Origin of the sequence: Microvirga puerhi (assembly GCF_020089865.1) — a bacterium.
Classification (GTDB): domain Bacteria; phylum Pseudomonadota; class Alphaproteobacteria; order Rhizobiales; family Beijerinckiaceae; genus Microvirga; species Microvirga puerhi.
Map to the genome: position 1 here is coordinate 1 of NZ_JAIRBM010000022.1, position 55578 is coordinate 55578.

General features: G+C 62.4%; 56 protein-coding genes and 1 tRNA gene (1 of these 57 only partly in view). 30 read left to right on the top strand and 27 right to left on the bottom strand.

The genetic code is table 11. From position 1 onward, the window contains the following. The 4 genes from K9B37_RS20975 to K9B37_RS20990 form a co-directional block, all read right to left on the bottom strand. Positions 1-2467 (bottom strand): beta strand repeat-containing protein (locus tag K9B37_RS20975; RefSeq protein WP_224315490.1); only part of this gene is annotated, 2467 nt, incomplete at its 3' end. 265 nt (positions 2468-2732) lie between these two features. Beyond that, positions 2733-3533: a glycoside hydrolase family 25 protein gene (locus K9B37_RS20980; protein WP_224315563.1), complete on the bottom strand. Its 801-nt coding sequence runs from the start codon at positions 3531-3533 to the stop codon at positions 2733-2735. Between the two features lie 274 nt (positions 3534-3807). Continuing rightward, positions 3808-5229 (bottom strand): magnesium transporter, encoded by a 1422-nt coding sequence (gene mgtE / locus K9B37_RS20985; protein ID WP_224315491.1) that lies wholly within the window; start codon positions 5227-5229, stop codon positions 3808-3810. Between the two features lie 263 nt (positions 5230-5492). After that, positions 5493-5577, bottom strand: a tRNA-Leu gene (locus K9B37_RS20990). A gap of 250 nt (positions 5578-5827) precedes the next feature. Between K9B37_RS20990 and lipB the strand changes: the two genes are divergently transcribed. The 5 genes from lipB to K9B37_RS21015 all read left to right on the top strand — a co-directional run bounded on the left by lipB (position 5828) and on the right by K9B37_RS21015 (position 11633). Further along, on the top strand, positions 5828-6556 hold the full coding sequence (gene lipB, locus K9B37_RS20995) for a lipoyl(octanoyl) transferase LipB (RefSeq protein ID WP_224315492.1): 729 nt from the start codon (positions 5828-5830) through the stop codon (positions 6554-6556). A gap of 95 nt (positions 6557-6651) precedes the next feature. Further along, entirely contained in the window at positions 6652-6981 is a 330-nt protein-coding gene (locus tag K9B37_RS21000; RefSeq protein WP_224315493.1) for a hypothetical protein, read from the top strand. A gap of 110 nt (positions 6982-7091) precedes the next feature. Continuing rightward, complete coding sequence (locus K9B37_RS21005; RefSeq protein ID WP_224315494.1) at positions 7092-8699, top strand: carboxyl transferase domain-containing protein; 1608 nt, start codon at positions 7092-7094, stop codon at positions 8697-8699. A 401-nt stretch (positions 8700-9100) separates the two neighbouring features. Then, positions 9101-10831, top strand: a complete 1731-nt coding sequence (ilvD, locus tag K9B37_RS21010; RefSeq protein ID WP_224315495.1) for a dihydroxy-acid dehydratase — start codon at positions 9101-9103, stop codon at positions 10829-10831. Further along, positions 10818-11633, top strand: coding sequence for a tetratricopeptide repeat protein (locus tag K9B37_RS21015; protein WP_224315496.1), 816 nt, complete (start codon positions 10818-10820; stop codon positions 11631-11633). The genes ilvD and K9B37_RS21015 overlap by 14 nt, the downstream gene beginning before the upstream one ends. 49 nt (positions 11634-11682) lie before the next feature. Here the strand turns inward: K9B37_RS21015 and xth are convergent, their stop codons facing one another. Beyond that, positions 11683-12468, bottom strand: coding sequence for an exodeoxyribonuclease III (xth, locus tag K9B37_RS21020; RefSeq protein WP_224315497.1), 786 nt, complete (start codon positions 12466-12468; stop codon positions 11683-11685). A 96-nt stretch (positions 12469-12564) separates the two neighbouring features. On the opposite strand from xth, the gene K9B37_RS21025 reads away from it, so the two are divergent. From K9B37_RS21025 to K9B37_RS21040, 4 genes are all read left to right on the top strand, one after another. After that, on the top strand, positions 12565-13242 hold the full coding sequence (locus tag K9B37_RS21025) for a ceramidase domain-containing protein (RefSeq protein WP_224315498.1): 678 nt from the start codon (positions 12565-12567) through the stop codon (positions 13240-13242). Next, on the top strand, positions 13239-13781 hold the full coding sequence (locus tag K9B37_RS21030; RefSeq protein ID WP_224315499.1) for a dihydrofolate reductase family protein: 543 nt from the start codon (positions 13239-13241) through the stop codon (positions 13779-13781). Before K9B37_RS21025 ends, K9B37_RS21030 begins: the two co-directional genes overlap by 4 nt. A 57-nt stretch (positions 13782-13838) precedes the next feature. Continuing rightward, positions 13839-14258: a hypothetical protein gene (locus tag K9B37_RS21035; RefSeq protein ID WP_224315500.1), complete on the top strand. Its 420-nt coding sequence runs from the start codon at positions 13839-13841 to the stop codon at positions 14256-14258. Positions 14259-14454: 196 nt separating this feature from the next. Further along, positions 14455-14877, top strand: coding sequence for a hypothetical protein (locus tag K9B37_RS21040; RefSeq protein WP_224315501.1), 423 nt, complete (start codon positions 14455-14457; stop codon positions 14875-14877). Between the two features lie 4 nt (positions 14878-14881). Here K9B37_RS21040 and K9B37_RS21045 read toward each other — a convergent pair whose 3' ends face one another. From K9B37_RS21045 to K9B37_RS21070, 6 genes are read right to left on the bottom strand one after another with little or no spacing between them, the layout of a single operon-like run. Continuing rightward, the gene (locus K9B37_RS21045; protein WP_224315502.1) at positions 14882-15838 is read right to left on the bottom strand and encodes an aldo/keto reductase; all 957 of its coding nucleotides are present in this window, start codon (positions 15836-15838) and stop codon (positions 14882-14884) included. A 60-nt stretch (positions 15839-15898) separates the two neighbouring features. Continuing rightward, positions 15899-17014 carry a DUF1513 domain-containing protein gene (locus K9B37_RS21050; protein WP_224315503.1) on the bottom strand — a complete coding sequence of 372 codons (1116 nt, stop codon included), beginning with the start codon at positions 17012-17014 and terminating at the stop codon, positions 15899-15901. Then, a complete protein-coding gene (locus K9B37_RS21055) occupies positions 17001-18053 on the bottom strand; it encodes an imelysin family protein (protein WP_224315504.1) in 1053 nt (350 codons plus the stop codon). The genes K9B37_RS21050 and K9B37_RS21055 overlap by 14 nt, the downstream gene beginning before the upstream one ends. 8 nt (positions 18054-18061) lie before the next feature. Beyond that, on the bottom strand, positions 18062-19249 hold the full coding sequence (locus K9B37_RS21060; protein WP_224315505.1) for a di-heme oxidoredictase family protein: 1188 nt from the start codon (positions 19247-19249) through the stop codon (positions 18062-18064). Next, positions 19246-20706 carry a multicopper oxidase family protein gene (locus tag K9B37_RS21065; protein WP_224315506.1) on the bottom strand — a complete coding sequence of 487 codons (1461 nt, stop codon included), beginning with the start codon at positions 20704-20706 and terminating at the stop codon, positions 19246-19248. Before K9B37_RS21065 ends, K9B37_RS21060 begins: the two co-directional genes overlap by 4 nt. A gap of 3 nt (positions 20707-20709) precedes the next feature. Then, positions 20710-21987, bottom strand: coding sequence for an imelysin family protein (locus K9B37_RS21070; protein ID WP_224315507.1), 1278 nt, complete (start codon positions 21985-21987; stop codon positions 20710-20712). Between the two features lie 359 nt (positions 21988-22346). Between K9B37_RS21070 and K9B37_RS21075 the strand changes: the two genes are divergently transcribed. Then, positions 22347-22682 (top strand): hypothetical protein, encoded by a 336-nt coding sequence (locus K9B37_RS21075; protein WP_224315508.1) that lies wholly within the window; start codon positions 22347-22349, stop codon positions 22680-22682. 24 nt (positions 22683-22706) lie between these two features. Here K9B37_RS21075 and K9B37_RS21080 read toward each other — a convergent pair whose 3' ends face one another. After that, positions 22707-23117 (bottom strand): DUF1236 domain-containing protein, encoded by a 411-nt coding sequence (locus K9B37_RS21080; RefSeq protein WP_224315509.1) that lies wholly within the window; start codon positions 23115-23117, stop codon positions 22707-22709. Between the two features lie 207 nt (positions 23118-23324). On the opposite strand from K9B37_RS21080, the gene K9B37_RS21085 reads away from it, so the two are divergent. Next, positions 23325-23537 (top strand): DUF1059 domain-containing protein, encoded by a 213-nt coding sequence (locus tag K9B37_RS21085; RefSeq protein WP_224315510.1) that lies wholly within the window; start codon positions 23325-23327, stop codon positions 23535-23537. A gap of 34 nt (positions 23538-23571) precedes the next feature. On the opposite strand, the gene K9B37_RS21090 is transcribed toward K9B37_RS21085, so the two are convergent. The 3 genes from K9B37_RS21090 to K9B37_RS21100 all read right to left on the bottom strand — a co-directional run bounded on the left by K9B37_RS21090 (position 23572) and on the right by K9B37_RS21100 (position 27047). Then, positions 23572-25203, bottom strand: a complete 1632-nt coding sequence (locus K9B37_RS21090; RefSeq protein ID WP_224315511.1) for an alpha-D-glucose phosphate-specific phosphoglucomutase — start codon at positions 25201-25203, stop codon at positions 23572-23574. Between the two features lie 67 nt (positions 25204-25270). Further along, positions 25271-26233 carry a PfkB family carbohydrate kinase gene (locus K9B37_RS21095; RefSeq protein ID WP_224315512.1) on the bottom strand — a complete coding sequence of 321 codons (963 nt, stop codon included), beginning with the start codon at positions 26231-26233 and terminating at the stop codon, positions 25271-25273. Between the two features lie 151 nt (positions 26234-26384). After that, positions 26385-27047 (bottom strand): phosphoribosyltransferase, encoded by a 663-nt coding sequence (locus K9B37_RS21100; protein WP_224315513.1) that lies wholly within the window; start codon positions 27045-27047, stop codon positions 26385-26387. A gap of 337 nt (positions 27048-27384) precedes the next feature. Between K9B37_RS21100 and K9B37_RS24715 the strand changes: the two genes are divergently transcribed. Next, the gene (locus K9B37_RS24715; protein ID WP_255616710.1) at positions 27385-27516 is read left to right on the top strand and encodes a hypothetical protein; all 132 of its coding nucleotides are present in this window, start codon (positions 27385-27387) and stop codon (positions 27514-27516) included. A gap of 212 nt (positions 27517-27728) precedes the next feature. Here the strand turns inward: K9B37_RS24715 and K9B37_RS21105 are convergent, their stop codons facing one another. Beyond that, a complete protein-coding gene (locus K9B37_RS21105) occupies positions 27729-28130 on the bottom strand; it encodes a DUF930 domain-containing protein (RefSeq protein WP_224315514.1) in 402 nt (133 codons plus the stop codon). Between the two features lie 458 nt (positions 28131-28588). Between K9B37_RS21105 and K9B37_RS21110 the strand changes: the two genes are divergently transcribed. Continuing rightward, positions 28589-29122, top strand: coding sequence for a hypothetical protein (locus K9B37_RS21110; protein WP_224315515.1), 534 nt, complete (start codon positions 28589-28591; stop codon positions 29120-29122). 130 nt (positions 29123-29252) lie between these two features. Further along, the gene (locus tag K9B37_RS21115; RefSeq protein WP_224315516.1) at positions 29253-29627 is read left to right on the top strand and encodes a hypothetical protein; all 375 of its coding nucleotides are present in this window, start codon (positions 29253-29255) and stop codon (positions 29625-29627) included. An 11-nt stretch (positions 29628-29638) separates the two neighbouring features. On the opposite strand, the gene mepK is transcribed toward K9B37_RS21115, so the two are convergent. Together mepK and K9B37_RS21125 are read right to left on the bottom strand one after the other, a co-directional pair. After that, a complete protein-coding gene (gene mepK / locus K9B37_RS21120) occupies positions 29639-30829 on the bottom strand; it encodes a peptidoglycan L,D-endopeptidase MepK (RefSeq protein WP_224315517.1) in 1191 nt (396 codons plus the stop codon). Positions 30830-31109: 280 nt separating this feature from the next. Then, on the bottom strand, positions 31110-31805 hold the full coding sequence (locus K9B37_RS21125; RefSeq protein WP_224315518.1) for a L,D-transpeptidase: 696 nt from the start codon (positions 31803-31805) through the stop codon (positions 31110-31112). 154 nt (positions 31806-31959) lie between these two features. Here K9B37_RS21125 and K9B37_RS21130 point away from each other — a divergent pair, with 154 nt between their 5' ends. Together K9B37_RS21130 and K9B37_RS21135 are read left to right on the top strand one after the other, a co-directional pair. After that, positions 31960-32256 carry a hypothetical protein gene (locus K9B37_RS21130; RefSeq protein ID WP_224315519.1) on the top strand — a complete coding sequence of 99 codons (297 nt, stop codon included), beginning with the start codon at positions 31960-31962 and terminating at the stop codon, positions 32254-32256. Between the two features lie 140 nt (positions 32257-32396). Further along, positions 32397-33215, top strand: a complete 819-nt coding sequence (locus tag K9B37_RS21135; protein ID WP_224315520.1) for a M55 family metallopeptidase — start codon at positions 32397-32399, stop codon at positions 33213-33215. An 87-nt stretch (positions 33216-33302) separates the two neighbouring features. Here the strand turns inward: K9B37_RS21135 and copM are convergent, their stop codons facing one another. Continuing rightward, the gene (gene copM / locus K9B37_RS21140; protein ID WP_224315564.1) at positions 33303-33677 is read right to left on the bottom strand and encodes a CopM family metallochaperone; all 375 of its coding nucleotides are present in this window, start codon (positions 33675-33677) and stop codon (positions 33303-33305) included. A gap of 49 nt (positions 33678-33726) precedes the next feature. Continuing rightward, positions 33727-33939 (bottom strand): heavy-metal-associated domain-containing protein, encoded by a 213-nt coding sequence (locus K9B37_RS21145; RefSeq protein WP_224315521.1) that lies wholly within the window; start codon positions 33937-33939, stop codon positions 33727-33729. Positions 33940-34145: 206 nt separating this feature from the next. Here K9B37_RS21145 and K9B37_RS21150 point away from each other — a divergent pair, with 206 nt between their 5' ends. Then, the gene (locus K9B37_RS21150; protein WP_224315522.1) at positions 34146-34682 is read left to right on the top strand and encodes a cytochrome b; all 537 of its coding nucleotides are present in this window, start codon (positions 34146-34148) and stop codon (positions 34680-34682) included. A gap of 18 nt (positions 34683-34700) precedes the next feature. Here the strand turns inward: K9B37_RS21150 and K9B37_RS21155 are convergent, their stop codons facing one another. Beyond that, entirely contained in the window at positions 34701-35561 is an 861-nt protein-coding gene (locus K9B37_RS21155) for a LysR family transcriptional regulator (protein ID WP_224315523.1), read from the bottom strand. 94 nt (positions 35562-35655) lie between these two features. Here K9B37_RS21155 and K9B37_RS21160 point away from each other — a divergent pair, with 94 nt between their 5' ends. Continuing rightward, positions 35656-35958: a putative quinol monooxygenase gene (locus tag K9B37_RS21160; RefSeq protein WP_224315524.1), complete on the top strand. Its 303-nt coding sequence runs from the start codon at positions 35656-35658 to the stop codon at positions 35956-35958. Next, the gene (locus tag K9B37_RS21165; protein ID WP_224315525.1) at positions 35955-36245 is read left to right on the top strand and encodes a DUF2798 domain-containing protein; all 291 of its coding nucleotides are present in this window, start codon (positions 35955-35957) and stop codon (positions 36243-36245) included. Before K9B37_RS21160 ends, K9B37_RS21165 begins: the two co-directional genes overlap by 4 nt. A 47-nt stretch (positions 36246-36292) precedes the next feature. On the opposite strand, the gene K9B37_RS21170 is transcribed toward K9B37_RS21165, so the two are convergent. Next, positions 36293-37099 (bottom strand): class I SAM-dependent methyltransferase, encoded by an 807-nt coding sequence (locus tag K9B37_RS21170; RefSeq protein WP_224315565.1) that lies wholly within the window; start codon positions 37097-37099, stop codon positions 36293-36295. 410 nt (positions 37100-37509) lie between these two features. On the opposite strand from K9B37_RS21170, the gene K9B37_RS21175 reads away from it, so the two are divergent. Beyond that, positions 37510-37827: a hypothetical protein gene (locus K9B37_RS21175; protein WP_224315526.1), complete on the top strand. Its 318-nt coding sequence runs from the start codon at positions 37510-37512 to the stop codon at positions 37825-37827. 111 nt (positions 37828-37938) lie between these two features. Beyond that, positions 37939-38232 (top strand): GIY-YIG nuclease family protein, encoded by a 294-nt coding sequence (locus K9B37_RS21180; protein WP_255616711.1) that lies wholly within the window; start codon positions 37939-37941, stop codon positions 38230-38232. 353 nt (positions 38233-38585) lie between these two features. Here K9B37_RS21180 and K9B37_RS21185 read toward each other — a convergent pair whose 3' ends face one another. Together K9B37_RS21185 and uvrA are read right to left on the bottom strand one after the other, a co-directional pair. Further along, entirely contained in the window at positions 38586-39128 is a 543-nt protein-coding gene (locus K9B37_RS21185; protein WP_224315528.1) for a hypothetical protein, read from the bottom strand. Positions 39129-39445: 317 nt separating this feature from the next. Next, complete coding sequence (gene uvrA / locus K9B37_RS21190) at positions 39446-42409, bottom strand: excinuclease ABC subunit UvrA (protein ID WP_224315529.1); 2964 nt, start codon at positions 42407-42409, stop codon at positions 39446-39448. A 286-nt stretch (positions 42410-42695) separates the two neighbouring features. Here uvrA and K9B37_RS21195 point away from each other — a divergent pair, with 286 nt between their 5' ends. The 7 genes from K9B37_RS21195 to K9B37_RS21225 all read left to right on the top strand — a co-directional run bounded on the left by K9B37_RS21195 (position 42696) and on the right by K9B37_RS21225 (position 49712). After that, on the top strand, positions 42696-44321 hold the full coding sequence (locus K9B37_RS21195; RefSeq protein ID WP_224315530.1) for a M10 family metallopeptidase C-terminal domain-containing protein: 1626 nt from the start codon (positions 42696-42698) through the stop codon (positions 44319-44321). Positions 44322-44368: 47 nt separating this feature from the next. Continuing rightward, entirely contained in the window at positions 44369-44533 is a 165-nt protein-coding gene (locus K9B37_RS21200; protein ID WP_224315531.1) for a hypothetical protein, read from the top strand. A 41-nt stretch (positions 44534-44574) separates the two neighbouring features. Beyond that, complete coding sequence (locus tag K9B37_RS21205; protein WP_224315532.1) at positions 44575-46833, top strand: hypothetical protein; 2259 nt, start codon at positions 44575-44577, stop codon at positions 46831-46833. Between the two features lie 120 nt (positions 46834-46953). Next, the gene (locus K9B37_RS21210) at positions 46954-47304 is read left to right on the top strand and encodes a hypothetical protein (RefSeq protein ID WP_224315533.1); all 351 of its coding nucleotides are present in this window, start codon (positions 46954-46956) and stop codon (positions 47302-47304) included. A 122-nt stretch (positions 47305-47426) separates the two neighbouring features. Then, positions 47427-47933 (top strand): single-stranded DNA-binding protein, encoded by a 507-nt coding sequence (locus K9B37_RS21215; protein ID WP_224315534.1) that lies wholly within the window; start codon positions 47427-47429, stop codon positions 47931-47933. 166 nt (positions 47934-48099) lie between these two features. After that, on the top strand, positions 48100-49212 hold the full coding sequence (locus tag K9B37_RS21220) for a M20 family metallopeptidase (RefSeq protein WP_224315535.1): 1113 nt from the start codon (positions 48100-48102) through the stop codon (positions 49210-49212). A gap of 5 nt (positions 49213-49217) precedes the next feature. Continuing rightward, positions 49218-49712 carry a GNAT family N-acetyltransferase gene (locus K9B37_RS21225; protein WP_224315536.1) on the top strand — a complete coding sequence of 165 codons (495 nt, stop codon included), beginning with the start codon at positions 49218-49220 and terminating at the stop codon, positions 49710-49712. Here K9B37_RS21225 and K9B37_RS21230 read toward each other — a convergent pair. Beyond that, positions 49672-50310 (bottom strand): MarC family protein, encoded by a 639-nt coding sequence (locus tag K9B37_RS21230; RefSeq protein ID WP_224315537.1) that lies wholly within the window; start codon positions 50308-50310, stop codon positions 49672-49674. The genes K9B37_RS21225 and K9B37_RS21230 overlap by 41 nt on opposite strands. A gap of 70 nt (positions 50311-50380) precedes the next feature. Here K9B37_RS21230 and K9B37_RS21235 point away from each other — a divergent pair, with 70 nt between their 5' ends. Further along, positions 50381-51235: a protein phosphatase 2C domain-containing protein gene (locus tag K9B37_RS21235; protein ID WP_224315538.1), complete on the top strand. Its 855-nt coding sequence runs from the start codon at positions 50381-50383 to the stop codon at positions 51233-51235. Here K9B37_RS21235 and K9B37_RS21240 read toward each other — a convergent pair. Both K9B37_RS21240 and K9B37_RS21245 read right to left on the bottom strand, forming a co-directional pair. Continuing rightward, positions 51232-52251, bottom strand: a complete 1020-nt coding sequence (locus tag K9B37_RS21240; protein ID WP_224315539.1) for a M48 family metallopeptidase — start codon at positions 52249-52251, stop codon at positions 51232-51234. The genes K9B37_RS21235 and K9B37_RS21240 overlap by 4 nt on opposite strands. Positions 52252-52263: 12 nt before the next feature. Beyond that, complete coding sequence (locus tag K9B37_RS21245) at positions 52264-52821, bottom strand: LemA family protein (protein WP_224315540.1); 558 nt, start codon at positions 52819-52821, stop codon at positions 52264-52266. 312 nt (positions 52822-53133) lie between these two features. Here K9B37_RS21245 and gyrA point away from each other — a divergent pair, with 312 nt between their 5' ends. Then, positions 53134-55578 carry the 5' portion of a DNA gyrase subunit A gene (gene gyrA, locus K9B37_RS21250; protein WP_224315541.1) on the top strand. It continues 324 nt past the right edge of the window, so 2445 of the gene's 2769 nt are visible here — the first part of the coding sequence; the start codon lies at positions 53134-53136; its stop codon lies off the right edge, out of view.

Here is a 55578-nt window from a genome sequence, read left to right on the forward strand (position 1 = left end):
CGGTGCCGGTGGCGGCGAGGCGGTCGCTTTGACCGGCGGCGTTGATCTCGACCGCATAGACCGAACCGGGCGCAAAGGAGACGTTGCCATTGACCGACAGCGTGCCGATCGAGTTGCCCGGCGCCACCGTGCCGCCGCCCTGCACGGCAAGCCCGCCGATCGTGCCCGAGCCGCCGAGCGCGGCATTGTTGAGCACGCTGACCGCAGACACCAGCGAACCATTCACCCCCAGATAGCCCGCCCGGACGGTCGTTGGGCCGGTATAGGTGGAGACACCATCGAGGTTGAGCGGATCGGCCGAGATCTTGTCCAACCCGACCGCCCCGGTGAGGCGGCCGTCGAAGTCGCCGCCGGCGATCTGCAGGCTGCCGCTGCCGGTGAGCGTGCCTGTGCCGTACAGATCCCGGATCGTGGCCCCATAACCCGCCAGGTCGAGGGTAGCACCGCCGGCGATGGTGGTTCTTCGGGCTGCGGCCAGCAGGGTGGGCAGTTGTACGCTGCCGGCGCGGACGGTGCCGCCATTGATCTCGACGGTGGAGGAGCCGGCGGCGATGGCAGAGCCGGTGGCGACGAGGGTGCCGGTGTCAGAGGCCGAGCCCAGCATCACGGTGGCGCCATCGGCGACGTTGGCGAGGTTGATGTTGAGGGTCTGGTTTGGCGCGACGGTCAGAACGCCGACATTGGTGATGCTGAGCGGATTGGCCAGGGTTGCGGTGCCGGCGATGGTGGAGCGCAGCTGGCCGCCGTTCAAGGTAACGCCGCCCGAGCCGAGCGCTGCGGCATTTTGAATCTCGAGCGTGCCGGTCAGCACGCTCGTGCCGCCGCTATAGGTGTTGGCTCCCGACAGGGTCAGCGTGCTGGTGCCGACTTTGGTCAGCGAACCGCCGGCCCCGCTGATGGTGCCGGAGACGGTGGTGGTCAGGCCGTTGAAGCCGACCGTCAGGGCCTTTGTGCCCAGGGCGAAGGTTCCGGCGCCCTCGATGGAGCCGAGGGTGGTGCCAGCGCTGGTCAGGCCGGAAATGTCGAGGGTGCCGCCGGCATTGTTGATGATCCGCGCGTTGCCGCCGGAGGCGTTGAACGAGAAATAGGTCCGTCCGGTGGCCTGATTGGTGATGACGGACGACCCGGCGCTCGAACTTCCGTCGAAGAAGGTGGCGCCATTGCCGAGATTGGTGATGGTGGCCGAAGCAGCGCTGCTGGTGTTCTGGAAGCTGGTGACGCTGCCGTTGCTGTTCTGGATCGTTGCCGACCCGGCGCTGCTGCTGCCACGGAACGTCACGCCGTTATAGGCGGGCGCCAGGGCATTGCTGATCTGAGCATTGCCGGCGGTGGAGGTCTGGGTGAAGACCAAGCCGGCGCCGAGGCTGGGCGTTGCATCCGCCGCGATGGTGATGGTCGCCGAACCGGCACTGGCGCCGTTGCCGAAGCTCAGCCTGCTCGAATCGTTGAGAATGATCGGCGCGGCAGCGGCCGTCACGCCGGCGCCGTCATAGCTCAGGGAGGCCGTGTCGCCGTTTACCGTGACCGTACCCGTACCCAACGCTCCGCTCGCGGCGGCAACAAGGGCGCCACTGTTGACGATCGTGCCGCCGGTGTAGCTGTTGGACGCGGTCAGCGTCAGGGTGCCAGTGCCCTGCTTCATCAGTCCGCCACCCGTGCCGACGATGCCTCCGGCAAAGGTCGTGTTTAGCGGATCCCCAACCGTCAGGCGGCGAGAACCGAGGTTGATCATTGAACCGCTGGACCCGCTGAGGCTGCTGATTGTCTGGTCTGGTGCTGTTCCAAGATCGAGTGTTGCCCCGGTGTTAATGGACACAGCTCCGGTGCTAGGCAGAGTTCCCGCACCGGACAGCCGGAGCGTTCCGCCCTGAATGCTCGTCCCGCCGGTATAAACGTTCGCGGCGCCGAGTTCGAGCACCCCCGGTCCGAGCTTGGTGAGGCCGCCCGGTCCGCCCATCGGGCCGCCGACATAGAAAAGTGACGTTGGCGCAGTGCCGTTGAAAGTTGTGGTGCTCAGGAGTGTGAGGGGGACATCGGCGGCAAATTCGGCCGTTCGAACGCCGGGCGCCGCTGCGCCAAATGTCAGGCCTGGCGCAATGCCCGCAAAGGTCAGGCTTCCCACGCTGACGACGTACCGGGCCCCAGCGGGGCCGCCTCCCTCGAAAATCACCTGATTAATGGAGTAGGAGCCGTTCAGGAAGACGCCATAGGCCGCAGCCGGGTTGCGGAAAAGTGCAGTCGCCGTTGGGGAGTCGGGAACAACCCCCTCTTCCCAGTAGAACGGATTCCCCCAGATGCCGCTTCCGGGCACCCACGTATAGGTCTGCGCCCCTGCAGGGCAGGCGTAGAGCAGAGCCGCAGCAGAGACCGACATGAGGAGAAGGGCGATACGGGGGGGGCGCCGTTCACGGTCGAGAACAGGTACAAAGCCCGCTGTGGGTCCGTGACGGTCGAAACGGTGAGCCATGCTGCCTCCTCAACGATGCCGAGGAGCAAATCAGTTATTCTCCCGGGCGCGGGAGTATTAAGAGGAAAAGCCTAGCCTTCCACTCTCAAACGCTTTCGGAAGAAGAGTTTTCGGAGATCTGTTACCTTACGGCAACGCGAGGTTGAAACGTTGCAAATGGAGTTCGCCAATGCGTCTCCATGCTTGCTCATCGAGCATCGAATGAGACAGCCGATCAGGATTACTGATCGGCACTATCAGCACAGATCTCTTTGAACTTAAAATCTCACTCGCCGACGCTAGCCGTCTGAACCGGATCCATGTCACGGCAGAACCCGGCAGACTTGAGGCGCTGGTGATCGCGCGGGTCGCAGGCGCTCTGGACGAACATCCGCCACTGGTTCTCGGTGCCGTAGAAGGTGTTGCGGTCCACGTCGCCGGAGACGCCGGGCACCCGGCCGGTCGTCGTGAACTGCCAGAAGGTCCAGCGACGATCACTGTAGCGTTCCTGCGGTTCGGCCGCGACGCTGCGGATCCAGTAGGGATAGTCGTTGAATTCCCCTTCCAGGATCTCTTTGTGGAAGGTGATGTCCGTATAAATGATCGGCCGCTTGCCCGTATGGGCCTGCATCTCCTTGAGAAGCACATCGATCATCGCAAGTGCCTGCTCGCGCGGCACCTTGCGTGGGCAGTTCACGGATTCGCCGTTCCACTCCACATCGAGAACTGGGGGCAGGGCATCCGGATCCTGCGGAACGTTCTTCTTGAACCACATGGCCTGCTCATGGGCCGGCCGGCACCAATAGACGAAGTGATAGGCTCCGCGCGGAACGCCGGCATTCTTGGCGCCCCACCAGTTCTCCAGGAACCGGTTGTCTACGTGGTCGCCGCCCTCAGTCGCCTTGATGAAGGCGAACTTGGTTCCGGCCTGGCGCAGGGCCGCCCAATCGACCTTGCCCTGCCACTTGGAAATGTCGACCCCATGGATCGGCAGACGATGCGCCGAGGCGACGCCCTCATGGGGCTTCGCGTCGCTCTTCATCGGATAGCGGCTGGAGGGTGCGATCGCGCAGGAGGCCAGCCCCATGGCGAGCGTGGACACAGCTATGAAGCGAGCCACGGCCAAGGGCGTGATCCGTCGGGTTTTCGAGCGGCGGGATGTGCGGCGCGTCATCGGGATCAATCAGAAAATACGCAACTGTTGGACCCTATGAGCGATGCCCCAAAGTCCTTAACGGACCCTTGATAGATGTCGCCCACGACAGAAAAAGATACGCCTTTGGGGAACTTGTCTACAGCTTGAGCGCACAGTCCCTCCAAAGAGCCAGGGACTAAGCAGCCGGTGCGTCGCAGACCCGTCCTCAGAGACCGAACCAGAGGGTCGCGATCCCCAGGAACGAGAAGAAGCCGACGATATCCGTGATGCTCGTCACGAAAGGCCCAGAGGAAACGGCAGGATCGACCCCGAATCGGTTGAGGGCGAGGGGCACGAAGATGCCGCCGAGCGCCGCAAAGAACAGCACGCTGATCATGGCGAGCCCAATCACCAGTCCGATCTGTGCCGTCTGGAACCAGAGCGCAGCGATGAGGCCCATGATAACCGCGAAGGTGACCCCGTTGAGAACGCCCACCACGGCCTCTCTCCGGATGATGCGCCAGGCATTCGCACGCCCGAGCTCCCGGGTCGCAAGAGCGCGGACTGCCACCGTCATGGTCTGCGTTCCAGCATTCCCACCCATGGACGCCACGATGGGCATGAGAATCGCCAGCGCGACCATCCGCTCAAGAGATTCCTCGAAGAGATTGATCACGTTGGCCGCAACCAGCGCCGTGCACATGTTGGCGAAGAGCCACGGAAAGCGGCTGCGTTGGATGTAGAAGATGGTGTCCGAGAGTTCCTCGTCCGACTTCACGCCGCCGAGCGCCTTGATGTCGGCATCCGCTTCCTCTTCGAGGACGTCGACGATGTCGTCGACCATCATGACGCCGACGAGTCGGTTGGATTCGTCGACCACCGCCGCGGAGACGAGATTGTAGCGCTCGAACAGGCGCGCGACCTCTTCCTGGTCTTCGGTCGCCTCCACCCGGTCCGGCTCGTCGTTCATGATCACTTCGATCGTGATCGGCCGCTTGCTGCGCAGGAGCCGGTCGAGCGGCACGGCACCAAGGAGATGGCCGGCCGGATCGATGACGAAGATCTCGTAGAAGGTATCGGGTAGATCCTCGGTATCGCGCATGAAGTCTATGGTCTGACCCACCGTCCAGAAGGGCGGCACGGCGATGAGCTCCGTCTGCATGCGCCGGCCGGCGGAGCCTTCCGGATATTCGAGTGCGCGCTGCAGAGCGATGCGCTCCACGGCCGGGAGCTGGTCGAGAATCTCGGCCTTGGCTTCCTCGTTGAGGTCTTCGAGGATGTAGACCGCATCGTCATGGTCGAGTTCGCGCACGCCCTCGACGACCGTCTGCGTTTCAAGTTCTTCGAGAATCTCCTCGCGGACGGAATCGTCCACTTCCGTCAGTGCCGCGAAGTCGAAGGCCGATCCAAGGAGTTCGATCAGACGCGGCCGGTCCTCAGGATCGAGGGCTTCCAGCAGGTCGCCGAGATCGGATTCGTGAAAATCCTCGACCTGTTGACGGAGGCGCTCCGCATCGCCGGCGTGAATCGCCTCGGCGACGCTCTCCACGAAGGCCGGATTGATCTCCTCGTTCTCGTCGCGGAAGCTCAACGGGTCCGTGGCGTCGCCGGAAGGAGAGGGCGGCGTCCTATTTTCGACGTCCTGCATGAGCCTGTCCCTAGAAGAGAATCGACAGCCATTCAGACGCGCCTGAATCGGCCAGTGCGCCTTGAAGACCGAGGAAAGCGAGTCGGTTGGCGGCGGTTCCTGAGAAATCGATCGAGCCGGTTCAGGAGCGCGCCGGTGGAAGAAAGATTCGAATACGGCCTAGTGAACCGGTTTCACACCCCCATGACAACCGCAACCGGGCAACAAAAAAGGCCCCGCGAGCGGGACCTTTTTTAAGAGGCCCGAAGGCCTGTCCGAAGGTTTGGTGCGGTCGAGAGGACTCGAACCTCCACGGGTCTCCCCGCTACCACCTCAAGGTAGTGCGTCTACCAATTCCGCCACGACCGCGAAACCTTCGTGCCAGGGTTGTTTCCCCTGGCGAGGCGGTGGCTATACAAGATCGATTGCGCCACCGCAAGCCCATCCGTCGAAGTCTTCTCAAGGGTGCCGAAAAGGCTGTTCCGCTGAGGAAGATTGCCGGCTGGACGGGCCTCCTATAGCGACCCCGATCGGGTTCGTCCACCGGGAAAGTGACGGTTGACCTGGGGCTGGTGAAAGGACCACAACGAGCCCATCTCTCCCTTGAAGTGAGGACCTTGTGCAGAGCCTGCGCGACAATCTGGCGGACACCTTTCTGGCCGTGGACGAAGCACCACCGGTTGCCTGGTCGATTGCTGAGGGTTTGACCGGTTATGAGGAGGCCGTCGCGTTTATGGAGGCGCGGGCCGCCGCCATCGCCGAGGGGCGGGCGCCGGAAATGGTCTGGCTTGTCGAGCATCCGCCGCTCTATACCGCCGGGACCTCCGCACAATCGTCCGATCTTGTCGAGCCTGATCGTTTTCCGGTTTTCCAGACCGGCCGGGGCGGACAATACACCTATCACGGGCCGGGCCAGCGGGTCGCCTATGTGATGCTCGACCTGAAGCGGCGCCAGCCGGATCTCCGGCGCTATGTGGCGGCTCTGGAAGCCTGGCTGATCGCGACCCTGTCCGATTTCAACGTATGCGGCGAGCGGCGGGAGGACCGGGTCGGAGTCTGGGTCCGCCGGCCGGAAAAGGGGGAGGGGGTCGAGGACAAGATCGCCGCCATCGGCATTCGTGTCCGGCGCTGGGTGAGCTTTCACGGCATCAGTCTCAACGTGGATCCTGATCTTGACCATTTTTCGGGAATTGTTCCTTGCGGCGTCCGCCAGCATGGCGTCACGAGCCTGGTCGATCTGGGGATCCCGGTGACGATGCCCGAGGTCGATGCGGTGATGCGCAGGACTTTCAAGGATATCTTCGGGCCTACCGCAAGGGCGGAAATGCCGTTGCTTTCTGGCAACTGAGGCGGGGTTTCGGGGCTCGGAGGCGGACGGCCTCCTTCTCAAGCGCGCTTCATGCTCTAAGCTTGTCAGAACGGTTGATCATCGGCGGATAATCCATGCATCGCGCGCTTCTCGCTTCCCTCGTCGCCCTAACCGCTTCGGCTTGCTCCTATACCCCCACTCCGACTGAAACTATCCACATCGTCGATTCCCCCGCCGATATCCGCTTCTGTACCCGACTCGCCGAAGTCAGTCCGAGCGTTCCCACCACTCCGGGCTTCGGCTCGGCCACACAAGCGATGCTCGAAGCGACGGTCGCTCTGGGCGGGACTCACCTTTACCTCGAGAAGCGCTCGAACGACTGGCTGCTTGTGCGCGGTTTCGCTTATCGGTGCCCATCCGGTCCCGCCGTTCGCGAGCGGGTTGTCATTCGCGCCAAGGGCTAATAGGCCGATTGTAGCTGCACCGCGCGGTGCCGGAATGGTCCGGGCCGCGCCGGGCGCTTGCCATCGTGCCCCCGATCCCTCCGGGGCCTCAGCCAGGGGAGGCCGACGACGTGCCTGTCATCGCCACATCCGCCGATCTGACCTCTGATGCCGCCCGCGCGAACCGGGAGGCTTGGGCGGGCTTGTCGCGTGAGCTTGCGGAGAAGCGCGCGGCTGTTGCCGACGGCGGACCCGCCAAGGCGCGCGAGAGGCATCTCGCTCGAGGAAAGCTCCTTCCGCGGGAGCGCGTGACGCGCCTGCTCGATCCCGGCACGCCATTCCTGGAACTCGGCGGCCTTGCGGCGCACGGCATGTACGACGACGCGATCCATGGAGCCGGAATCATCACCGGCATCGGGCGTGTCGCCGGCCGCGAGGTCATGATCGTCTGCAATGACTCGACGATCAAAGGCGGCACCTACTATCCGATGACGGTGAAGAAGCACCTGCGCGCTCAGGAAATCGCGCGGGAGAACCGGCTGCCGTGTATCTATCTGGTCGATTCCGGCGGTGCGAACCTTCCGCATCAGACCGAGGTGTTTCCGGACCGCGATCATTTCGGCCGGATCTTCTACAATCAGGCGACGCTCTCCTCTCTCGGCATCCCACAGATCGCCTGCGTAATGGGATCTTGCACAGCCGGCGGCGCCTATGTGCCGGCGATGTCGGACGAGACCATCATCGTCCGGAGGCAGGGCACGATCTTTCTCGGCGGTCCGCCCCTGGTGAAGGCGGCGACCGGCGAGGTCGTCTCCGCGGAAGATCTCGGCGGCGCCGACGTTCATGCGCGCCAGTCGGGCGTCGCGGATCATTACGCTACCGACGACGTGCATGCGCTGGCCATCGTCCGCCGCATCGTCGGGACGCTCAATACACGCAAGAGCATCGACATCGATCTCGCGGAGCCGGTCGAGCCGAAATATGCGATCGAGGATCTCGATGCCATCGTGCCGACGGACTTGAAGAAGCAGTACGACATCCGCGAGGTGATCGCGCGGCTGGTGGACGGCTCCGAATTCGACGAGTTCAAGCGTCTCTACGGCACGACCCTCGTGACCGGCTTCGCGCGGATCTGGGGCACGCCGGTCGGCATCATTGCCAATAACGGCATCCTGTTTTCCGAGAGTGCCCTGAAGGGTGCCCACTTCATCGAACTGTGCTGCCAGAGGCGCATTCCGCTACTCTTCCTGCAGAACATCTCGGGCTTCATGGTCGGCCGCCAATATGAAGCCGGCGGGATCGCCAAGGACGGCGCGAAGCTCGTGACGGCGGTCGCCTGCGCACAGGTTCCGAAGATCACGCTTCTGGTCGGTGGCTCGTTCGGCGCCGGCAATTACGGCATGTGCGGCCGTGCCTATTCCCCGCGGTTCCTGTTCACCTGGCCGAATTCACGGATTTCCGTGATGGGTGGCGAGCAGGCAGCCAGCGTTCTCGCCACCGTGCGGCGGGACAACCTCGAGGCGGAAGGCAAGGCCTGGAGCGCCGAGGAGGAGGATGCCTTCAAGGAACCGATCCGCCGCAAGTACGAGGAGGAAGGGAGCCCCTATCACGCCACCGCCCGCCTCTGGGACGACGGCATCATCCTGCCGTCCGAGACGCGCCGGGTTCTCGCGCTCGCCTTTTCGGCGGCTCTCAATGCTCCCGTTCCGGAGACCAGGTTCGGCGTCTTCCGGATGTAGCGAATCGTGACTTTCGAGCACCGTCGCCTGAAGGCGCGGTGACGGCTCGGGGTTCATTCGAAAGTCGAAGAAAATTGCTTCGAACGGATCTCGAATGAAGAGAATTCCGTCTCAAAAATGTTGCGGCGTTGCAACACCCTCAAAGCTTCCTGATGATGCCCATCTTGGCCCAAGCTCCGCCAAGATGCCGCCATAAACGAAGCTCACCTGATGAACGTAGGCTAAACTGCTTCTAAGCCAACGGTTTAAGGCAAAGCGACTGACGGAAAGCAAGGCATTAAGCCTCTTTGGCTTTTGCTTTCGGGAGTTGTTGCGTCTCCGGCGCGGCGCGTGGCAGATCACTTTAGTTCCGTAACCTTTGGTAACTAGGGTGAAAGGCTGAGCGGGGAAGAGCACAAATTATGGATGCGCGTCGGATCGACAAGTCGCGATTGCCCAGCCGTCATGTGACGGAGGGACCGACTCGCGCTCCGCATCGCTCCTACCTTTATGCGATGGGCCTGACCCGAGAGCAGATCGCTCAGCCGCTCGTCGGCGTCGCCACCTGCTGGAACGAGGCCGCGCCCTGCAACATTTCGCTGATGCGCCAGGCGCAGGCAGTCAAGAAGGGTGTAGCCGCTGCTGCCGGCACCCCACGCGAATTCTGCACCATCACTGTGACCGACGGCATGGCGATGGGTCACCAGGGCATGAAGTCCTCGCTCCCATCCCGTGAAGTCATCGCGGATTCGGTCGAGCTGACCATGCGCGGTCACTGCTACGATGCGCTGGTGGGCATGGCCGGGTGCGACAAGTCCCTGCCGGGCATGATGATGGCGATGGTCCGCCTCAACGTGCCCTCGATCTTCATCTATGGCGGCTCGATCCTTCCAGGTTCCTTCCGCGGCCGGCAGGTCACCGTCCAGGATCTGTTCGAGGCGGTCGGCAAATACTCGGTCGGCGAGATGTCGGACGAGGACCTGACCGAGTTGGAACAGGTCGCCTGTCCGTCTGCCGGCGCATGCGGTGCGCAGTTTACCGCCAACACCATGGCGACGGTGTCCGAGGCCATCGGCCTTGCATTGCCCTATTCGGCGGGAGCGCCGGCACCTTATGAAATCCGCGACCGGTTCTGCGCCATGGCCGGCGAGAAGGTGATGGAGCTCATCGCCAGGAACATCCGGCCGCGCGATATCGTGACCCGCAAGGCGTTGGAGAATGCCGCAACGGTCGTTGCCGCTTCCGGCGGTTCGACGAATGCGGCCTTGCATCTTCCGGCCATCGCCCATGAAGCGGGCCTCAAGTTCGATCTCTTCGATGTCGCGGAGATTTTTCGGCGTACGCCCTACATCGCCGACCTGAAGCCGGGCGGCCGCTATGTGGCAAAGGACATGTTCGAGGCCGGCGGCATCCCGCTTCTCATGAAGACCCTGCTCGACAACGGCTTCATGCACGGCGACGTGATGACGGTGGCCGGCCGCACCATGGCGGAGAACCTCGCCGGGGTGAAATGGAATCCTGATCAGGATGTCGTCAAGCCCGCCGACAAGCCGATCACGCCGACCGGCGGCGTTGTCGGTCTCAAGGGCAATCTCGCCCCGGACGGAGCGATCGTGAAGGTCGCCGGCATTCCGGCAGAGAAGCAAACCTTTCGCGGACCAGCGCGCGTCTTCGACGGTGAGGAAGCCTGCTTCGAGGCCGTCTCCCATCGCCGCTACAAAGAGGGCGAGGTTCTGGTGATCCGCTACGAGGGGCCGAAAGGCGGCCCCGGCATGCGTGAGATGCTCTCGACGACGGCGGCGCTCTACGGCCAGGGCATGGGCGATCGGGTCGCTCTGATCACGGACGGGCGCTTCTCCGGTGCTACCCGCGGCTTCTGCATCGGGCATGTGGGGCCGGAAGCCGCGACGGGTGGGCCGATCGGCCTCCTGCAGGATGGCGACGTCATCGCCATCGACGCGATTCGGGGCACTATCGACGTGGAACTCTCCGAGGAGGAACTGTCTCGCCGCCGGGCCGCTTGGCGGTCCCGCGAGACCGATGCCACCTCCGGCTACCTTTGGAAATATGCACAAACCGTAGGGTCTGCGCGGGACGGGGCAGTCACCCATCCCGGCGGCGCTGCAGAAAAAGAAGCCTATGCGGACATCTAGCTTTATTGCCGCCTTCATCGGGGCGGTTGTCCTGGCCCCGGGCGCGGCTCTCGCGCTCGATGCCGCACCGCGTCCGCAGCCGCTGACGCCAGCCACGAAATATGGCTCGGTCCGTGAGGCGCTGCGGACCGGCATGCGCGACTATAACGCCGGGGACAAGCTCGGCGCGGCTCAGGCGCTAGAATATGCGGCAGGTCAAGGGCACACGCTTGCGCTCTGGAAGCTCGGTCGCATGTATGCTGATGGCGACGGCGTGCAGCACGACGACCTCAAAGCCTTCGAGTATTTCTCCAAGCTCGCGGATCAGAATGCGGACGAGAGTCCCGATTCTCCGAACGCGTCGGTCATTTCCAGCGCCTTCGTGGCGCTCGGCACCTATTTTCTCGATGGGATCAAGGGGAGCTATGTCGCCGCCAACCCAGCGCGGGCGGTGGAGATGTTCAACTACGCTGCCTCCTATTTCAGCGACTCGAACGCGCAGTACAATCTGGCTCGTCTCTATCTCGAGGGTACCGGTGTCGAGAAAGATGTCCGTCTCGCGGCACGCTGGCTGAATCTCGCCGCTGAAAAGGGACACCATCCATCCCAGGCCGTTCTCGGCCATCTGCTGATCACCGGGCAGGGCGTTCCGCGGCAACGGGCCCGGGGACTGATGTGGTTGACGCTCGCCCGCGAGTCGAGCGATCCCGCAAAGGACCAGTGGATCGGCAAGCTCTACGACGATGCCTTCGAGAATGCCTCGGAAAGCGACCGCAAGCTCGCTCTGGCCCTCCTCGAACAATACATGCAGTCACGGCATTAGGCCGCGCTCAGTCGCCACTGCATCCGTCACCGCCAAACCATAGAGTGCCTTAGTCGATGTCCAGGTCGACCATCACCGGGACGTGGTCCGAAGGTTTGTCCCAGCTGCGTACCTCCCGGCGGATCGAGGCGGACTTGAGCCTGTCTTGCGCCTGCGGCGATAGGAGCAGATGGTCGATCCGGATGCCGTTGTTCCGCTGGAAGGCACCGGCCTGATAGTCCCAGAAGGAATAGAGGCCCGGCTGGTCGTTGCAGGCCCGCACGGCATCGCCGAAACCGAGATTCAGGAGTTCGCGGAACTTGGCTCGGCTTTCCGGCTGGTAGAGCGCATCGTTGAGCCATGCCGCGGGATCGGCAGCATCCTTGGGTTCCGGGATGACGTTGTAGTCGCCGCAGAGCACCACGGGCTCCTCCAGGACGAGAAGCTTGCGCGCGTGGGCGGTCAGTCGGTCCATCCAGGCGAGCTTATAGTCGAATTTCGGCGTGCCGATGGGGTTGCCGTTGGGCAGGTAGATGGAGGCGACCCGCACCACCCCGGTATCCGTGGAGACGATTCCCTCAAGGTAACGGGCCTGTTCATCGTTCTCGTCGCCGGGGAGACCCTGGCGCACGTCCTCGAGCGGGCGCTTGGAGAGGATCGCCACGCCGTTATAGGCCTTCTGGCCATGCGTGACGACGTTGTAGCCCAGGGCTTCCACTTCAGCGCGGGGAAAGGCCTCGTCCACACATTTCAATTCCTGGAGACAGACGATGTCCGGCTCGGCGCTCTTCACGAAGGTGGCGAGATGCTCCAATCTCTGCTTGATGGAATTCACATTCCACGTTGCGATCCTCATCGTTCCTCGCTCACTTCTGCCTCATTCTCCCGTTTCATCGGATGTTCGCCCCGGGCTGGCAAGGTGAAACCGGAAATCATCAACACGGATGCCGTCATGGCTGCCTCCTGGTTTGCCGCCGTCGACAACTATTGCGAGCGGATCGATGCCAGTTTCTGGTCCGAGCCGCTGAACGCGGTGACGAACGCCGCCTTCCTGGTGGCGGCTGCCTATGCCTTCGTGCGATGGCGAAGGGCGGGTGGCAGCGATGGCGGATCGCTTTGGCTGATCGTCGTGACGGCCATTGTCGGCATCGGGAGCTTTCTGTTCCACACGGTCGCGGAACGCTGGGCACTGCTTGCCGATGTCCTGCCGATCGCCGTCTTCATCTACAGCTACTTTCTTCTCGCCATGCGCCGCTATCTCGGACTTGGGACAACGGCGGCCATCGCGGTTACCGCCGCGTTCGTGGTCTTCAACATGTCGTTCGAGAGGCTCTGGAACAGCATTTTTCCCAACTTCACCCTTAATGGCTCCGTCGGCTATCTTCCTGCCGCGGCAGCGCTTCTTGTCGTGGGCGTGCTTTGCCTGCGCAAGGGGGAGGGTGCTGTGGGGAGGGCTCTTCTTGCGGCGGCCTGCGTGTTCGCGATGTCCCTCGTGTTCCGCTCCATGGATCAGGCCCTTTGCCCGACGCTGCCGATCGGAACCCATTTTCTGTGGCACATCCTGAACGCGGTCGTGCTCGGCATCCTCATGATCGCAGCCATCACCCGTGGTCGAGGAGCCGACCGATGATCGAAATTCACGGTTACGCCATCGTGTCCGATGACGACCGCATCGCCGATGCCGAGGGGCGGATGCCGGAGGCACTCCGGAGCGAGGCGGATTGGGCCTATTTTCAGGCGGAGCTTGATCGCTCGGCCGCGACGGTTCTCGGGCGCCTGGGCCACGAGGCGCATCCAAACCCGCGCGGGCGGCTCCGCGTCGTGGTGTCGTCGTCGGTCGCAGATCTCGAGAGGCGCAGCGACGGTTGGTGGTGGAATCCGCAAGGTCTCGTATGGAACGAGGCCGTCAATACGATCCTTCCGGAGGGCGGAAGGGTGGCCGTTCCCGGTGGGCGGCGAGTTTTCGACCTGTTCCTGGGGATCGGCTACACGGCCTTTCATCTTACCCGCGCGGAGGGCGTCCGCATTCCGGGCGGCACAGTGCTGTTTTCAGCATGCGAGAGCGGTGCAAGCGCTGAGGCCATCCTGGCCAACAAAGGCCTGAGGCCGGGACAACGACAGATTCTCGACCCCAAGGGACCTGTAAGCCTGACCATTTGGCGCCGGTGAGCGAAACCTCGGCCAACTTGTGACGTTGAACTCTGGAGGCAGTGTCCCGGAGGAACCATGAAATATCTTGCTACGACGGCCGTCCTTGCCAGTCTTGTCCTGGCTGGTGCTGCGATGGCCCAGGGCGGCGGCAGCTCTGGAGGCGGAGCAGGCAGCGGCTCGAGCGGTGGCGTCGGCTCCGGCGGAGCGACGGGGGCCACTGGTGGAATGGGCTCCGGCTCTCCGGGCGTCACGCCTGGCACGACCTCTCCGGGATCTGCTCCCAACGCCCAGACGGCGCCCCTGCCGCCACCGGGAACCCAAGGCAGCAGCGGAGCCAGTCCAAGCACGACAGGCACTACGAGGCCGGGAATCGCAGGCTCCCGTCAGCCGACCGATCCGGCCGAGATGTCGCCGAATGAGCGGAATGAGCGGCTGAATCGCCGTGACCGGGATATCAACCAGCGCCTGAAACGCGGGATCTGCACGGGCTGCTAGAATATTGGCCGACGGATGGGACCTGCTCCGCCATCACCGAAAGCAGATGACGAGTGGAAGGTCGGCTCCTCAGCAGGAACCGACCCGTTTTTAGGCTGCCTCCTGCACATGGAGCAGGTGAGCGCAACGTGCCCTATCGAATCGAAACAATATGACATAATGATCCGTGGCTAGGTCAGGAGAGGCCAAGGACATTATGGATCGGCGGATTGTTTACGGATGGGCGATAGGGTTCGCTCTTCTTATCGGACTGTGCGGCTGCGGCGGCCGCGAAGCCAAGCCCGTCGCCGTGACGAATATCGGAGATCACGGCCTGGATTGTGCGTCCGTTGCACGAGAATTCGAGGCGAACGAGCGACAGATCGTGGCGACCGTTCGTGAGAAGGACTCCGCCAATGCAAAGAACGCGATCCTCGGCGTAACCGGAGTGGTGCTTTTCTGGCCCGCGCTCTTCTTCATGGACCCGAAGTCGCCGGAGCGGGTCGAGATCGATGCTCTTCGTAACCGCAACGGCGTCCTTGATGACATCGCTCGCACGAAGAGATGCCCAAGGCCGCAGACCAAGATTGCGGAACTCTACCGCCGCCTCGACGACCTGCCGGAGAAGTCCCCCCAGTAAAGGCTCACGTCGCCGCCACGCTCGCCTTGGCAAGTTGGTCCAGCGCTGCCTTGTCGAGCTGCAGGCGCGTTGCGCCGATCAGCTCGGTGAGTTGCTCGGCTTTGGTAGCGCTCGCGATCGGAGCCGCGATGCCCGGCTGAGCCATCAACCAGGCCAACGCGACCTGGGCCGGGCTTGCATTGTGGTGGAGGGCGATCTCATCGAGTGCGGAGAGGATGCGCAAGCCGCGATCGTTGAGATATTTCGCCATGTTGGCTCCGCGGACGCTTTTCCCGAAATCCTTTTCGGACCGGTACTTGCCCGTCAGGAAGCCGCTGGCGAGGCCGTAATAGGGGATGACCCCGACTTCGTTGTCCAGGCAGAGAGGCCGCAACTCGCGCTCGAATTCGGCGCGGTCGGATAGGTTGTAGAGCGGCTGTAGGCTCTCGTAACGGGGCAATCCCATACGGGCACTGATGTCGAGCGCTTCCTTGAGGCGTGCAGCGGTGAAGTTCGACGCGCCGATGACCCGGACCTTGCCGCTCGCAACCAAGTCCGCATAGGCGCTCAAGGTCTCTTCCTGCGGCGTATCGGCATCGTCCCGATGCGATTGGTAAAGATCGATGTAGGTCGTCTGGAGTCGCTTGAGCGATTCCTCTACGGCGGCCATGATGCGGGCCTTCGAAAGCCCCTTTTTGCTCGGGCCCATTTCCGACCCGACCTTGGTGGCGATGATGATCTGATCGCGGTTTCCGCGGGCTTTCATCCACTTGCCGATGATGGCTTCCGACTCGCCGCCCTCATGTCCCGGAACCCACCGAGAATACACGTCGGCAGTGTCGATAAAATTGCATCCGGCCTCGACGAGGGCATCCAGGATACGGAACGACATATGCTCGTCCGCCGTCCATCCGAAAACGTTTCCGCCGAGGCAGAATGGCGGGACCATGAGGTTGGAACGGCCCAAACGACGCTTTTCCATTGCGATCTCCTTCTCGCAGCCGATCTGTGTCACCGGCCCGTGATCTCAAGAGGTATGGTTTTAGATCGAGACGACGTGATTGTCCCAGACCCAGCGTCCGAGGTCCGTTCCGCCGAGGGGCTTGAGCTGATCAGTCGCGACCGGGGCAAGGCTCACCCCCGCATTGCCCGATGTTGCGAGGAAGACTCCATCCATCGGCGCCGCGACGACACCGCAGACGTCCGACATGCGTCGTCGGCCAAGAAAACTTCCGGTGTCGAGTTTCCAGAACGCGATGGTGTTGCCGATCGGACTCGTTGCGGCTGCGATCGTTCCGGAAGCATCGAGAGCGACGGAGCCCACATAGTTCCTCATGGCGTCGAGCGCATCGTCCGGCATGTCGAGAAAGCGCGTCTTGCCGTCGGGCGTCACGGTGCCGACCAGGGCCGGCATCTCAGACTTGTCGCCCTCGAACTGGCAACCGAAGACGATCTCGCCGCGAGGCGAGACGGCAAGGTGACGGATGCTCAGACCCTTCAGATCGGAGCCAAGATCGACCTTCAGCAGAACGCTTTCGCTTGTCGGATCGACGATGGCGAGGCTCGGCTCCATCTGGTCCTTGTTGAGGATTTCGCGTCCGGTCTCCGGATTGGTCCTGATGCCGCCGTTTGCAACCACGATGTGCCGGTGCCCCGGCAGATAGGCGAGATCGTGTGGGCCGATGCCGAAACTTGGCATCTCGCCGATCCGCCGATAGTCGCTTTCCGCGTCATAGATGCCGAGGACGCCGTTGCCAGTCGCAATCTCATTTTCGGTAGCGTAGAGCAGGCGTCCTTCGGCGGAGAATACGCCGTGACCGTAGAAATGCCGGCCCTCCGGTGACGTCACGACGTGGCGCACCTGGCCTGAACCACGGTCGATGATCGCAGCCCAATTTCCTGGGCGTCGCGCGAAGACAACGAGATCCGCGGAGGTGGGACGGATAGCGATGTCGTGTCCGCGATCAGGCAACCGCGTGTTGAACAGCATTTCACCATCGAGGGAGAACACAGCCACCGATGCCGTACTCTGACCCTCGAAACACGCCGATACGAAGAGGGGCCGTTCGGCTGCTGCAAAGGCATGTTTGGGATAGAACGAGCCCGCAACCGCGGCGCCAAGCGCACCGAGAAAAGTTCGTCGATCAATCACCGTCACGACTATTGAACCCCAAGGAAATTCCGAGCGCTGTGGTGACGGCATTCTGCGCGGTTTCGCGCAACGAATGCACGGCATCGCGCAGAAGGATCAGGTTTCGTCTTTCCTTCGGATCGGCGGCGGCCTTGCCGATGTCGGCCGGCGCAGTTTCCGCCATGCCGCGGGCCGTGCGCAACGCGTAGCCGAGGGAATTGCCTTCGTCTGTCGACGGGTCGACCAGGATTCGGCCCAGAGCTTCCGCAGCTTCGAGGTTGATGGCAATGGCACGCATGGAGCGTCCGCTGCGCCAGCTCTCCGCGAGCGTCGGCTTCACATTGTCCACGCTGTCGCCCATCACGGCGCCGAGCTTCTGGTCGTCGACGATGTCGAACAGACCGAGATAATCCGTCGAGAGCCGCGTCGCGGCCTCCTCGATCTTGGCATCGTCGCCCTTTTCGAGAGCGGCAAGCGCGCCGTCCGGACGTGTCCATTCGTCGAGCACCTGGGTGCTGGTACGGGCGAGGTTGCCGGCAATCGCCACGGCGACACCACAGCGCCGTGTGGCTTCCTCGGAACCGTTGGTAAAGGCCGTTGCCGCATTGGGCTCGTAGAGAAGTCGTTCGAGGGCGGAAAAGCCCTGCACGGCCGCGCTCGTCTGCGCGAACCGCCCCGGTGTCAGATCCTCGGACCCTTTTCGCGCCAGAACGTTCGACAGGCCGCGGCCGATGGCGTTCTTGCGTTCGGGCCAATGGGCCATGCGCTCGAAGCGGAAATCGGTGCTGATCGGACCGTAGAGCACGAATTCGATTCCGGACCAGGCATCGGCTGCTTTTTGATAGCTGTCCTTCAGCGCGCCGATCTCATCGGCCTTCGGCGCCGCGCAAAAGCGGGTCCAGGCCTCCAGCTCGGCCTTCGTCGCCTGGGCAAGCGTTTCATACCGTGGGATGACGAAGTCTCGGGCCGCCCGCAGGGCCGTGTCTCGCCGGGCGGTATTGTCCTGGGCCAGAGCCGGGGCCGTCAGGAAGAGGCAGAGCAGGGGGGCGATCAGCTTAATGCGCATGAAGCGTCTCATAGGGATGTGAGAAAGGCGATCAGGCGGCGCCTTTCCGCCTCCGGTAAAGACTTGAAACGTGTCTTCGCGAAGGCAGCCTCGCCGCCGTGAAGATCGATGGCGTCTTCCACCGTCCGGGCGCGTCCGTCATGCATCAGGCCTGCCCCGTTCGCAAGGGTCCGGGACAGTCCCCACAGGGGCGCGGTCCGCCACTCGGTCGAAGCGACGCCGGGTTCCGTCGCGCCACCGTCGAGAGCGGAACCGAGATCATGCAGGAGGAGATCGGTGAAGGCCTGGACGGGGCCATGCGTGCCGGGAAGGCTAGGGCGGTGGCAGGCGGCGCAACCGATGGCCTCGAAGGAGGCAAGACCAGCGCTGTTCCCACCGACTGCAGAACGCGCCCCGACTTCCGCCAGATAAGCGACGATGCGCGAGACGATGTCCGGAGAGATCTCAGGACCGCCGTCGCGATCGCCCATGGGAGCCGCGAGGCACTCCGTCTGCCTTGCAGTGCAGTCGCCCTGGGGCAGCGGATGGCCTTTCGACGAAAGGCCGAGATCGAGCAGAAAGGCGGTTTCGACTTGCGCCATGAGGGTCGGCTGGGAGGCTTTCCAACCGAAACGTCCCACCTGCCGGGCGCCCTGCGCGTCCGTCACCCAGTTGACGCGACCACGCACGCCATCGCTCCGCCCCGCGTTATCGGCCGCGATCTTTGCAATCGCCGTGGCCGGAACGGTCTCGAGTTCGCCGAGACCACGTAAGGATGGAGCCTGCAGAGCGCCTATGCGAATGGTCGGTCCGAGATCCCCATAGGCTAACCCATCCAGCTTATACCCTTGCTCCGTCTTCATCACGCGGCCTTCCGCGCGGACCCCGGCAACGGCGGCACTCTGCATCTGGCGCCCGTAGACCGGGTCCGGGTTTCCGGCGGCGTCGCTGAAGCGCAGGACGAGGTGATCGCTCGACACGGCGCCATCCGCATTCGTCTGCACAGGCGTGCGATCGAGATCGTGGTGACAGGCGGCGCAGGAGCGCGCGTTGAAGAGCGGCCCGAGGCCGTCATTGGCGTGCGTGGAGGAGGGCGCGGGCACCCAGGCGCGGCGGAAGAGGGCGCGGCCGATGACTTCGTCGAGAGCAGCGGCGCCGATGGGCGCCAGAAGCGGAAGCGCCACCAATGCCCGCAGCCATGCGCGCCGCTTCATCATGCGACCCGAAAGTATCCCATCATGCCGTATTCGAGATGTTCCAGCACGTGGCAGTGGAACATCCAATTGCCGGGGGCGGCCACGAAGGCAATCTCGATCCGCTCCTTGGGCTGCAGCAGCACGGTGTCCGCGAAATGGCGCGGCCGTTCCAACCGCGAGGTGCTCAGCACTTCGAATGTGTGCCCGTGCAGATGAATCGGATGATGGTGCGGCGTCGCGTTCATCAGCTCGAAAACGTAGGACTGGCCCGCCTTGAGGAGGCCAAGGGGAGGCGGAAGCTGGCGATTTTGGCCTGCTGCCCATGAGGTCTTGTTGATGGCCCAGAACGACGTGTCGCGCACGCAAAGACCGTCGAGCAGAATCTTGGCGAGCGGATCGTCCGGAGCCCATGCGGCGGCAGCTTCGGCGATGGATCCCGACGCGGCGCTGAAGCTGAAGCTCATCCGCTCGGCGTCGCGCAGGTCGGCGCGGGGAATAGCGGCCTCGTAGAGAATGGCGGGATCGAACGCCCGGGCCTTCCGGGCCGGGCCGTTCGCTGCGCAGGTGGCGAGCGTCCAGGGTTCGGAAGAGAAATAGTCGATGACCTTGAACGTTTTGCCGGGTCCGGGTGCGCGAACCAGGACGTCGATCCGCATGGCCGGCCCCATGCGCCAGGTTTCGAGTGGAAACGGCGTTACCGCATTGCCGTCGATGGCGATGATCGCAGCTTCCGCACCATCGATGCCGACCTCGATTACGCGCGTACTGTCGAGATTGAGGATGCGAAGACGGACGTTGCCTCCAGCGGGTACGGCTTGCGTCTGCGGCGCGATACCGTTGACGGCGCGGATCGTCCCATAGGTGCCGGCGCGACTTGCGCCCTCGGGTGTTTCGAAGGGCAACCAAGTGCCGTCATCGGCCAGCCTCCAATCCTTATAGGCCAAGACCAGATCGGCATCGGCGGGCCGGCGCTCGTCGCCTTCGATGATCAGAACGCCGCTCATCCCGCGCCCTGTCTGGCCGGATTCGTTGCAATGGGGATGGATGAAGAAGGTACCGGGATCCGGCGGCGTGAATTCGTAGAGAAAGCTCTCGCCCTTCATCACAGGTGGCTGTGTCAGGAAGGGCACGCCGTCCATGGTGTTAGGAACGCGGATGCCGTGCCAATGGATGGCCGTATGCTCGCCGAGGCTGTTCTCGAGCCGCGCCCTGATCGTATCGCCGAGCCGGATACGCTTCACCGGCAAAAGGGCATCCGAATAGGTCCAGACGGTGCTTTCCGGACCGTTCGGCCCGAGGAGCCGCATGGACCGTTCCGCCGCTGCGAAATGCCAGTCGTGGATCTGTCCGCCTTGCACGGGGGGGCGCCGCGGCAGGACGATCGGTGCAGGCCGTGCCAGAAGGCTCGATCCGCCCGCCGCGGTGGCCAAGGCCGCCGCGCCGAGACCCTTCAGAATCTGCCTGCGGTTATATCCCATCTCTTACTTCGACACCGAGGACGGATCGTCGAGGCTCTTGGAACCCTCGACCGAGATCGTCAGACCGAGCTTCTTGACCAGTCCTTCGATAGCCCGTGCCTGTGCCACGAGAGCATCGACGCCGTCCTGAACCACCTTGTTGCCTTCGGTATTCCCCTCGGCAATCATCTGGTCATACGCCTCTTTGCCCGAATCCGCGCGGTCCTTGATGACGCGGAGCTTCTCGGTCGTGTTCTTCATGGCCGCTTCGAGCTTGGCAGCCTCTTCGGGCGCTTTGGCGCGGGCGTATTCAGCCATGCTCGGCCCCTGCACCACCTTCCCGTCCGTGCGCGTATAGCGGCCCTCGTAGATCGCGACCATGCCGATCTGATCGCTGTAGTGGGAATTGTGCGTGTTGTCGGAGAAGCAATCGTGCTCTTCCTCCGGATCGTGCAGGATGAGGCCGAGCTTCATGCGCTCGCCGGCGAGCTCGCCATAAGACAGGCTGCCGAGGCCGGTGAGAATGGTGGCGAGTCCCTCGCCGGTGCTCTTCTTCGCGAGATCTTGACGAGCCCTGCCCTTGCCGTCCCATGCCTTCGCCATCTCGGTTAGGTCGTCGAAAAGAAGATCCGTCGCTGCCTTCAGATAGTCGCGCCGGCGGTCGCAATTGCCGTGGGTGCAGTTCTGGAGGGAGTAGTCCGTCGCCGGCCGCGTGCCGGCACCCGGTCCGGTGCCGTTCAGATCCTGCCCCCAGAGCAGAAATTCGATGGCGTGATAGCCGGTGGCCACGTTGGCCTCGACGCCGCCGGCCTCCTGCAGGGTGTCGGACAGAAGCTTCTTCGTGATCTTCGATGCATCGACCTGTTTCTTGCCGATGCGGATCGACTTGTTGGCGATGACGTTCGCCCGATAAAGCGGGTTCTCGTCGGAGGTCTCGCCGTAGCTCTTCGGATCGACGTAATCGATCAGGCCCTCGTCGAGCGGCCAGGCATTCACCCTGCCTTCGATTTCGTCCATGGCCTTGTTGCCGAAGCGAAATCCTTCGGTCTGCTGATAGGAAACGCGGGCCTTGCGCCAGGCCGCGCGCGCGGCGTTCAGCGTCTCCTCGGTCGGGTTGGCGAGGAAGGCGTCGACGGCTTTCGAAAGGTCGCGCGCGCCGCTCGCGGCATCGCCATACATGGACTGGGCGAGCGAAATATAGGCGTCGACCACCGCCTTGGGCTGAGGAGCGTCGGCACGCGCTCCCTGGCAGAGCGTTGTTCCGGCGAGAAGGGCCGCCAACGCGAAAGCGCGCAATCTCATGTTCATGACTCCAAGCCATTCTGTGATGGGGCGATGGCTAGTCCGAAATGGATGCACATGGCAACAGTAAAATTGAAAGATAGAAACGTTCTAAACTAAGTATTGGATCACACTTGATGTATATGTTTCAATAATGACAGTATCGCGAATTGTGAATTGAAAGATTTGGAGATCAATATCGGTAGCTCAAGGTCTTCATCGTGAGTTTTCAAGCATTATGGCGTCAAGGTTGAAGCTCTGATCTTGGTCAGCAATCGTCGCCGATACGAACGGTGGAGAGCGGCAATTGTGGGGGAGAGCTGAATGAAAGGAGAACCCGTGGACGTTACGGAGCGTTAGCGTGTCCAGAGGAGGCTCGGATGCCCGAACTGGTTCGCGAATGGCCGTATCTTCTGAACAGGGTTCTGGAACAGATCCGACCTGCGCGGGACCGAGCCGATTGCTATATTGCCGAAGTGGACGTGTCGGAGGAGGAGCTTCGCGCCCTCAATCTGTTCGAAGCAAGCGCACGGCACGAACATGTCGCCTTTACCGACCCCACGACGTCCGAAGGACGCTTCGCCTATCTCAATACGCCGGTCGGGCTTGGCAAGGCGCAGGACCGGGACCGTATCGCTCGGATACGCATCACCTTTACGGCCGTCCAGCGCATGAGGCCCCTGGAGGCGCGGGCCGATCTGCACGGCTTCGAGTAACAAGTGCCTCCAGGGTCGTTCATCTTAAGGAATGATCTCAATCACTTCCCGGGTCTGCGGATCGACGATCACTCGCTGATCGTTCACGACCGTATAGCTGTAGCTGGCCGGCAGTCCGACGCTGCCCGGGATGGGGAAGAGCCGTACGCGCTCCGGCAAGGGCTGACCGACGACGACCTCTTCCGACACACGCATCGTTGGCCGGCGCTGCGCGACGATATAGGTGCGCACGCGCGTCGTCTCGGCGGCACTGAGGACGCCCCCGGCTGCAGCTCCGGCGACACCGCCCACCGCCGCCCCGACGGGCCCGCCCACGACCGCACCCGCGACTGCACCGCCAGCGGCAGCCGTTGCAGGGCCGGCGGTCTGTTCGGTCTGGCAGGCGGCGAGAGGAAGGGCGAGAAAGGCAAGAGAGGCGAGAATGCGATGGCGCATGGGGCGTTCCTTTTTCAAAGACCATCCTTCGAACGCCCTGAAGCTTGGCGGGTTCCCCGCGAGGATCATCGCGCAGACGGCTTCAGCGTCCACACTTGCAAGTGTGTCTCCACCATATCTGGAGTATCATGCGGTCGGCCGCCCGCTTACGGAGCGGCGGTGAGCCGGTCGTCCGGTCATGGTTCTGAACCTCAAGGGAGACGGAACATGGGACGCAAATTCATCGATTGCCGTGAGATGCCCAGCGACATCAAGTGCAGCCTGGCGCTTGTAGCCGACACGGAGAACGAGTTGGTGGAAGCTGCCGTCATGCACGCGGTCAACGTCCATCACCATCAGGACACGCCGGAACTGCGCAGCATGATCAGAAGCGCGATCCACGAGGGATCTCCCGCGGAGGCGCCACGCCAGACGGCGTGACGTGCGAGGTCGCCGGCATGCCTCCGGCTCGACATCAGGTGATGACGTCGGGAGCGGTGCGTCCTGTCCGTTCGCGAATTCCCGCGATGGCGTCGGCCGCGGCGATGACGTCCGCGAGCACGTCCTGCGGATCCTGATCGTGCCGTGAAGGATCGGGCTCGAAGGTTTCGAGATAGACGCGCAAGGTGGCGCCTTCCGTGCCCGTGCCGGACAGGCGGAAGACCGCGCGGGCGTCATTGGCGAACAAAACCCGTACACCCTGATGGCGGGTCACGGACCCATCGGTCGGATCCTCGTAGGCGAAGTCGTCGGCGCTCGCGACCTTGAGACCCGCGAAGCTGCGACCGGGCAGAGTCTCCAGAGCGCCGCGAAGATCTGCCATGAGCTGGTCGCCGCTTGCGGTGCTGATGCCCTCGTAGTCATGACGCGTATAGAAGTCGCGTCCGTAGGTGCGCCAATGTTCGGCGACGATGTCGGCGATGGATTGTCCGCGCGCGGCCACGATGTCGAGCCAGAGCAGGATCGCCCAGAGGCCGTCCTTCTCGCGCACATGGTCAGACCCGGTACCGGCGCTCTCTTCGCCGCAGATCGTCACGCGACCGGCATCGAGAAGGTTGCCGAAGAACTTCCATCCCGTCGGCGTCTCGAACAGATCGACTTTGAGCTTCTCGGCGACGCGATCCGCGGCGCGGCTCGTAGGCATGGATCGGGCGATTCCCTTCAGGCCGCTCCGATAGCCCTTGGCATGATGAATGTTGGCGGCAAGCACGGCGAGGCTATCGGAGGGAGAGACGGAAATTCCGCGGCCGAGAACGATGTTGCGATCGCCGTCACCATCGGAAGCAGCGCCCATGTCCGGTGCGTCGGAAGAGAACATGAGACGGAACAACTCCGCCGCATGGACCGGGTTCGGATCGGGATGATGGCCGCCGAAATCGGGAAGGGGAGTGGCGTTGACGACCGTGCCGGCGGGCGCACCGAGGATACCTTCGATGATCGCCTTCGCATAGGGTCCCGTGATCGCGTGCATAGCGTCGAACCGCAAGGTGAATCCAGACTCGAAAAGCTTCCGGATTCGGTCGAAATCGACGATCGTTTCCATCAGGATAACGTAGTCGGCGACGGGGTCGATGATCTCGACAATCATGCCGCCGAGCCTCGTTTCTCCGAGCGCCGCCAGAGAAGGCGCCGCATCCTTGAGGATGCGGTATTCGTTGAGGGACTTCGTGCTGGCGAAGATCGCGTCCGTGATCGCCTCCGGTGCCGGGCCGCCATTCGAGATGTTGAACTTGAGGCCGAAGTCGCCGTCTTCGCCACCGGGATTGTGGCTCGCGGAGAGGACAATCCCGCCGAACGTCTTGCGCTTGCGGATGATGTTAGATGCGGCCGGAGTCGACAGCATACCGTTCTGGCCGACGATCGCCCGCTCGGCTCCATTCGCAGCGAGTATGCGCAGGATGATGCCGATAGCCTTGTCGTTGAAGTAGCGGCCATCGCCGCCGACGACGATCGTTCGCCCTTTGACGCCGCCGACGCCTTCGATCACGGCCTGCACATAATTCTCGAGATAGCCGGGCTGCATGAACACGGCCGTCTTTTTACGCAGTCCGGAGGTGCCGGGCTTCTGGCCTTCAATCGGTGCCGTGGAAACGGTCTCGACGGTCATACTTTTTGTCCTCTCCGAGTGTTCTCGATGGGATGGGGCGTGAAAGGCGAGGGGATGTCCTTCGCGGCTAGCCAGGCCATTCGGTCAGAAATGTTTCGACGGCAGCGCGGCTCGGCAGAGACGGAATTGCGCCGCGCCCCGTCGCCGTCAGGGCGCCCACGGCGTTGGCGAACCGGCAGATCGCGTCGAGCCGCGCGGGCTCCGTTGGAATGACTGGCTCCTTCAGGAGACCCGCGATGATCCCTGCCATGAAAGCATCGCCGGCGCCGGTCGCATCGATGGCATCGACCGCGAAGCCCGGAACCTTTCCCTGGGCGTTTTGCGTCAGCCAGTAGCATCCTGCGCTGCCGCAGGTGACCGCCATGAAGGTCACGTCATCCGTCCAGAGAGCACGGGCACCGGCAATCGGATCCTCTTGCCCCGTCAGGAAGGTGACCTCCTCCTCAGAGATCTTCACGATCTGGGCGTGCTTGAGGCCGAGAAGCATACCTTCGCGCGCTGCGTCCGCATCCGGCCAGATGTGAAGGCGCAGATTCGGGTCGTAGGTAACGATCTTACCGGCACGCCGGGCGATGTCGACGGCGTGAAGCGTCGCCGTGCGCGACGGATCCGAAATGAGGCTCATGGACCCGAAATGGAAGGCGCGCGCCTTCTCGATGGCGCCCCCGTCGACGTTTTCCGCCGCCATGAGCATGTCCGCGCTCGGACTCCGATAGAACAGAAATTCGCGCTCTCCGCTCGCCTGGAGCGATACGAAGGCCAGCGCGGTGGAGGCTCGTTTCGTAAACAGGAGCGGGGATACGTCCACTCCGGCGTCTTGCAGGGTCTCGGCGAGGAAATGGCCGAATCCATCGTCCCCGACCATGCCCATGAAGGCACTTGGAACTCCGAGCCGCGCCAGGGCCACGGCGACGTTCGCAGGCGCGCCGCCGGCCGCCTTCTTGAAGGCTTCCGTGCCGGCAAGGCCCAGCCCATTGATGGTCGGCACGAAATCAACCAGCAGTTCGCCAAACGCAACAACGTCGGCCATGCCACCATTCCTCGCTTTTTCGTTCAAGGCTCGTGGCGGAGTGCCCGAGCGGGACGCATGCCCACCAGGGAAGGGGCGGCAGCTCACCCGTCTTATAGGTGCTCGCTGCGCATCTGTTAAGGCACCGGATCGTGCCTTGAGGCGCCAGAGGCTATGGGGGCAAGGGTTCGGAGAAAGGTTCCAGCATGCGGGTGACCTCCGCGTCGGAAAGCTGATGGAATTCCTCATAGAAGGGGCTGATCGCATAGAAATCTGACGGCATGACCGGGCACACGACGTCGTCCACCAGGGGACGCAGCGCGTCGATGGTTTCTGCCGGAGCGACCGGTACCGCCAGCACTAGGCGCGCCGGCCGGCGCCGGCGTAGCGCCGCAAGGGCAGCCCGCACCGTCGTTCCGGTGGCGATTCCGTCATCGACGACGATCGCCGTCCTGCCTTCGACAGGAAGGGGTTCGCGGCCTTTCAGATACACCTTGCGTCGCCGCTCGAGCTCCCAGAGCTCGGGCTGCGCCAGCTCATCGATCTCATCGTCGTTCAGGCCGATCATCGCCATGACCGGGCGATTGAGAACGATCTCCGGATGTGCGCCGTCCACGACAGCTGCTGCGGCGAGTTCCGGCTGGGACGGAACGCCGATCTTGCGTACCAGGAGCAGATCCAGCGGCGCGTGGAGCGCTGCGGCGATCGGCAACGCGACCGGAATTCCGCCGCGCGGCAGCGCGAGGACGACCGGATCGGCGAGCTGCATCGTCGCAAGGCGGGCGGCAAGCTGCGCTCCTGCATGGTCCCGGTCGCGGAATCGAGAGGTTTCCATCGGCGGCCTCCGCTCGGTCGAGAGGTCCGCCGTTCATCACCCGATGAACGGCTCAAGCCTGAGTGCTTCATCATATCACCGAGTCCTGCGATAGGCATCCTGGCCGATCGCATTCCTCTTGAAGGGCAAGGTGCCGCAGGTCTTCGGGGAACCTTGCGCAAGGCTCAGGAAAGCTAGGTCGATAATCCTGCATGCGTGCTTCGATATTGCCGGCGTTGTCCCGATGGGGGCTGAGGGACAAGGCAGGCGATATTCGGAGCGCAAAGGCACGGCGGCGCCCGTTAACGGTTCATTGACCTTACGGGCGCACGCTTGTCTCCCGTGACAGGAGGTCTCCATGAGTGCGTTGCTCGTCGGTCTGGTTGTCGGCTCTCTTACATGTCTTCTTGCGCTGCCGGCCGTCCGTATGATCTTGAACCGGCGTGAGATCCGGGCGAGGACGCGCCTGCGACCGGTCGCGTTCGGGTAACGGGCACCGCCATGCGGGAATCGCATGCCAGCGTTTCGGTGCGAGGCCTGCCTGCGGAGCTTTTTGCCCCCCACATTGAGATCATGACGCCGCAGCGATGGCGACGTTGTTCCCTCTGAAGTTTCTTCCTTTACTTGGGCCGCTGTCCTCAGCGGCCCTTTTCTTTGTCATGAGCATTTCGCGACGACGCGGGATAGAGAGTTCATCCGGCGTCAGCGCCATAGGCCATATCTCTCCCATTGCGCCTCGGGAATGATGTCGCCGACCTGAAAGGTGAACGATGTTGCCGACAGCTTGTCGTCGGCGAGCGTGCAGCGGAATTGGAACTGGTGCCATTGCCCTTTGACGCGGAAGGCGCCGCCGCTTCCGGAAATGGTATTCCTGTCGAAGGTCGGATTCGACATCGCATCGACGACGACGCGGTCGAGACGGGAGTATTCCTTTTCCCGGCCGATCTCCCGCGAGCCCATGTTGTTGCAGACCTGAAGGCTGCGCGTCCTCGGTTCGATCTTCATGAAGCTGGGAGGCAGACGGGAGCTGGATGCCTGTGCCGCGCTGAATGAAACGAGGCAGGCTGACATCAGAAACGTGAATCGCATTGTCACCCTGGTCATTGCCGGGCCTATCTCCGAAACAAAGAATATTGGAATTGCGCCGTCCAGCCGGGATGGTTGGACGGCGCACGTGACAAAAATCACGAAATGTCGGGTTTATTCAGGTCAGCTCGCAGCACAAGCGCACTGACTGCAAAGCATGATCCCGATCCATGCGCACAGCCAATGGTTCCGTAGCTGTTCCCAAAAAAGGAATCTTCTTCCCTCAAAAGCGCCGCATTTGGTCCGGTGCGTCTCGTGCCAGATCGACTCGTCATGCAGAGTGATTCATGGATGCGAGCGCAGATCAGACGCCGATCCGGAAATGACGATTGACCTATCCTTTCGAACTACAAAACCACGACGGTAAGGATGGTCTGGACGGATGCGACGCGCTATGGAGGAATTTCTCTTCCCACGATCGATGATTCCGTCGGAACCGACGATTCTCCGCATCGCGTTTCTTGTCCGGACCGCTCATGAAAAGCCTTTTGAAGAGTCTTCCCTGTTCTGCTGTCGCGGTGATCCTGACGATGACCGGCGCGCTGGCGAATGGTCCGACTCTTGCTGGTTCTCTTTGGAACTGCACGAGAGCGCGGGATGGTTCGCAGTTTCTCATTGCGTTCTATCCCGATGGCGGAGTCGGCGGCGGTGAAATCGATCGTAGCGTCGTCAGCCCGTATGTCTTTGACGCGTCCCGCACGAAGCCTGATCAGTGGCCCGGGCGATGGAGTGAGACCGGAGAAAACTTCACGTGGGACTTTCCGGATCAGCACATGAGGATCGAAGGTCGCGTCGAGCGGCCTGCGAAGGGGAGGGGACGCCTGACCGGGACTGAGACGGCGATGGAACAGACCTCGGCCGTCAACTGCATCCCGCAGACGCGCGCGCCGAGGCTGGGCACAGGTCTCGTGATTCCGAAGGACGGTCACTTCCTGGATCCCGAGGACACGGAAGGCGAGCTGAAGGTCCCGGCGGGGATCTCGCTGCAGCGGCCGGGACGGTCGCGATAGGGACAAAGCATTTTTCGGCGAAGTGGACCCGGGTCACCGTCAAAAATGCGGTGCACCAAAGAAAAGAGACGATTCCACGTCAGTGGAAACAGCTCTAGCGTAAAGAGAAACCCTCCCAGGGAGCGGTGACGTGGTGAAGCGCATTGGATCAATGGCATGGCGCGTGGAAGTCGGCGCCGACGGACAGCTGTTTGCGCTGGGCGTACGCACCGATACCGGCCGGGAATACGAAGTGCTTCTCGGAACGGCGGATTCAACGCCGATCTTGTCCGATCTTCTCAACGAGATCGCTCGCGTTCACCGCGGACTGCCTCCGCGCGTCTTTGCGCCCGACGCCGGGCCGCATCATCCGCGCAGCGTTCCGCTTCAACCTCTCGCGACCCGAATCGAGGATCATGGCGGCCAGCCGGTGCTCGCCCTCGATTTCGGTGGCACCATCCTCAAAGTACAGATCGATCCTGCCGCTCTGCAGCGGGACCTCGCCGCCTATCAGGCCTCACGGTAATCGCACCGACTTTAGAGTCCGGTGCCGACGCTTGCGCTCGCCTGGCGCATGGGTGCCGGCGGTTTCACCGGCAAAGGCTTGACGGCCGGGCCCGTGAATCCGGTCGTCGACAGGTCGCTGTTCAACTCGGGGGCGAATCCAAGATCGAGGAAGGCGGTTCGCGGATCGAACAGCGCTTTGACGGATGCGGTCCGGTCGGGGCCGATGATCGGGGCGATCGACGAACGGGCGGGCGTGGCGAGCGCGGCCGTCACGATCGGCCGTTCCGGGCGGGGCGGTTGAGGCGGCTCGATTGAGGCGATGAGCAGATCTTGCGGTCGCCGGGGCGGGATGGGGGCTAGCGCCAATGCCGTGTCAGGCACATCCGATGCGATCGTCGGCGCAGCCAGAGCGACGGTCCGCGCGGGTGGCTCCGCCGGCGCCGGACGTGGTTCCTTGCGGTTGAACAAGGCTGTCATGATGCTGCCGAGGGATCCGCCCGAGGCGGCCTGGGCAGCAAGCGCCGCATTGCGCGGCAGGATTTCCGCCTTGGCCTGCTCGTATCCCGCCAGCGGCCGGCCGTTGCTCGGTAGATGGACGGTCTTGCCGTCCGGGAACAGTCGGGCCAGCTGATCCTGGCTCATCCGCGGCCAGGCGCGGACATTGCCGGTGTCCACGTGGACGAATTCCGAAGAGGGGTAATAACCCACGCCTCCGTATTGCAGCTTCATGGCAATGGCACGCAGGCGGCCGATCTCCACGTCCGGAAGTCTGATGTCCATCGCCTTTCCCAGCATGTGCTGGCTGTGCTCCGATACGCCGCTCGATCGGCGCCGGAGCATGGCGTTGGTCTGGGGCGAGCGGTAGGCCGAGATGATGTTGATCGGCTGCTTCGAGCCGCTCTCCTGATAGACCTCCCACAGCACATCGAAGAGACGCGGATCCATTTTGGCGGGCTGGTCGGTGCGCCAGTCGCGCAGGAACCAGTTGAGTTGGGTGAGCGCCTGCTCGTCGTAGCGGCCGTTGCGCCTGAAGGTGATCGTCGCGTTGTCGCGCCGATGTGTATGGAAGAATGAAAGCGTACGCGTGTCGCCGTCGGCGGCTGCATCCTGGGTGGCGACGACGGCGGTGAAGAAGGCGAGTGCCGATGCGGCGGAACACAATGCAAGAGCGATGAGCCGCTGCGCGGATGCGCGGCGGCCGACGAGCGGCGCGGGGACCATGACAGACCCTCCCGAACGCCGGTCGTGACGAGAAATCCCCTTGATATCCTTATGTACGTCCGACGTCCCGGTTGCCTTGGTGGCGACAAACCGTGGCAAAATTGGAGCAAGCCCGAAGGAGGTGCGCAGGCAGCGGGCGAAACGGACAGGCGACGCGAACGGAAACATCCGTCAAGTGTCGCGTCGAGCCTTTAACCGAGCGTTAGCGACGACTGGAAAATTTCGTACTGGATTTTAGTCCTCGCTTGACAGGAAAAATTCTCCGCTCGGATCTTTCCTGTCACGAGCGCTGGGCGGATCGCCGTGTTCCGCCGCCGCCTCCAAGCACGACCACCCGCGTACCCACCGGTGTCCGTTGATAAAGGTCGACCACGTCCTGGTTGATCATGCGGATGCAGCCGGAGGACACGTTGGTGCCGATGGTCCAGGGCTCGAAGGTGCCATGGATACGATAGAGCGTGTCCTTGTTGCCCTGCCAGAGGTACATGGCGCGGGCGCCGAGCGGGTTGCCTGGACCGCCGGGCATTCCCGGCCCGCCCGGAAGATCCCCCATTTGCTCCATCAACTCCGGCTGGCGTCCGAACATCTCTTTCGGGGGATACCAGTCTGGCCATTCCTGCTTGTCGTGAATGGTCGCTTCGCCTGCCCAGGAGAAGCCAGCCCGACCGACGCCGACGCCATAGCGGATGGCCCAGCCACCGTCTTGCACAGCATAGAGGTAGCGGGATCTGGGATCGATCACGATGGTGCCGGGCGGCTCCGGCCTGTCATAGGGCACCTGCCGTCTCAGGAAGGCGCTGTTGATCCGCGACAGCTGCACGCCCGGAATCGGGTAAATGTCATTATCGATGGGAGCATACATTCCCGCGTAAGAGTTTCTATCCCAGAGCCCCTGGGCGGCGCTCCCACGCGATTGAAGGGCAAAGCCCGTCAGGGCCGGCAGCCCGATCAGGAAGGCGCGGCGGTCGAGATTCATCTTTCACCTCCTCCAGAGCGTTCGCCTGGAGGGACATCTAGGCAAGGACGGGCGCAGGACCAGAACGGGAGTGCTCAAAGTTGCCCGGGAACCTTATGGAACTCAAATAGTTACGCTTCGTTAACTATATGCTGTTCAACCTAGGCAGATCCTCATGACTCCGATAGGCGATGATCCCCACAAGGCGCGAAGCAACCTGCCGCCCTTGCCGCGGCAGGTTCAGGACTATCTCGGCCAGAAACTCCGGGCCCAGCTCTACGAGATGGCGCCAAAGCCGAAATATCTCGGCGATCCGGCCATCCCGCAGGAATTCGACGCCCTCATCGAGAAGATCGAGAGGCGGGAGCAGGCTACACGGAGCGAGCAGGTCGCCCGGATTGCGCAGCAGGCTGTCGAGGAGGCTCTCAAGGGCCTGTTGGACGCTTCGCGCGTGACCCTGAGCAAATCCTGACGTTCTCCTCATTCCCAAGTCATGCGTGCTGGATTTCCCATCGGCGCGTCGGTTGACGTTTGCTGCAAAGGCCCGCGAAATCTTCACCAACTTGAGACGGTTTGTCGGATAAATCTTCCGTCGCAAGTTCGGAGATTTCGATGAAGATCTATATCTCGGCGGATATCGAAGGCGTCGCCGGCGTCGTCAACCCGCAGCACGGAGCCATGGGCAACGCGGAATATGAACGCGCCCGACGGCTGATGACGCAGGAAGTCAATGCTGCCATCGACGGCGCCTTCGCAGGCGGCGCCACGGAAGTACTGGTCAATGACTCCCATGGCGATATGCGCAACCTGCTGCCGGAGGATCTCGATGCCAGAGCCGAGGTCATTCTGGGCAAGCCGAAGCCCATCAATATGTTCGAAGGGCTCGCTGCCGACCATGCGGGCGTGATCTGTCTCGGCTACCATGCCCGTGCTCGCGCGCCAGGTGTCCTGGCCCACACGGTGAACGGCTTCGCATTCGGGCGCATTCGGCTGAACGGATTGGAGTTGGGAGAGGCGGGCCTCTACGGCGCCTATGCGGGCAGCATCGGCGTTCCGGTGATCCTGCTCACGGGCGACGATTGCCTGCGCGACGAGACGAAGGAGCTGTTTCCGGACGCTGTCTATGCCGTCGTGAAGCAGTCGCTAGGCCAGCGCGCGGCGCGAAGCCTCGCGCCGGAGCGTGCGCGGGCGTTGATCCGTACGAAAACGGAAGAGGCCGTGCGTGGCGCCGGTGTCGTGAAGCCGTTCAGGCTCGAGGCTCCTTATCGGCTGGAAGTGGAATTCAACACGCCGGCTTTGTGCGATCTCGCAGCCGTCATTCCGGTGGCGACACGCATCGATGCCGTGACCGTCGCGTTCACTCCCGACAATGCCGAACACGCCGTGCGATGGGTCAACACGCTGTCGGCTCTCTCCGCCATCCTGCGCTGAGGATCGAGGGCTTCGCGCAATCGACGGCGAAGTTCGCCTGCAATAAGGCCTCGCTCCCGATGGCTCCGGGAGCGAGGAGAGCGTGCGTTACTCGACGCCCTTCTTCTTGAGCCATGCGCGCATCTCGCTGATCTCGCGCTCTTGTTCGCGGATCACGTCGGTCGCCCATTTGCGCACTTCTTCGTCCTTGCCGTGCTGGAGGACGACCTTCGCCATGTCGATGGCGCCTTGGTGATGCGGAATCATACCGCGCACGAAGTCGATATCGGCATCGCCCGAGAAGGGAATGTCCATGTCCTTGTGCATTTTGGCATTCGCCTCGCGATAGGCCTTGGTGGCGGGCGCCTCGGCACTCGATGCGGGGGCCGCGTGGCCCGAATGTCCTCCGTGGGAGGCGCTTTGGGCGAGGGCTGCGCCGGGTGCAGCAGCGAACATGAGAAGCACGGAAAGGGTACGGAACATCACGATAGAACTCCGATTGAGGGGAACAAATGGGGTGGATTGATGCGGGTTACGCGCCAGGCGCCGCAACGGGCGTGGCCGGGTAGCCGGCGTCCTGTAGTGCCGCCTGCAGGGCATCGGCCGTCTCGGTGGAGCTCACCGCGATGGTGCGCTTTGCGAGATCGGCCTCCACGCGCGCCTGGGGATCGAGAGCCTGGACAGCGCGCGTGACGGTATCGAGGCATCCGCCGCAGCGCATGGATGGGATGAGGAACGATTGCATGAACGAGATCCTTGTTCGAAAGGGTCTCTGGGGCTTGCCACCATGGTAAGGTCAAGGCCCATCTTTCAGTCACGCTTCGGGCCCGGCACGCCTGCGGCGGAAAGGGACTTGCCATCTCGCTGCGGCGCAATAATCTAGAATCGTTCTAAGCGCAGATCGTCCTCAGGCAGGGGAGGGCGTGGGCGCATCTTCAAAGGATGCACTTTATGTCTCTCGACTCGACCGACGGTCACTACGACCGGATGACGATTGCCCTGCACTGGATTACGGCCGCCCTCGTCGTTGTTTTATGGATCTTCGGCCAGACTGCCGACCTCTTCCCACGAGGCCCGCTTCGCACGGGCGTCTGGTCCCTGCATGTGACTCTCGGATTCGCGCTCGCGCTGGTACTCATTTTTCGTGTCTTCTGGCGCGCCGGGCCGGGGCGGGCCCTTCCTGCCGCCGATCCCGGGTTGCTGCACCTGATTGCGAAGGTAACACACTACCTCCTCTATCTCCTGCTCGGAGTTGCCGTCGTGCTCGGCATCGCCAATGCCTTCGTGCGCGGCTACAACCTGTTCGGCTTGTGGACTCTGCCGCAGCTCGGCGATCCGGCCCTGCGGCGGCCGATCACCGGTTGGCATGAGCTTGCCGCCAACGGCATCATGATCGTGGCTCTGATTCATGCCGGTGCTGCGTTGATGCACCATTATCTCTGGAAGGACGGCGTGCTGCAGCGCATGGCCGTTCCCCGTCGCGGCTGACCCATGTCGGCAACCGGTTCAAGCCTCCCGCGCCGGTTGCTGCACGCAATCGGCTAGGAAAGCAGCGACTGCGGCGACGGCGGCATTGCCGCGAAGGTCTTCGTGATAGGTGAGCCAGACGTCCCGGAAGAAGGAGGGGCCGTTCGGGCCCGCCCTGACGAGGCCGAGGGCCTCGGCCTGGAATGCGGGCAGGGCGGCAACGCCGGCGTGAGCCTGCGCCGCGGCGCCCTGAATTGACAGATCGTTGGTGCGGAACACAATAGGTCGGGACCCGGCCATCGTCTTCAGCCATGTCTGCTGGGGCACGTCGTCCAAGCTTTCGTCGAAGGCGATGAACTCGTAGTCCTCCGCTGCGCGAGCGGTGAGGTAGGCCCGCGATGCATAAAGACCGTAGGAGACCGATCCGGCCTTCCGGGCGACGAGGCTGGGATCGTTCGGGCGCACGAGGCGCAAGGCAAGGTCGGCCTCGCGCCGCGGGAGCGAAACCGTGCGGTTTTGTCCGAGCAGGCGCAGGCGCAGGCGCGGATGGGACTGCTTGAGGAGCGGCAGTCGCGGTGCGATGAGCAGGGTTGCGAAAACCGGCGGTGCGCTGACGGAGATTTCGACTGCGATCTCCTGCTGGCGTGCGTGAAGGACGCGCTCCACGGCGAAGGCTTCGGCCTCCATGCGGCGCGCGTAGTGGGCAACGCTCTCGCCGTCGCCGGTCAGCACATAGCGGCCGCCTCGCCGGTCGACGAGCTTTGCACCCACCGCCGCCTCGAGCGCCGCCACCCGGCGGGCGACGGTCGCATGCTCGACGCCGAGCCGCCGGGCTGCGGCCGACAGGGAGCCGTCATCCGCCAGCGCCACGAAATGCCGGAGGTCGTTCCAGTCGAACATTCCCGATTCCTTCACAGTCCGTGGGAGGTTTTGTGGAATTTCGCACAGTCCCGGCGCGGTGCAAGGTGCCCCCGTTCCTCCCACGGAGATATCCATGGCACATTCAACCGTTACCCCTTCGGCGCGAAAGATCGTCCGGATCCGGGCGCGGCCCGGCCTCGCGGAGGTGGCCCGCAATGCGCTTCTCGATCTGGAGCGCGACACCCGCGCAGAGGCCGGCTGCCGCTCCTTCACCTTCTTTCAAGCCCTCGCTGAGCCGGATGCTTTCCTGCTAGTGGAGGAGTTCGCAGACGAGCAGGCCCTGGCGATCCATATGGATCTTCCCCACACCCGTGCCTTCTTTTCGCGCGATCTCGTGGCCGAAATCGCGCCCTTCGAGCAGGGGTGGATGTCATGAGCGGTGGCGCAAGCACTCCGGCGAGCCTATCCCTCGGATCAATCCGCCTGCGGAAACTCCCGGCGAGGGCGCAGATCGTCGTCTTTCCGATGATATTGTCCCTGCTTATGTCCGGAATCGTTTCGACCATCGCCACCCTGCGGGCGGCTGGGCTCGATGCCGAGATCGTTCCGAAGATCCTTCAGTCCTGGATCCTGTCCTATGCGGTGGCTTTTCCCACCGCCCTGGTCGTCATGCCCGTCGTGCGCCGGATCGTGTCGCTTCTGGTGGACATGCCCAGGTCCTGACCGGCGTGGCCTGACCGGAGGGCGAGGTTCCGTCCGAAGTGAACAGCCTAACGCCGCGCCGTCACGACCAGCGCGCTCATCCTGTTCGTGAATTGCGACGGCCCGAACTGCTCGGCGAGCGCATCCATTGTTCTGTCGGTGATCTCGTCGAGTCGCTCCTTCGCGCGCGCCTCGATCTCGTTGCGCAGGGGCGAGCCCTGGCACAGACCGGCCGCAGGTTCGCGGGCCGAGGGCGCTTCCGTCGATTTCGTGACGGTTTCAATAACGATGTCGGAAAAGCCTGCCTGCTGCAGCTCGCTGCGGATGCGCTCGGGATCGTTGTAACCGAAGGGGACGCGCGCGATGAAACCGGGCGGATCATCCGGAAAGAGCCTGCCGATCGCCTCGTGCACCGCCAGGCTGACCGGATTGGCGTCGAGCCTGTCCCACACATTGAACATCAGCCGCCCGCCCGGCTTGAGAACCCGCGCCGCTTCGCGATAGGCGCCGACCTTGTCGGGAAAGAACATGACACCGAACTGGCATGCCACGGCGTCGAAGGACGCACCATCGAACGGCAGGGCCTGTGCATCCGCCTGCTTCCACGTCACGCGCGGATGATCGAGCCGCGTCGCCGCGAGGTCGAGCATGCCGGGGTTGAGATCCGTCGCGACGATCTCGGCCTCGGGCAGCGCCGCCGCCATGGCCCGCGTGACGATGCCTGTGCCCGCAGCCGTCTCGAGAATGTGCCGCGGTCCCGCATCCCGCATCCGCCGCGCCATGTCCTGCGCATAGGGCTCGAACAGGAGGGGGCCAAGGAAGCGCTCGTAAAGGACGGGGATCGAGCCCGCGAAGGTGACGTCGGTGACGCTCATGACCACCTCCACCGTAAAAGCGTGATCATCCTGCCCGCTGCGGGCCACGACAACGGTGCAAAGGGAGAGGTCTCGCCGGAGCACCGCCATTGACCCCTGCTCCCTTCCTTCTTCTTTTAGTGGCGCATCGCATCACGCAGAAAACTGGGTCCACTTTTCTGTACGATGCGCGAACCTTCCCGTGTTATCTCGTCACCGGAGCCGGACGCATCCGGCTCTGGGGCGTCAGAACCTCAACCCGAGGCGGTCGGTATCGGCCGTCAACGATACCTTCCCTACCGTTATGGTCGGGGAGGTGTTGCCGTATGTCCAAGGCGAAAGCCCAAAGGGCAATACGGTCGTCCTCGGGCGACTTCTGAACTCCCCGACCACCAGGGCCCCTGGTGGTCGTCTCAGACGAGGAGTTCACCATGGACCAGCCCTATAGCATCGTCGCCGACTGGCTCTCCAAATTCCACATCTGGCCGGAATTCATCCAGGCCCTGTGGGTCATCGCGATCCCGGTGACGGTGCTCGGCACGGCGTGGATCATGATGCGGGGCGTGAGGGAGATTGTGGTGGCGGCGCGTGGGGAGGGGCGGGGGCGGATGGCTTACGGTGTGATCCGAGAAGGCGGAAATCGTTTGCTGTCGTCTCATCAGCCCGTCATCTCACCCGCATCGTCATCCCCGGCCTTGAGCCGGGGATCCACGTCTTTCGCGCGAAATGACGAAATGCCTCGTGGATAATGTCGACTCCTACGCTGTCTTGCCCAACGGCGCCGAACAAAGACGTGGATGGCCGGGTCAAGCCCGGCCATGGCGAGTGGTGTTGGGATTGAAACTTAGTATCTTTCGTCCATGCAGAAGGGCGGTTGGGTCTATCTCATGTCCAACAGGCGCAACGGCACGCTTTACATCGGCGTGACCAGCGAACTTTCTCGCCGAGTCTGGCAGCATCGCGAGAGCCAAATTAAAGGGTTCACCAAACGCTACGGGCTCAAGCTTCTCGTCTATTACGAATGGTTCGAGGATATCCGCGATGCGATCCAGCGCGAGAAGACCATGAAGCACTGGCCCCGCGCCTGGAAGGTCCGCCTCGTCCACGCCATGAACCCGACATGGGACGACCTCTACGAGACGCTGAACCAGTAGGCACTGCGCCTGTTCTTCATCCGCGTCATAGGCGGGCTCGTCCCGACTATCACATCTTTGGATCCACAGCACCCGAAAGGCGTGGATCCCCGGGACAAGCCCGGGGATGACGCTGCTAACGAAGTTGTCTCTAAAACTGGAGCATCAAGCCGCGCCCGTCGCGTCCTCTTTTCTAGAGCGGACTCACTGCTGCCCTACTCTCCCGTCATGCCCGGACTTGATCCGGGCATCCACGACTTCCTCGCCGCGACAAGATGTGAAGACCTTGAGCCGTACGGATTGGCTGCTCCGTTTTTTAGCCGTACTGCGTTTCAGAGGGAGCTAAGGGCCGAAAGAGCTGCTTGGTATCGCTTTTAGGATGAGAACTGCTCGTCCTCGATGCTCTCCGGCTCATTTTGAACCATCCTGCGGATGAGTGCGAGGCAATGTTCATAGCTCTTCCAGGGATTGAGATGTGCACCTAGGAGATCATCCACCGGAAGGGATGACAGATCGCAATTCTCTTTCGCTGCTAGAAAGTCAAATGCAGAATAAATGACTCGTCTAAATTTGTGTTTTTGCGCTTCTTGCTCATATGCCGAAAGCGTATCTCCGTTATCATAAATATCATTGAAGATACTGTTGGCAACGGCGATCTGAAGAAGTGCGCCTTTTGTCGAGTTTGCTCTGAGTGTGGTGAGGTTGTCGATCATGATAGTATATCGGTGATAGAGTTCCTTCTCTTCGCTCTCCATATAAATCGACGCTGATCCTGATGCATTGCGCCGATCACAATCCAGTTGCTCGCACCGGTCAATACTTCTCTTGATTTCCTCGCCCATTTTTACAACCAAATCGCATTCTGCGGAAAGTGAGTGAAGCGCAATTGCCTGGGAGCGATTGAGCTGTACGGTCATGACAGGTCCTCTCGACATTTCAAGTTTCGACAAAGTCAAACTGACAATCAAAGAGGCTTTGAAGGAGCTGGCGTTATGCCACTATGTGAACTGCAAGGAGTTTAGTATTTGCAGCCTCAAATCGCTTGAATTTAGGGCCGTCGCTCAGTGCGTGTAACGTTTTAAAGATAAGGCTCGTATTTCGCGCTCAGGAATGAACAGAATTCCGTTATATCCGCATTTGATGCGCTCGCGCCCTTTCATCCTGAACGCAAAGACGTAGATGGCCGGGACGAGCCCGGCCATGACGGCACTGTTTGAGTGGGGTTGAGGAGGGCTCACTCCGCCGCCTGTCGCGTCACCTTCTTCGCTTTCTTCGGCGCCGTCTCCACTGCCTTCTTCAGCGGCCGCCGCTCCAAAACTTCCTTGAGGAAGCGACCGGTGTGGCTGTCCTTTGACTTGGCGATGTCTTCCGGGGTGCCCTGCGCGACGATGCGGCCGCCGCCGTCGCCGCCTTCGGGGCCCATGTCGATGATCCAGTCGGCGGTCTTGATGACTTCGAGATTGTGCTCGATCACCACCACGCTGTTGCCCTGCTCGACCAGCTCGTGCAGCACCTCCAGAAGCTTCGCGACGTCGTGGAAGTGCAGGCCCGTCGTGGGCTCGTCGAGGATGTAGAGCGTGCGGCCGGTGGCGCGCTTGGAGAGTTCCTTCGAGAGCTTGACGCGCTGCGCCTCGCCGCCGGAGAGCGTCGTCGCCTGCTGGCCCACATGCACATAATCGAGGCCGACGCGGGCGAGCGTCTGCATCTTCTCGCGGATGGTCGGTACGGCCTTGAACAGCTCGCGCGCCTCCTCCACCGTCATGTCGAGCACGTCGGCGATGGATTTTTCGCGGTACTTCACCTCCAGCGTCTCGCGGTCGTAGCGCTTGCCCTTGCACACGTCGCAGGTGACGTAAACGTCGGGCAGGAAGTGCATCTCGATCTTGATGACGCCGTCGCCCTGGCAGGCCTCGCAGCGGCCGCCCTTCACGTTGAAGGAGAAGCGCCCCGGCTGGTAGCCGCGCGCCTTCGCCTCTGGGAGGCCGGCGAACCATTCGCGGATCGGCGTGAAGGCGCCCACATAGGTCGCCGGGTTCGAGCGCGGCGTGCGGCCGATGGGGGATTGGTCGATGTCGATGACCTTGTCGAGATGCTCCAGGCCCTCGATGCGGTCATGCTGCGCCGGGTGCTCCAGGGCGCCGTTGAGCTTGCGCGCCACGGCCTTGTAGAGCGTGTCGATGACAAGCGTCGACTTGCCGCCGCCGGACACGCCGGTGATGCAGGTGAAGGTGCCGAGCGGGATCTCCGCCGTCACGTTCTTCAGGTTGTTGCCCTTGGCGCCCACCACCTTGAGCATGCGGCTCTTGTTGGGCTTGCGGCGCTTTTCCGGCACCTTCACGGACATCTCGCCCGTCAGATACTTGCCGGTGAGCGATTTCGGGTTCGCCATGATCTCGGGCGGCGTGCCCTGGGCGACGATCTTGCCGCCGTGGATGCCGGCGCCGGGGCCGATGTCGAACACGTAATCCGCCTGCAGGATCGCATCCTCGTCGTGCTCCACCACGATCACGGTGTTGCCGAGGTCGCGCAGGCGCTTCAGCGTCATGAGCAGGCGCTCGTTGTCGCGCTGGTGCAGGCCGATGGACGGCTCGTCGAGCACGTAAAGAACGCCCGTAAGGCCCGAGCCGATCTGGGAGGCGAGGCGGATGCGCTGGCTCTCGCCGCCGGAGAGCGTGCCGGAGGAGCGGGCCAGCGTCAGGTATTCCAGGCCCACATCGACCAGGAAGGTGAGGCGCTCGCGGATTTCCTTGAGGATGCGGCCGGCGATCTCGTTCTGCTTCCTGGTGAGCTGCTTTGTCAGGTTGCCGAACCAGGCATGGGCGTCCTTGACGGAGAGCGCGGTGGCATCGCCGATATCGGAGCCTGCGATCTTCACGGCCAAGGCTTCGGGCTTGAGGCGCTTGCCGCGGCAGGCGGCGCAGGGCGTCTCGCTCATGAAGCGGCCGATCTCGTCGCGCGCCCAGTCGCTCTCGGTCTCCTTGTAGCGGCGCTCCAGATTGGGGATCACGCCCTCGAAGGGCTTCCTCACCTCGTAGGCGCGCAGGCCGTCGTCATAGGCCATGCGGATCGCCGTATCGCCGGAGCCGTAGAGGATCACGTCACGCACCGTATCGGAGAGCTCCGACCAGGGCTTGGTCATCGAGCCCTTGTAGTGCCGGGTGAGCGCTTCCAGGGTCTGGGTGTAATAGGGCGAGGTGGATTTGGCCCAGGGCGCGATGGCGCCGCGCTTGAGGGAGAGGCTTTCGTCCGGCACGATCAGCACCGGGTCGATCGTCATCTCGTGGCCGATGCCGCCGCAGGTCGGGCAGGCGCCGAACGGGTTGTTGAACGAGAACAGGCGCGGCTCGATCTCCGGGATCGTGAAGCCGGAGACCGGGCAGGCGAATTTCGAGGAGAAGACGATGCGCTTGGGCTGGCCCTTCTCGTCCTTCTCGTCGGCATATTCAACGACGGCGATCCCGTCCGTCAGGTCGAGGGCGGTTTCGAGGGATTCCGCGAGGCGCGCCGCGATGTCCGCGCGCACCACGATGCGGTCCACCACCACGTCGATGTCGTGCTTGAACTTCTTGTCGAGGGCAGGGGCCTCGTCGATGGCGTAGTATTCGCCGTCGATCTTCAGGCGCTGAAAGCCCTTCTTCTGGAACTCGGCAATTTCCTTGCGGTACTCGCCCTTGCGGCCACGCACCACCGGCGCGAGCAGGAAGAGACGGGTCTTCTCCGGCAGCGCCAGGATGCGGTCGACCATCTGGCTGACCGTCTGGCTCTCGATCGGCAGGCCGGTAGCGGGGGAATAGGGAACGCCGACCCGCGCCCAGAGCAGGCGCATGTAGTCGTAGATCTCGGTGACCGTGCCGACCGTCGAGCGCGGGTTCTTGGAGGTCGTCTTCTGCTCGATGGAGATGGCGGGCGACAGGCCGTCGATCTGGTCGACATCCGGCTTCTGCATCATCTCCAGGAACTGGCGGGCATAGGCCGACAGCGATTCCACATAGCGGCGCTGGCCCTCGGCATAGATCGTGTCGAAGGCGAGCGACGACTTGCCGGAGCCCGAGAGGCCAGTGAAGACCACGAAGTTGTCCCGCGGGACCATGAGGTCGACATTCTTGAGGTTGTGCTCCCGCGCGCCCCGGACGGAGATGACGCGTGCATCCGGGTCTCCCGCTTTGGCGCGGTTGAACAGGTCGTCGAGTTTAGCCATGGCCAGCTCAGCTTCGTAGAGGAGGGATCCTGCCTCGTTGGGCGGATACCGGATATGGGATCGGACCACCCGCCACCGCAATGCGGCGGATGATTCCAGGTCCACAATCCTAGAACAAAGAGGGTACGTCGGGCAATGGGGCGGAAGGACCCGGGGTCATCCTCCTGTGAGGAGCCAATTCACGTTCTTTGCAACCGCCCCTTCCCAAAGGTGCGATTGGACACATAACGATATTCAGTTACATGAAATTGTTCATGTATCGCAATTGTCACCACGAGAGTGAATTATGGCTACATTTCGTAATGTTCCGGGAAGCGGCTACGGCAATCCCTATGTTGATTCGCTCATTTGGGGCGGCAAGGCCTGGGACGTGTCCCCCGAGAACCCTATTCTCGTCTACCTCGCGCAGGGTGATGACTACAAGGCCACGGGTACACTGCATCCTGCGCCTCCCGAGGATTGGTTGACGGACCCGACTTACATCACGAGCTGGCGTGATTACTATATCTCCGCCTTCTCTGATGCAATCGACCTCTATTCGAGCGTGGCCAACGTCCACTTTGCGCAGGTGGACGACATCCACAGCGCCGACATCGTGTGGTGGTGGTATGGCGGCATGGGCAACGTTGCCGGGTGGCATGAGTCGCCTGACGAGAGCGATAGTTATACTCAGCGCTGGGGCATCTTTAACAGTTTCACGCAGAGTGAGTTTCAATTCGGCGGTCGTGGCCTTGCGAACATCATCCATGAGGTCGGCATTGGTCTGGGATTGGCCCAGCCCCATAATGGTGGCGTTCTAGACGACGCCAGCCGGTTCCCAGGCGTAAACGGGCCGAGCGATCTGGGCGATTTCGGCCTGAATCAGACCATCTATACGCAGATGTCCTACAACGATGGGTTCAATGCGGCGCCGGCCGATGCAGAAGATGGAATGTACGGCTATCAGGGGGGATTAGGCGCCTTCGACATCGCGGCGTTGCAGGCCCTCTACGGCGCTAACATGGACACCGCGACGGGCGACAATGTCTACACGCTGCCGATCGCGAATGCCCGCGGCACGGGCTGGAGTGCGATCTGGGATGCCGGCGGAAACGATACGATCAGCGCAGTGGGCTCAAGGGCAGGCGTGACCATCGACCTGCGCGCTGCCACGCTGCAGGCGAATGATCCTCATGCGGGCGGCTATATCTCGGAACAGAATGGGGTTTCCGGCGGGTTCACCATCGCCAAAGGCGTTGTGATCGAGAATGCGACCGGCAGTTCCTACGACGACATCTTGATCGGCAACAGCGCGACCAACGTCCTCAACGGAGGGGCGGGGAATGACATCTATTATGTCGACTCGCCGAGCGATGTCGTCATCGACTCCGGAGGTGTCGACACGGTCTATGCGACGTTCGACTTCTCCAATCCTGCCATTGAGAATGTCTATGTGAACGGCGTTCTCAAGACGGGCACCGCTCCCGTCGTCAACGGTTTCCAAATTCTCAAGGGCGGGACCAAGAGTGACGTCCTGGTCGGCAGAGCAGGCAGCGACAAAATCTACGGCGGCCTGGGCAAGGACGTGATGACGGGCGGAGCGGGAAAGGATATCTTTGTATTCAATACAAAGCCCAGTAAGGCCAACATGGATAAGATCACGGACTTCAACGTGAAGGACGATACGATCTGGCTTGACAATAATTACATGACTAAGCTTGGTAAAGGCACTGAGCCTAAGCCTGGAAAGCTCAACAAGGCATTCTTTACGATTGGGCCGAAAGCCAAGGACAAGAACGATTACCTTGTCTATGACAACAAGAAGGGCGTTCTGTATTACGACGCCGATGGATCAGGTGCAGGCAAGGCGGTCGAGATCACGACCCTCAAGAAGGGTCTCAAGATGACCTATCTCGACTTCATGGTCATCTGACGCAAGCAACGTCTCCAGTCGCCACTCGACGACATCCAAGCAAAATCGTGAGCGCCGTGGACAACACCACGGCGCTCACGATGCTGTCGATCGTCTGGTCGACTGGAGGGGAAATACTGTCCTGGAAGGCCTTCGGCCGGAGGGACGGCATTCCGTCGCAGCAGGATTTTGCAAAGGGAATACGGGGAGGCAAGGGCTTACGTTACCGTTGACGCCAAGATATATCGTTATAGACGTGAACGGATGACTTCCCATGTATCTTGCTCTTCAATCCTTTGGTCTCGTTGCTCCCTCTCCCCTGGTGACTGCCGCCTCAGTCAATAAGAACGGCGATCTCAGCACCGCCAACACCTTCGCTTCCGGGGCCAGTGCGGACGGGCGCTATGTCGTGCTCCTAGGCGGATCGACCAACTTCGTTGACGGCATGTCCGGGACGACGACGGAGGTCTATCGGAAGGACATGGTGACAGGCGCTATCGCCCATGTCTCCACGGCCACGAATGGCGGTCAAAGCACTGACGACAGCTATGGAACCTCGATCACGCCCGACGGGCGGTACGTGGCGTTTACTAGCATCGCCAACAACCTTGTCGCTGGCGACACCAATTTTGCCTCCGACATCTTCCGGAAGGATCTCGTCACAGGCGAGATGGTCCGTGTTTCCACGACAGCCGATAATGAGCAAAGCTTCGGCAATGCGGGCTATACCGCTATCAGCGCCGATGGTCGCTATGTGGTCTTCATGAGTGAGGCCAGCGATCTCGTGGCGGAAGACGAAAACGGCAGCATCGACGTCTTCCGAAAAGATCTAGAAACGGGAGCCATTGTTGCGGTCTCGACTGCAGCCGATGGGACCTTCGGCGATGACAATAGCTATAATTTCTCCATATCACCGAACGGACGTTATGTCGTCTTCATGAGCGAATCCACCAATCTTGTTGGAGGCTCGCCTATAGCAACGACCGAGGTCTACCTGAAGGATCTGGCCAACAACTCGATCGTTCGTGTTGCCTCTGCAGGAACGGGTAACCAAGCGAGTCTTGACAGCGGTAGCTCCACTGCTGTGAGCCCCGATGGACGCTATGTGTATTTCAGGAGCGAGGACAGTACCCTTGTTCCAAACGACACGAACGATGCCGCTGATATCTTCCGCAAAGATATGGTGACCGGTCAGGTCATCCGCGTCTCGACCGCTGCGGAGGGTGCTCAAGGCGACGGCAGCAGCAACGGTTTCTTCGTAAGCGCCGACGGCCGCTATGTGGTGTTCGACAGCGTGGCGTCTAACCTGGTCGCTGACGACGCAAACGGGGTCTCGGACGTCTTTCGAAAGGATCTCATAACCGGACAAGTCATTCGTCTCTCAGTGGATGCTCAAGGAACTGAGCTCACCGATTACAGCATCCTTTCAGCCATTACTGCCGATGGGCGTCATGCATTCTTCAATACGGGCAGTAAGGTGGAGAGCCGCGACAATGGTGAAAATCTCGACGTCTATCGCGCCGATGCCGAGATGATTCAAAACGGTCAGGCCGCTCAAGACGGTCGCTTCGTCGAGGCGACATTCGGTGTCGGCAATGCGTCCAGTGCGGCCATCGCCTGGGGGGATGGAACTGTCGAAAACCTCAATCCCAACAACGGCAAGGTCCATGCATCCCACGTCTATGAGTCTCGTACGACCAAGGCCGCCGTGGTCTCCGTCCATGAGAGCGGGCAAAGCTGGGACGTGCCCTATACGGTGAATATATCCAACGGCACGATGGTCCGCGATACCGTGCGGGCCGATACACTCTCCGGAGGTGATGGAGCAGATCGGCTGAACGGGGACGCATATTACAATCAGCTGGTCGGGAATGCCGGCGATGATACGCTCGATGGCAGTGCTGGCGGGGACCTGATGTTCGGAGGTCCCGGTAATGACACCTATTATGTCGATGACGCGGGCGACAGGATCGTAGAGCAGGTCGATGCGGGCCTGGACCAAGTCATCACGACCGTCAGCCAGAATCTGTGGGATGATGTCGAGAATCTCACTGCAATCGGCTCAGCGGCCGTCACACTCTCCGGAAACAATCTCGGCAACACGATCACCGGCAACGCGGGCAAAAATATCATCAAGGGCGAAGCCGGTAACGACAAGCTCAATGGCAAAGCAGGTATCGACACGTTGTATGGCGGGGCGGGCAAGGACGTGTTCGTGTTCAACACGGCATTGAACAAGAAGACCAACCTCGACAAGATCGTCGACTTCAATGCCAAGGACGACACGCTCTGGCTGGACAATGCGGTGTTCAAGAAGCTCGGCAAAGGCACGGAATTGAAGCCGGGCAAGCTCAACAAGGCGTTCTTCACCATTGGCGATCACGCCAAGGACAAGAACGATTACCTGATCTACGACACCAAGAAAGGCGTGCTCTCTTACGACGCCGATGGCTCGGGTAAGGGCAAGGCGGTTGAGATCACCACCCTCAAGAAGGGCCTCAAGATGACCTATCTCGACTTCATGGTCATCTGAGTGGAAGCCTTCATCATCTCTTGGCTTAAACGGGTAGGGTCGTGAGTGCCGCCTATCTCTGATATGATGGCACCGATACGATTAATGGGGCTGGGCGTTGCCTTTTGGGGAGGTTACGTCATGAACGTTGTTCGAATATCGGTTCTCACGTCGACGGCTTTTATTCTCTCGACGCTGTCCAGCTTTGCCGGGCCGTGCGCCACGGCCATCGACCGGGTGCAGGCCCAACTCGACGCTCGGATCGACGCCACGGCAGGGGTGGGTCCGGCTGCTCGTGAAAGCTCGGGCGCGCTCCTCCACCACCAGCCGACTCCAGGTTCGATCGCCGGTGCTGAGCAGAAACTGGGCGAAGGAAAGTCCCTTGAGGTTGCTGTAGCCTCCCTCTCCCGCGCGAGGGAGGCCGATAAAGCTGGGAATAAAGAGGCTTGCGACCAAGCCTTGGCGGAGGCGCAGCGGGCCATCGCACCATAATTTGCTGGAAGACAGTCTGAGCGGGTCATTTATTGGGGACAGGGCTGTGCAGAACCTGAGCCGCGGCTTGTTCTGCCGAGCGAGGGGCGACAGAACAGCCTGAGCGAACAGGAGACGCCCCGATGGCAGGCAGTGTGAACAAGGTGATATTGGTCGGCAACCTGGGGCGTGACCCTGAGGTGCGGCGTCTGAACTCGGGCGAGCCGGTGGTGAACCTGCGGATTGCGACCTCTGAGACCTGGAAGGACAAGGCGTCGGGCGAACGCAAGGAGAAGACCGAGTGGCACTCGGTGGTGATCTTCAACGAGAACTTGGCGCGGGTGGCGGAGCAGTACCTGAAGAAAGGCTCGAAGGTTTACATCGAGGGCCAGCTGCAGACGCGCAAGTGGCAGGACCAGCAGGGCCAGGAGAAGTACACCACCGAGGTGGTGCTGCAGCGGTTCCGCGGCGAATTGACGATTCTCGACAGCCGCGGTGGCGGTTCGGGCGAGTATGAGGAGGAGGCGGGGCAGATCAGCCGCGGCGGCGAGTTCGGGCGTTCCTCGCCGATGGAGCGGCCGGCGCCGGCTCAGGCCTCCGGTGGCGCACCCTCCCGCTTCTCCGATATCGACGACGATATCCCGTTCTAGGACAAAGGCACGTAACCAGTTATCTGAAGCTTTCTGCCGTCGAGCCGGGCCTTGTGTCCCGGCTCGGGCACGGCGGCCATGCGCCGGGAATTGGTGACAGGCCCGGCCGCGCCGTTTAAGAACCTCGGCGAACCTTTTCCCTTCGTTTCTGGAACCCGACCTCGCCATGGACGCTTCCGCCCTCGATACTCTTCTCAACTGGATCCGCACAGAAAGCCCGACCCACGATGTGGCGGGCGTGAACCTCATGATGGATCTCGTCGTCGCGCAGATGGCGGATGCGCCGGTTGCCGTCGAGCGGCTGCCGGGCAAGGAGGGCTTAGGCGATGCGCTCATCCTGCGGGCCGGGCCTGAGCGCGACGAGCCGGCCGTGCTGCTCATGTCGCATCTCGACACGGTCCATCCCGTCGGCACGATCGAGAGCGATCTGCCGCTCCGGGTTGAAGGCGACAGGCTCTACGGTCCTGGCATCTATGACATGAAAGGGGGCGCCTATTTCGCCCTTGAGGCCTTCAAGGACGTGGCCCGCCGGGGCAGCGCCTCCCGGCCGATGGTTTTCATCGTCACGCCTGACGAGGAGATCGGCAGCCCGACCACGCGTCCGGTGATCGAGGATATCGGCCGCCGCTCAGCCTTCGCGCTCGTGACGGAGCCTGCCCGCGATGGTGGCCGGATCGTGACTTCGCGCAAGGGTGTTGGCCGCTTCGACGTGCACGTGGAAGGTCGGCCGGCCCATGCCGGCTCGCGCCACAAGGATGGCCGCAACGCCGTCTACGAGGCGGCCCGCCAGATCCTCGCAGTCGAGGCGCTGACCGATTATTCCCGCGGTATCACCACCTCGGTGGGTATGGTGTCCGGGGGCACCGCAGTGAACACCATCCCGCAACATTGCCGGTTCCCGGTTGACCTTCGTGTCGAGACCGTTGCCGATGGCGAGCGGATGACGAAGGCCTTGCTCGGCTTGGCGCCCAGCAGCTCGGACTTCAAGGTGAGCGTAACGGGCGGCATGAACCGGCCCCCCTATGAGCGCTCCGCGGAGACGGGAAAGCTTTTCGAGCACGCAAAGGCGCTGGCCGCCGAGATCGGGTTCGATCTGGTGTCCTGCGACAGGGTCGGCGGTGGCTCTGACGGCAATTTCACGGCTGCTATCGGCATTCCCACCCTCGATGGCCTCGGGATCGACGGCGACGGTGCGCATACACTCAACGAATACGGCCTGATCTCGTCCATCGCCCCGCGGCGGCAGCTGATGACGAGGCTCCTGGAGACGCTGCGCTGAGCGCGATGACGATCTGCGATCTGCGCGAACGACAGGATTTCGTCGATATCGTCGCAGATCGCGTCTGGCGTGCATTCTGGAAGGAGCAGGGGCATCCTCTGAGCCTGCTCCGCGATCTTGTCCAGAAAAGCCTCGGAGACGATCCGATTCCGACAACGTTTGTCGCCTATGCGGGGGATCATTTCCTTGGCACTGTTTCCCTCATCGCCTGCGACGAGGAAACCCGGCCGCAATATACGCCTTGGATTGCCGCTCTCTGGGTGGAGCCCGACCATCGCGCACGCGGAATCGGCGAGGCGCTGGTCGAGACAGCATTCCGCTCAGCATGGGGTGAGAGCTTCCCTCGCGCTTATCTCCTCTCGCGCGAGAAGCGACAGGCCTTTTACGAAAAACGCGGATGGGTTGTTCGGGAGCGCAATATCCCGAAACCGGGCATGAACATCCTCATACGAGACAAAGCTAGGGCCCAGTCCCCCTCACCAGAGCCTCCACGCCGTTGATGATGAACTGCACGGCGAGACCCGCGAGGATCACGCCGAGAAGGCGGCTGAGCACCACGTTGCCGGTGACGCCGAGAAGCCGGGAGACCCGCTCGGCAGCCATGAAGACCGCAAAGCAGGAGATCACGCCGAGCGCGATCAGGACGATCAGGGAGGACAGGTAGACCACATTGCTGTTCGCCCGCCCGGCAAGCAGAATCACGGCCGTGATGGCCCCTGGCCCGGCCATGAGGGGAATCGCCAAAGGAAAGGCCGCGACGTTGCGGATATGGTCCTCGGTGATGGCGATGTCAGCCGTATGCTGCTTGCGTTCGTTCCTGCGCTCGAAGACCATCTCGAAGGCGATCCAGAACAGCAGCAGGCCACCGGAGATACGGAAGGCCGGGATACCAACCCCTAAAAGCCGCAGCAGGACCTCGCCCCCCAGGCCGAAAAAGGCCAGGATACAGAAGGCGATGAGGCTTGCGCGGATCGCAACCCGTCGTCGCTCGTCGCCGTTCATGCCCCGCGTCAGCGAGATGAAGATCGGCGCCAGCGCCGGTGGATCGAGCGTCACCAGGAGCGTGACGAGGGCGGCGGAAATGTAATCGAAGAGCATCGGCTGGACCTTGTCGTCAGCTTTGCTTTATGGCGTCGTCGAGCGGTTTTGACGAGAGGGCATTGCAACGATGTTTACGATTGTGGATCGGATCAGCTGGGCCGGTTCGCCCAACAAGGCGAACGAAGATTCCTTCGGCGCGTCCGGAGACTGGGCCTGGGTGATCGACACCTCGATTTTCCCTGGCACGGCACCAATCATGGGCGAGAAGAGCGATGCGGCCTGGCTTGCCCGGTTTACGACAGAGCGCCTCTCGGAGCTTGCGGCGCGGGCCTATGACGGCAACGGCCCGGCGCTGCTGCGGCATGTCATGGAGGAGGCGAGGGTGGCCTTCCTGGCCAAAGCGCCGGAGGCGCGCCATGACTTTGTCACCTGGCCGCTCGGCGCCATGACCCTCGTGTACCGGAACGGAGCCCTGCTCGACATCTGGACCTTCGGCGATACCACCGCCTATGTGCGCCAGCCCGACGGCGCTGTTCAGACCATTGGTGAGGCTCCGGCTCTGCGGGTGCAGGAATCCGCCAAGGCGGCAGAGCTCCTCAAGGCGAGCGGCGCCACGCCGAAGACCATCACCGAGACACCGCTCTTCCAGGATTGGCTGCGGGGCCGGCGGGAACGACAGAAGCAAAGCAAGGGTTTGGCCCTGCTGGGGCTTGATCCGACTGCAGCGGACAAGCTTCGCCACGAGCAGATTCCCTGTGCGGACGGAACGGTCATTCTTCTGGCCAGCGATGGATTCTCGGCTCTGGTCGACCTCTATCAGGAGGTCGATGCCGCGGGGCTTATGGCGGCGGGATTGAAGGACGGGCTCGAGCCGCTGGTCCAGCGGGCCAGGGAGATCGAGACGACCGTCGATCCGGCTGGAACACGCTATCCCCGCTTCAAGGAAAGCGACGATGCGACGGCGCTGCTCGTAAGGGCCTAGGCAGCCGGTGCCTCCGGTATTGTCGGTGTTTGAGCCTTGGCGAGGGGCGCATTGCCTCCGGCATAGCGGACGAGGGCGGCGATCCGGTCCTCGATCGAAGGGTGCGTGGCGAAGAGGTCGGCAAAGCCCGAACGCGGGTTGTCGAGGCAGAGCTCCATCACGGCCGACGGCACTCCTTTCAGCTCGCCCTTGCCCTCGATCTTCCGAAGCGCCGAGATCATCGCATCGGGATTCTTGGTCAATTCGACGGCCCCGGCATCGGCTAGGTATTCGCGTCGGCGCGACAGGGAAAAGCGGACCACCAGGGAAAGCCACCAGGCGATGAAGATAAACACGGCTGCCACGATGACGGCGATGACCTTGCCACCTCCGCCCTTCGAGTCCGAAGAATCGTCGAGCAGGCTCGTACCGTCCCTCAGGCCGCGATAGACGATCTCGCCGATGAACGACATGACCCCGACGACGAGCACCGCAACCATCATGGTGCGGACATCCTCGTTCCGGATATGGGTCAGCTCATGGGCGAGCACCGCCTCCAGTTCGCGCTCGTCGAGGAGATCGAGGAGACCACGCGTTACGGTGACGGTGTATTGCTCCGGCCGCGTACCGGAGGCGAAGGCGTTGGGTGTTTCGGTTTCGAGCACGCGCAGCTTCGGCACCGTCATGCCGCGGGAGATGCAAAGGTTCTCGAGAAGATTGTAGAGGCGAGGGGAAGACCGCCGCGCGAGAGGCTTCGAGCCCGTGGTCAGGCTGAGAAGGAAATCATTGAAACGAAAGCCGCACCAGACCCACAGAGCCACCAGCCCGGTGATGAAGGGCGAGAACCACAGGCAGCCCCACAGGGCACTTTGAAACAACGCCTCGAACGTCCCTGTCCCGTCGTCCAGGAGGGCTCGCAGAAGAAGCGCGAGGCCCAAGGACATGAGGTAGAAGAGCAGGAAAAGCCCGACGATCAGCAGGGCCGAGCGCCGACGATTGGCTTGGATATGGGTATAGAGGCCGAAAGCCTGCAGCACGGGCGCGCTCGCCTAGAACGCAACCTTCGGCGGCGCTTCGAGAGCCTTCCGGTCGGTCTCGCCCAGGTCGAAGAACGCCTGAGGACGAAAACCCATGATCCCGGCAAAAAGGACCGCTGGGAAGTGCTGGATCGCCGCGTTGTATTCGGCAACGCCGTTGTTGAAGAACCGGCGCGCGGCGGCAAGCTTGTCTTCGATATCCGCAAGATCGGTCTGAAGCTGCTGGAAATTGGCGCTGGCCTTCAGGTCCGGATAGGCCTCACCCAGGGCGACGAGCCGTCCCAAAGCACCGGATAGGGCGCCCTCCGCCGCAGCCTGCTCCGCCGGACCTTGGGCTTTGATGGCGGCATTGCGGGTCTCAACCACGGCCTGGAGCGTGCCCCGTTCGTGGGCCACGTATCCCTTCACGGTCTCGATGAGATTCGGGATCAGATCGTGCCGCTGCTTGAGCTGAACGTCGATATCGGCAAAGGCCTGAGTGGCGCGGGCCCGAAGGGTGACGAGGCTGTTATAGACCGCAATCACGTACAGCACGACGGCGGCTGCGACCGCCCAGACGACCCAATTCATTTCTGCCCCCGAATTCCCTTTCGTCATCCCATGCCACGCTGGCGCAGAAACGGCAAGTTATGACGTTTCAAGGCAACCGGCGCTCGTCGATTTGATCGCCGTATTTTCCCCCTACTGGGCCATGCGTCAGATAGCGCTCCATTAGGACTGCTCTGGCCTTTGGAAAACGCCTGAAATCCCTTGAAAAATGGCTCTCAATCGCCCATCTAAGAACTTGATTTTCTTTGGATTCGCAGGGGTCTCCCAGACTTGAAAGATGCGGCGGCAAACCCGCCCGGGTCGACGGGTAGACTGTTTTGAGAAAGACCGACTTTGACCGATCCGAATGACAACCGCACTGGCGGCCCCGGGGGCGAGCAGCCGGCTAGCGATGTGAAGCCGATTTCCATCGTCGACGAGATGAAGCGTTCCTACCTCGATTACGCCATGAGCGTGATCGTCAGCCGCGCTTTGCCTGATGCCCGCGACGGCCTCAAGCCCGTGCATCGCCGCATTCTCTACGCGATGAACGAGAGCGGTTACACGCCTGATAAGAAGCATGTGAAGTCGTCCCGCATCGTCGGCGACGTGATGGGTCAATATCACCCGCACGGCGACCAATCGATCTACGATGCCCTCGTGCGTATGGCGCAGGATTTCGCCATGCGCGTCATGCTCGTGGACGGACAGGGCAATTTCGGCTCGGTCGACGGCGATCCTCCGGCGGCCATGCGTTACACCGAGTCCCGCCTGACCCGCGCGGCGATGCCTCTGCTCGAGGACATCGACAAGGACACGGTCGATTTCAATCCGAACTACGACGAGTCGAAGTTCGAGCCCGCCGTTCTTCCAGCGCGCTATCCGAATCTGCTCGTCAATGGCGCCGGCGGCATCGCTGTCGGCATGGCGACGAACATGCCGCCCCATAATCTGGGCGAGGTGATCGACGGCTGCTTTGCCTACATCGACGATCCGGATGTTTCGACCGAGCGTCTGATCGAGATCATTCCGGGACCCGACTTCCCGACCGGCGGCCTGATCCTTGGTCGCTCGGGCGCGCGTTCCGCCTATACCACCGGCCGCGGCTCCATCGTGATGCGCGCGAAGTCCGAAGTGGAGGAGATCCGTAAGGAGCGCGAAGCCATCATCTTCACCGAGATCCCGTATCAGGTGAACAAGGCCTCGCTGATCGAGAAGATCGCTGAACTCGTTCGCGAGAAGAAGCTCGAAGGCATTTCCGACCTGCGCGACGAATCCGACCGCGACGGCATGCGCATTGTCGTCGAGCTCAAGCGCGATGCCATGGCGGACGTGGTGCTTAACCAGCTCTACCGCTACACGCCGCTGCAGACGAGCTTCGGTGCCAACATGGTGGCGCTGAACGGCGGTCGTCCCGAGCTGATGGCTCTGAAGGATTTGATCCGCGCCTTCGTGGATTTCCGCGAGGAAGTCGTCTCCCGCCGGACCAAGTATCTGCTCAACAAGGCCCGCGAGCGTGCCCACGTGCTGTGTGGCCTTGCGACTGCCGTCGCCAATATCGATGAGGTCATCCGTCTCATCCGCACGGCGCCGGATCCGAACGCCGCCCGCGAGTCGCTTATGGGCCGCGACTGGCCGGCCCAGGACATCGCGCCGCTCATCGCTCTCGTGGACGATCCGCGCCACAAGATCAATGAGGACGGCACCTATCGCTTGTCCGAGACGCAGGCCCGCGCCATCCTCGATCTCCGCCTGCAGCGCCTCACCGCTCTCGGCCGCGACGAAATCGGCGACGAACTGTCGAAGCTCGCCGCTGAGATCTCGGATTATCTCAATATTCTGCGCTCGCGCGAGCGTATCATGGGTATCATCAAGGCTGAGCTGACTGAGATCCGCGATGCCTATGCGACGCCACGTAAGACCCAGATCGTCGATTGGGATTCCGATGTCGATGACGAGGATCTGATCCAGCGAGAGGATATGGTCGTCACCGTATCGCATGCCGGCTACATCAAGCGCGTGCCGCTTTCGACCTATCGGGCACAGCGCCGCGGCGGCAAGGGCCGCTCCGGCATGTCGACCCGTGACGAGGATTTCGTCACGCGTCTGTTCGTGGCCAACACGCACACGCCGGTGATCTTCTTCTCGTCGAAGGGCAAGGCCTACAAGGAGAAGGTCTGGCGCCTGCCGCTGGCGGCGCCTAATGCCAAAGGCAAGGCCCTCGTCAACATGCTGCCGCTCGAGCAGGGCGAGCGCATCAATACGATCATGCCGCTGCCGGAGGACGAGGCGTCCTGGGACAAGCTCGACGTCATGTTCGCCACCTCCCGTGGCACGGTCCGCCGCAACAAGCTGTCGGACTTCGCGCAGGTGAACCGCGCGGGCAAGATCGCCATGAAGCTCGACGAGGGTGAAGCCATCGTCGACGTGCAGATCTGCACCGAGAACGATGACGTGCTGCTGACAACCGCCAAGGGCCAGTGCATCCGTTTCGCTGTACCGGAAGTCCGCGTCTTCAAGGGGCGTGACTCCATGGGCGTGCGGGGCATCAACCTCGCCGACGGTGACCGGATCATCTCCATGGCGATCTTGCGTCACGTGGAAGCGACGGGCGAGGAACGCGCTGGCTATCTCAAGATGCGCCGCGCCATCACCGGCGAGCAGGCCAACGGCGAAGCCGAGGCCGTGGAGGCGGGTGACGAGGAGAATGTCTCCGCGGATGCTCTTTCCACGGAGCGCTATGCGGAAATGAGTGCGCTCGAGCAGTTCATCCTCACCCTTTCCGAGAAGGGTTACGGC

What these genes read in the sequence shown, in the direction of transcription:
- K9B37_RS20980 (WP_224315563.1), bottom strand. Translation starts at nt 3,533, where the DNA reads ATGGGGCTGGCCTCCTGCGCGATCGCACCCTCCAGCCGCTATCCGATG.
- mgtE (WP_224315491.1), bottom strand. Translation starts at nt 5,229, where the DNA reads ATGCAGGACGTCGAAAATAGGACGCCGCCCTCTCCTTCCGGCGACGCC.
- K9B37_RS21000 (WP_224315493.1), top strand. Translation starts at nt 6,652, where the DNA reads ATGCATCGCGCGCTTCTCGCTTCCCTCGTCGCCCTAACCGCTTCGGCT.
- ilvD (WP_224315495.1), top strand. Translation starts at nt 9,101, where the DNA reads ATGGATGCGCGTCGGATCGACAAGTCGCGATTGCCCAGCCGTCATGTG.
- K9B37_RS21015 (WP_224315496.1), top strand. Translation starts at nt 10,818, where the DNA reads ATGCGGACATCTAGCTTTATTGCCGCCTTCATCGGGGCGGTTGTCCTG.
- xth (WP_224315497.1), bottom strand. Translation starts at nt 12,468, where the DNA reads ATGAGGATCGCAACGTGGAATGTGAATTCCATCAAGCAGAGATTGGAG.
- K9B37_RS21025 (WP_224315498.1), top strand. Translation starts at nt 12,565, where the DNA reads ATGGCTGCCTCCTGGTTTGCCGCCGTCGACAACTATTGCGAGCGGATC.
- K9B37_RS21030 (WP_224315499.1), top strand. Translation starts at nt 13,239, where the DNA reads ATGATCGAAATTCACGGTTACGCCATCGTGTCCGATGACGACCGCATC.
- K9B37_RS21035 (WP_224315500.1), top strand. Translation starts at nt 13,839, where the DNA reads ATGAAATATCTTGCTACGACGGCCGTCCTTGCCAGTCTTGTCCTGGCT.
- K9B37_RS21040 (WP_224315501.1), top strand. Translation starts at nt 14,455, where the DNA reads ATGGATCGGCGGATTGTTTACGGATGGGCGATAGGGTTCGCTCTTCTT.
- K9B37_RS21045 (WP_224315502.1), bottom strand. Translation starts at nt 15,838, where the DNA reads ATGGAAAAGCGTCGTTTGGGCCGTTCCAACCTCATGGTCCCGCCATTC.
- K9B37_RS21055 (WP_224315504.1), bottom strand. Translation starts at nt 18,053, where the DNA reads ATGCGCATTAAGCTGATCGCCCCCCTGCTCTGCCTCTTCCTGACGGCC.
- K9B37_RS21060 (WP_224315505.1), bottom strand. Translation starts at nt 19,249, where the DNA reads ATGATGAAGCGGCGCGCATGGCTGCGGGCATTGGTGGCGCTTCCGCTT.
- K9B37_RS21065 (WP_224315506.1), bottom strand. Translation starts at nt 20,706, where the DNA reads ATGGGATATAACCGCAGGCAGATTCTGAAGGGTCTCGGCGCGGCGGCC.
- K9B37_RS21070 (WP_224315507.1), bottom strand. Translation starts at nt 21,987, where the DNA reads ATGAGATTGCGCGCTTTCGCGTTGGCGGCCCTTCTCGCCGGAACAACG.
- K9B37_RS21075 (WP_224315508.1), top strand. Translation starts at nt 22,347, where the DNA reads ATGCCCGAACTGGTTCGCGAATGGCCGTATCTTCTGAACAGGGTTCTG.
- K9B37_RS21080 (WP_224315509.1), bottom strand. Translation starts at nt 23,117, where the DNA reads ATGCGCCATCGCATTCTCGCCTCTCTTGCCTTTCTCGCCCTTCCTCTC.
- K9B37_RS21085 (WP_224315510.1), top strand. Translation starts at nt 23,325, where the DNA reads ATGGGACGCAAATTCATCGATTGCCGTGAGATGCCCAGCGACATCAAG.
- K9B37_RS21090 (WP_224315511.1), bottom strand. Translation starts at nt 25,203, where the DNA reads ATGACCGTCGAGACCGTTTCCACGGCACCGATTGAAGGCCAGAAGCCC.
- K9B37_RS21095 (WP_224315512.1), bottom strand. Translation starts at nt 26,233, where the DNA reads ATGGCCGACGTTGTTGCGTTTGGCGAACTGCTGGTTGATTTCGTGCCG.
- K9B37_RS21100 (WP_224315513.1), bottom strand. Translation starts at nt 27,047, where the DNA reads ATGGAAACCTCTCGATTCCGCGACCGGGACCATGCAGGAGCGCAGCTT.
- K9B37_RS24715 (WP_255616710.1), top strand. Translation starts at nt 27,385, where the DNA reads ATGAGTGCGTTGCTCGTCGGTCTGGTTGTCGGCTCTCTTACATGTCTT.
- K9B37_RS21105 (WP_224315514.1), bottom strand. Translation starts at nt 28,130, where the DNA reads ATGACCAGGGTGACAATGCGATTCACGTTTCTGATGTCAGCCTGCCTC.
- K9B37_RS21110 (WP_224315515.1), top strand. Translation starts at nt 28,589, where the DNA reads ATGAAAAGCCTTTTGAAGAGTCTTCCCTGTTCTGCTGTCGCGGTGATC.
- mepK (WP_224315517.1), bottom strand. Translation starts at nt 30,829, where the DNA reads ATGGTCCCCGCGCCGCTCGTCGGCCGCCGCGCATCCGCGCAGCGGCTC.
- K9B37_RS21125 (WP_224315518.1), bottom strand. Translation starts at nt 31,805, where the DNA reads ATGAATCTCGACCGCCGCGCCTTCCTGATCGGGCTGCCGGCCCTGACG.
- K9B37_RS21130 (WP_224315519.1), top strand. Translation starts at nt 31,960, where the DNA reads ATGACTCCGATAGGCGATGATCCCCACAAGGCGCGAAGCAACCTGCCG.
- K9B37_RS21135 (WP_224315520.1), top strand. Translation starts at nt 32,397, where the DNA reads ATGAAGATCTATATCTCGGCGGATATCGAAGGCGTCGCCGGCGTCGTC.
- copM (WP_224315564.1), bottom strand. Translation starts at nt 33,677, where the DNA reads ATGTTCCGTACCCTTTCCGTGCTTCTCATGTTCGCTGCTGCACCCGGC.
- K9B37_RS21145 (WP_224315521.1), bottom strand. Translation starts at nt 33,939, where the DNA reads ATGCAATCGTTCCTCATCCCATCCATGCGCTGCGGCGGATGCCTCGAT.
- K9B37_RS21150 (WP_224315522.1), top strand. Translation starts at nt 34,146, where the DNA reads ATGTCTCTCGACTCGACCGACGGTCACTACGACCGGATGACGATTGCC.
- K9B37_RS21155 (WP_224315523.1), bottom strand. Translation starts at nt 35,561, where the DNA reads ATGTTCGACTGGAACGACCTCCGGCATTTCGTGGCGCTGGCGGATGAC.
- K9B37_RS21160 (WP_224315524.1), top strand. Translation starts at nt 35,656, where the DNA reads ATGGCACATTCAACCGTTACCCCTTCGGCGCGAAAGATCGTCCGGATC.
- K9B37_RS21165 (WP_224315525.1), top strand. Translation starts at nt 35,955, where the DNA reads ATGAGCGGTGGCGCAAGCACTCCGGCGAGCCTATCCCTCGGATCAATC.
- K9B37_RS21170 (WP_224315565.1), bottom strand. Translation starts at nt 37,099, where the DNA reads ATGAGCGTCACCGACGTCACCTTCGCGGGCTCGATCCCCGTCCTTTAC.
- K9B37_RS21175 (WP_224315526.1), top strand. Translation starts at nt 37,510, where the DNA reads ATGGACCAGCCCTATAGCATCGTCGCCGACTGGCTCTCCAAATTCCAC.
- K9B37_RS21180 (WP_255616711.1), top strand. Translation starts at nt 37,939, where the DNA reads ATGCAGAAGGGCGGTTGGGTCTATCTCATGTCCAACAGGCGCAACGGC.
- K9B37_RS21185 (WP_224315528.1), bottom strand. Translation starts at nt 39,128, where the DNA reads ATGACCGTACAGCTCAATCGCTCCCAGGCAATTGCGCTTCACTCACTT.
- uvrA (WP_224315529.1), bottom strand. Translation starts at nt 42,409, where the DNA reads ATGGCTAAACTCGACGACCTGTTCAACCGCGCCAAAGCGGGAGACCCG.
- K9B37_RS21195 (WP_224315530.1), top strand. Translation starts at nt 42,696, where the DNA reads ATGGCTACATTTCGTAATGTTCCGGGAAGCGGCTACGGCAATCCCTAT.
- K9B37_RS21205 (WP_224315532.1), top strand. Translation starts at nt 44,575, where the DNA reads ATGTATCTTGCTCTTCAATCCTTTGGTCTCGTTGCTCCCTCTCCCCTG.
- K9B37_RS21210 (WP_224315533.1), top strand. Translation starts at nt 46,954, where the DNA reads ATGAACGTTGTTCGAATATCGGTTCTCACGTCGACGGCTTTTATTCTC.
- K9B37_RS21215 (WP_224315534.1), top strand. Translation starts at nt 47,427, where the DNA reads ATGGCAGGCAGTGTGAACAAGGTGATATTGGTCGGCAACCTGGGGCGT.
- K9B37_RS21220 (WP_224315535.1), top strand. Translation starts at nt 48,100, where the DNA reads ATGGACGCTTCCGCCCTCGATACTCTTCTCAACTGGATCCGCACAGAA.
- K9B37_RS21225 (WP_224315536.1), top strand. Translation starts at nt 49,218, where the DNA reads ATGACGATCTGCGATCTGCGCGAACGACAGGATTTCGTCGATATCGTC.
- K9B37_RS21230 (WP_224315537.1), bottom strand. Translation starts at nt 50,310, where the DNA reads ATGCTCTTCGATTACATTTCCGCCGCCCTCGTCACGCTCCTGGTGACG.
- K9B37_RS21235 (WP_224315538.1), top strand. Translation starts at nt 50,381, where the DNA reads ATGTTTACGATTGTGGATCGGATCAGCTGGGCCGGTTCGCCCAACAAG.
- K9B37_RS21245 (WP_224315540.1), bottom strand. Translation starts at nt 52,821, where the DNA reads ATGAATTGGGTCGTCTGGGCGGTCGCAGCCGCCGTCGTGCTGTACGTG.